The 53,992-nt window shown below is 74.2% G+C and carries 57 protein-coding genes and 1 pseudogene (1 of these 58 cut by a window edge); 24 read left to right on the plus strand and 34 right to left on the minus strand.

The genetic code is table 11. The features are described from left to right. Positions 1-183: pseudogene (locus C569_RS33830) on the plus strand (IS110 family transposase); the annotation flags it as partial. 143 nt (positions 184-326) lie between these two features. On the opposite strand, the gene mshC reads toward C569_RS33830, so the two are convergent. The 4 genes from mshC to C569_RS0124525 form a co-directional block, all read right to left on the minus strand. Next, positions 327-1,565: a cysteine--1-D-myo-inosityl 2-amino-2-deoxy-alpha-D-glucopyranoside ligase gene (mshC, locus tag C569_RS0124510; protein WP_026268590.1), complete on the minus strand. Its 1,239-nt coding sequence runs from the start codon at positions 1,563-1,565 to the stop codon at positions 327-329. 67 nt (positions 1,566-1,632) lie between these two features. Next, a complete protein-coding gene (locus tag C569_RS0124515; protein WP_018788386.1) occupies positions 1,633-2,451 on the minus strand; it encodes an SCO1664 family protein in 819 nt (272 codons plus the stop codon). Next, positions 2,448-3,029: a DUF3090 domain-containing protein gene (locus tag C569_RS0124520; protein WP_018788387.1), complete on the minus strand. Its 582-nt coding sequence runs from the start codon at positions 3,027-3,029 to the stop codon at positions 2,448-2,450. Before C569_RS0124520 ends, C569_RS0124515 begins: the two co-directional genes overlap by 4 nt. Positions 3,030-3,116: 87 nt before the next feature. Next, complete coding sequence (locus C569_RS0124525; protein ID WP_018788388.1) at positions 3,117-3,830, minus strand: histidine phosphatase family protein; 714 nt, start codon at positions 3,828-3,830, stop codon at positions 3,117-3,119. A gap of 667 nt (positions 3,831-4,497) precedes the next feature. Here C569_RS0124525 and C569_RS0124530 point away from each other — a divergent pair. After that, entirely contained in the window at positions 4,498-5,073 is a 576-nt protein-coding gene (locus C569_RS0124530) for a hypothetical protein (RefSeq protein ID WP_018788389.1), read from the plus strand. A gap of 62 nt (positions 5,074-5,135) precedes the next feature. Here the strand turns inward: C569_RS0124530 and C569_RS0124535 are convergent, their stop codons facing one another. Continuing rightward, entirely contained in the window at positions 5,136-5,972 is an 837-nt protein-coding gene (locus C569_RS0124535) for an undecaprenyl-diphosphate phosphatase (protein WP_018788390.1), read from the minus strand. Next, complete coding sequence (locus C569_RS0124540; RefSeq protein ID WP_018788391.1) at positions 5,969-7,021, minus strand: LLM class F420-dependent oxidoreductase; 1,053 nt, start codon at positions 7,019-7,021, stop codon at positions 5,969-5,971. Before C569_RS0124540 ends, C569_RS0124535 begins: the two co-directional genes overlap by 4 nt. A gap of 164 nt (positions 7,022-7,185) precedes the next feature. On the opposite strand from C569_RS0124540, the gene C569_RS0124545 reads away from it, so the two are divergent. Both C569_RS0124545 and C569_RS0124550 read left to right on the plus strand, forming a co-directional pair. Next, positions 7,186-8,154, plus strand: a complete 969-nt coding sequence (locus C569_RS0124545) for an aldo/keto reductase (protein WP_018788392.1) — start codon at positions 7,186-7,188, stop codon at positions 8,152-8,154. Between the two features lie 70 nt (positions 8,155-8,224). Next, positions 8,225-8,416 carry a DUF5703 family protein gene (locus C569_RS0124550; protein WP_018788393.1) on the plus strand — a complete coding sequence of 64 codons (192 nt, stop codon included), beginning with the start codon at positions 8,225-8,227 and terminating at the stop codon, positions 8,414-8,416. A gap of 58 nt (positions 8,417-8,474) precedes the next feature. On the opposite strand, the gene C569_RS0124555 is transcribed toward C569_RS0124550, so the two are convergent. Together C569_RS0124555 and C569_RS0124560 are read right to left on the minus strand one after the other, a co-directional pair. Then, positions 8,475-9,128, minus strand: coding sequence for a hypothetical protein (locus tag C569_RS0124555; protein ID WP_018788394.1), 654 nt, complete (start codon positions 9,126-9,128; stop codon positions 8,475-8,477). A gap of 62 nt (positions 9,129-9,190) precedes the next feature. Then, positions 9,191-10,519 (minus strand): M20/M25/M40 family metallo-hydrolase, encoded by a 1,329-nt coding sequence (locus C569_RS0124560; RefSeq protein ID WP_018788395.1) that lies wholly within the window; start codon positions 10,517-10,519, stop codon positions 9,191-9,193. A gap of 151 nt (positions 10,520-10,670) precedes the next feature. On the opposite strand from C569_RS0124560, the gene C569_RS0124565 reads away from it, so the two are divergent. From C569_RS0124565 to C569_RS0124575, 3 genes are read left to right on the plus strand one after another with little or no spacing between them, the layout of a single operon-like run. After that, the gene (locus tag C569_RS0124565) at positions 10,671-11,288 is read left to right on the plus strand and encodes a hemerythrin domain-containing protein (protein WP_026268591.1); all 618 of its coding nucleotides are present in this window, start codon (positions 10,671-10,673) and stop codon (positions 11,286-11,288) included. 47 nt (positions 11,289-11,335) lie between these two features. Continuing rightward, positions 11,336-12,322, plus strand: a complete 987-nt coding sequence (locus tag C569_RS0124570) for a LysR family transcriptional regulator (protein WP_018788397.1) — start codon at positions 11,336-11,338, stop codon at positions 12,320-12,322. Positions 12,323-12,342: 20 nt separating this feature from the next. After that, a complete protein-coding gene (locus C569_RS0124575) occupies positions 12,343-12,579 on the plus strand; it encodes a hypothetical protein (protein ID WP_018788398.1) in 237 nt (78 codons plus the stop codon). A 47-nt stretch (positions 12,580-12,626) separates the two neighbouring features. Here the strand turns inward: C569_RS0124575 and C569_RS0124580 are convergent, their stop codons facing one another. From C569_RS0124580 to C569_RS0124590, 3 genes are read right to left on the minus strand one after another with little or no spacing between them, the layout of a single operon-like run. Next, a complete protein-coding gene (locus C569_RS0124580; RefSeq protein ID WP_018788399.1) occupies positions 12,627-12,977 on the minus strand; it encodes a DUF3140 domain-containing protein in 351 nt (116 codons plus the stop codon). After that, positions 12,977-13,144 carry a hypothetical protein gene (locus tag C569_RS33835; RefSeq protein WP_018788400.1) on the minus strand — a complete coding sequence of 56 codons (168 nt, stop codon included), beginning with the start codon at positions 13,142-13,144 and terminating at the stop codon, positions 12,977-12,979. Before C569_RS33835 ends, C569_RS0124580 begins: the two co-directional genes overlap by 1 nt. Positions 13,145-13,200: 56 nt before the next feature. Continuing rightward, positions 13,201-15,750: an ATP-dependent Clp protease ATP-binding subunit gene (locus C569_RS0124590; RefSeq protein WP_026268592.1), complete on the minus strand. Its 2,550-nt coding sequence runs from the start codon at positions 15,748-15,750 to the stop codon at positions 13,201-13,203. Between the two features lie 111 nt (positions 15,751-15,861). On the opposite strand from C569_RS0124590, the gene C569_RS0124595 reads away from it, so the two are divergent. The 5 genes from C569_RS0124595 (at position 15,862) to C569_RS0124615 (ending at position 20,895) form a co-directional block, all read left to right on the plus strand. Then, the gene (locus C569_RS0124595) at positions 15,862-16,239 is read left to right on the plus strand and encodes a hypothetical protein (protein ID WP_018788402.1); all 378 of its coding nucleotides are present in this window, start codon (positions 15,862-15,864) and stop codon (positions 16,237-16,239) included. 175 nt (positions 16,240-16,414) lie between these two features. After that, positions 16,415-16,675 carry a hypothetical protein gene (locus C569_RS0124600; RefSeq protein ID WP_013286060.1) on the plus strand — a complete coding sequence of 87 codons (261 nt, stop codon included), beginning with the start codon at positions 16,415-16,417 and terminating at the stop codon, positions 16,673-16,675. Positions 16,676-16,683: 8 nt separating this feature from the next. Then, positions 16,684-17,562: a hypothetical protein gene (locus C569_RS0124605; RefSeq protein ID WP_018788403.1), complete on the plus strand. Its 879-nt coding sequence runs from the start codon at positions 16,684-16,686 to the stop codon at positions 17,560-17,562. Positions 17,563-17,596: 34 nt separating this feature from the next. After that, entirely contained in the window at positions 17,597-20,227 is a 2,631-nt protein-coding gene (locus C569_RS0124610; protein WP_018788404.1) for an FtsK/SpoIIIE domain-containing protein, read from the plus strand. Next, positions 20,224-20,895: a hypothetical protein gene (locus C569_RS0124615; RefSeq protein WP_018788405.1), complete on the plus strand. Its 672-nt coding sequence runs from the start codon at positions 20,224-20,226 to the stop codon at positions 20,893-20,895. The genes C569_RS0124610 and C569_RS0124615 overlap by 4 nt, the downstream gene beginning before the upstream one ends. A gap of 77 nt (positions 20,896-20,972) precedes the next feature. Here C569_RS0124615 and C569_RS0124620 read toward each other — a convergent pair whose 3' ends face one another. The 10 genes from C569_RS0124620 to C569_RS0124665 all read right to left on the minus strand — a co-directional run bounded on the left by C569_RS0124620 (position 20,973) and on the right by C569_RS0124665 (position 27,676). After that, entirely contained in the window at positions 20,973-22,253 is a 1,281-nt protein-coding gene (locus C569_RS0124620; protein ID WP_018788406.1) for a cupin domain-containing protein, read from the minus strand. Positions 22,254-22,256: 3 nt separating this feature from the next. Next, complete coding sequence (locus C569_RS0124625) at positions 22,257-22,559, minus strand: hypothetical protein (RefSeq protein ID WP_026268594.1); 303 nt, start codon at positions 22,557-22,559, stop codon at positions 22,257-22,259. Positions 22,560-23,093: 534 nt separating this feature from the next. Continuing rightward, positions 23,094-23,522, minus strand: a complete 429-nt coding sequence (locus C569_RS0124630) for a DUF2267 domain-containing protein (protein WP_026268595.1) — start codon at positions 23,520-23,522, stop codon at positions 23,094-23,096. A gap of 5 nt (positions 23,523-23,527) precedes the next feature. Next, complete coding sequence (locus C569_RS0124635; protein WP_013286051.1) at positions 23,528-23,710, minus strand: hypothetical protein; 183 nt, start codon at positions 23,708-23,710, stop codon at positions 23,528-23,530. A gap of 95 nt (positions 23,711-23,805) precedes the next feature. Further along, on the minus strand, positions 23,806-24,675 hold the full coding sequence (locus C569_RS0124640) for a DUF72 domain-containing protein (protein WP_018788409.1): 870 nt from the start codon (positions 24,673-24,675) through the stop codon (positions 23,806-23,808). Between the two features lie 48 nt (positions 24,676-24,723). Next, positions 24,724-25,122 (minus strand): TraR/DksA C4-type zinc finger protein, encoded by a 399-nt coding sequence (locus C569_RS0124645; protein WP_018788410.1) that lies wholly within the window; start codon positions 25,120-25,122, stop codon positions 24,724-24,726. A gap of 182 nt (positions 25,123-25,304) precedes the next feature. Next, positions 25,305-25,934, minus strand: coding sequence for a uridine kinase (locus C569_RS0124650; RefSeq protein ID WP_026268596.1), 630 nt, complete (start codon positions 25,932-25,934; stop codon positions 25,305-25,307). A gap of 99 nt (positions 25,935-26,033) precedes the next feature. Then, a complete protein-coding gene (locus tag C569_RS0124655; protein WP_026268597.1) occupies positions 26,034-26,645 on the minus strand; it encodes a winged helix-turn-helix domain-containing protein in 612 nt (203 codons plus the stop codon). A 292-nt stretch (positions 26,646-26,937) separates the two neighbouring features. Further along, complete coding sequence (locus tag C569_RS33380; protein WP_018788413.1) at positions 26,938-27,126, minus strand: winged helix-turn-helix domain-containing protein; 189 nt, start codon at positions 27,124-27,126, stop codon at positions 26,938-26,940. Between the two features lie 172 nt (positions 27,127-27,298). Beyond that, on the minus strand, positions 27,299-27,676 hold the full coding sequence (locus C569_RS0124665; RefSeq protein ID WP_018788414.1) for a hypothetical protein: 378 nt from the start codon (positions 27,674-27,676) through the stop codon (positions 27,299-27,301). 70 nt (positions 27,677-27,746) lie between these two features. On the opposite strand from C569_RS0124665, the gene C569_RS0124670 reads away from it, so the two are divergent. Together C569_RS0124670 and C569_RS30995 are read left to right on the plus strand one after the other, a co-directional pair. Continuing rightward, entirely contained in the window at positions 27,747-28,139 is a 393-nt protein-coding gene (locus C569_RS0124670) for an ankyrin repeat domain-containing protein (RefSeq protein ID WP_018788415.1), read from the plus strand. A 23-nt stretch (positions 28,140-28,162) separates the two neighbouring features. Further along, complete coding sequence (locus tag C569_RS30995) at positions 28,163-29,143, plus strand: DUF3500 domain-containing protein (protein ID WP_051090532.1); 981 nt, start codon at positions 28,163-28,165, stop codon at positions 29,141-29,143. Here the strand turns inward: C569_RS30995 and C569_RS0124680 are convergent. From C569_RS0124680 to C569_RS0124705, 6 genes are all read right to left on the minus strand, one after another. Then, positions 29,121-29,873, minus strand: coding sequence for a class I SAM-dependent methyltransferase (locus C569_RS0124680; RefSeq protein WP_018788417.1), 753 nt, complete (start codon positions 29,871-29,873; stop codon positions 29,121-29,123). The two genes, C569_RS30995 and C569_RS0124680, sit on opposite strands and share 23 nt — an antisense overlap. Before the next feature lie 138 nt (positions 29,874-30,011). Continuing rightward, complete coding sequence (locus tag C569_RS0124685; protein ID WP_026268598.1) at positions 30,012-30,515, minus strand: DUF2231 domain-containing protein; 504 nt, start codon at positions 30,513-30,515, stop codon at positions 30,012-30,014. A 76-nt stretch (positions 30,516-30,591) separates the two neighbouring features. Then, entirely contained in the window at positions 30,592-31,308 is a 717-nt protein-coding gene (locus tag C569_RS0124690; RefSeq protein ID WP_018788419.1) for a GAF domain-containing protein, read from the minus strand. Between the two features lie 190 nt (positions 31,309-31,498). Beyond that, entirely contained in the window at positions 31,499-33,793 is a 2,295-nt protein-coding gene (gene secA2, locus C569_RS0124695) for an accessory Sec system translocase SecA2 (protein ID WP_018788420.1), read from the minus strand. A 161-nt stretch (positions 33,794-33,954) separates the two neighbouring features. Beyond that, a complete protein-coding gene (locus C569_RS0124700) occupies positions 33,955-35,043 on the minus strand; it encodes a zinc-binding dehydrogenase (protein ID WP_018788421.1) in 1,089 nt (362 codons plus the stop codon). After that, a complete protein-coding gene (locus C569_RS0124705) occupies positions 35,036-36,058 on the minus strand; it encodes a Gfo/Idh/MocA family protein (protein WP_026268600.1) in 1,023 nt (340 codons plus the stop codon). Before C569_RS0124705 ends, C569_RS0124700 begins: the two co-directional genes overlap by 8 nt. Positions 36,059-36,258: 200 nt before the next feature. Here C569_RS0124705 and C569_RS0124710 point away from each other — a divergent pair, with 200 nt between their 5' ends. The 5 genes from C569_RS0124710 to ctaD all read left to right on the plus strand — a co-directional run bounded on the left by C569_RS0124710 (position 36,259) and on the right by ctaD (position 41,990). Beyond that, positions 36,259-37,287, plus strand: a complete 1,029-nt coding sequence (locus C569_RS0124710) for a glucosyl-3-phosphoglycerate synthase (RefSeq protein WP_196806779.1) — start codon at positions 36,259-36,261, stop codon at positions 37,285-37,287. Positions 37,288-37,315: 28 nt separating this feature from the next. After that, positions 37,316-38,470, plus strand: a complete 1,155-nt coding sequence (locus C569_RS0124715) for a glycosyltransferase (protein ID WP_018788424.1) — start codon at positions 37,316-37,318, stop codon at positions 38,468-38,470. Positions 38,471-38,578: 108 nt separating this feature from the next. Beyond that, on the plus strand, positions 38,579-39,031 hold the full coding sequence (locus tag C569_RS0124720) for a DUF4383 domain-containing protein (protein ID WP_026268602.1): 453 nt from the start codon (positions 38,579-38,581) through the stop codon (positions 39,029-39,031). 136 nt (positions 39,032-39,167) lie between these two features. Then, the gene (locus tag C569_RS0124725; RefSeq protein WP_018788426.1) at positions 39,168-39,899 is read left to right on the plus strand and encodes an ATP-binding protein; all 732 of its coding nucleotides are present in this window, start codon (positions 39,168-39,170) and stop codon (positions 39,897-39,899) included. Positions 39,900-39,986: 87 nt separating this feature from the next. Continuing rightward, a complete protein-coding gene (gene ctaD / locus C569_RS0124730; protein ID WP_026268603.1) occupies positions 39,987-41,990 on the plus strand; it encodes a cytochrome c oxidase subunit I in 2,004 nt (667 codons plus the stop codon). A gap of 100 nt (positions 41,991-42,090) precedes the next feature. Here the strand turns inward: ctaD and C569_RS0124735 are convergent, their stop codons facing one another. Together C569_RS0124735 and C569_RS0124740 are read right to left on the minus strand one after the other, a co-directional pair. Then, a complete protein-coding gene (locus tag C569_RS0124735) occupies positions 42,091-43,224 on the minus strand; it encodes a SigB/SigF/SigG family RNA polymerase sigma factor (protein ID WP_018788428.1) in 1,134 nt (377 codons plus the stop codon). A gap of 245 nt (positions 43,225-43,469) precedes the next feature. Continuing rightward, positions 43,470-44,885, minus strand: a complete 1,416-nt coding sequence (locus C569_RS0124740) for a hypothetical protein (protein ID WP_018788429.1) — start codon at positions 44,883-44,885, stop codon at positions 43,470-43,472. A gap of 170 nt (positions 44,886-45,055) precedes the next feature. On the opposite strand from C569_RS0124740, the gene C569_RS0124745 reads away from it, so the two are divergent. Beyond that, positions 45,056-45,280, plus strand: coding sequence for a CDGSH iron-sulfur domain-containing protein (locus tag C569_RS0124745; protein ID WP_018788430.1), 225 nt, complete (start codon positions 45,056-45,058; stop codon positions 45,278-45,280). Between the two features lie 8 nt (positions 45,281-45,288). Here the strand turns inward: C569_RS0124745 and C569_RS0124750 are convergent, their stop codons facing one another. From C569_RS0124750 to C569_RS0124760, 3 genes are read right to left on the minus strand one after another with little or no spacing between them, the layout of a single operon-like run. Then, the gene (locus C569_RS0124750) at positions 45,289-46,335 is read right to left on the minus strand and encodes an iron-containing redox enzyme family protein (protein WP_018788431.1); all 1,047 of its coding nucleotides are present in this window, start codon (positions 46,333-46,335) and stop codon (positions 45,289-45,291) included. Between the two features lie 51 nt (positions 46,336-46,386). Beyond that, positions 46,387-48,135, minus strand: a complete 1,749-nt coding sequence (locus tag C569_RS0124755; RefSeq protein ID WP_018788432.1) for a thiamine pyrophosphate-requiring protein — start codon at positions 48,133-48,135, stop codon at positions 46,387-46,389. Then, complete coding sequence (locus C569_RS0124760; RefSeq protein ID WP_018788433.1) at positions 48,128-49,252, minus strand: Vms1/Ankzf1 family peptidyl-tRNA hydrolase; 1,125 nt, start codon at positions 49,250-49,252, stop codon at positions 48,128-48,130. The genes C569_RS0124755 and C569_RS0124760 overlap by 8 nt, the downstream gene beginning before the upstream one ends. Before the next feature lie 143 nt (positions 49,253-49,395). Here C569_RS0124760 and C569_RS0124765 point away from each other — a divergent pair, with 143 nt between their 5' ends. Both C569_RS0124765 and C569_RS0124770 read left to right on the plus strand, forming a co-directional pair. Beyond that, a complete protein-coding gene (locus tag C569_RS0124765; RefSeq protein ID WP_018788434.1) occupies positions 49,396-49,944 on the plus strand; it encodes a hypothetical protein in 549 nt (182 codons plus the stop codon). Positions 49,945-49,985: 41 nt separating this feature from the next. After that, entirely contained in the window at positions 49,986-50,876 is an 891-nt protein-coding gene (locus tag C569_RS0124770) for an alpha/beta fold hydrolase (protein ID WP_018788435.1), read from the plus strand. Here the strand turns inward: C569_RS0124770 and C569_RS0124775 are convergent. Further along, a complete protein-coding gene (locus tag C569_RS0124775) occupies positions 50,857-51,228 on the minus strand; it encodes a DUF3817 domain-containing protein (protein WP_018788436.1) in 372 nt (123 codons plus the stop codon). The genes C569_RS0124770 and C569_RS0124775 overlap by 20 nt on opposite strands. 155 nt (positions 51,229-51,383) lie before the next feature. Between C569_RS0124775 and C569_RS0124780 the strand changes: the two genes are divergently transcribed. After that, entirely contained in the window at positions 51,384-52,862 is a 1,479-nt protein-coding gene (locus C569_RS0124780; RefSeq protein ID WP_026268605.1) for a glutamate--cysteine ligase, read from the plus strand. Between the two features lie 92 nt (positions 52,863-52,954). Here C569_RS0124780 and C569_RS0124785 read toward each other — a convergent pair whose 3' ends face one another. Next, the gene (locus tag C569_RS0124785; RefSeq protein ID WP_018788438.1) at positions 52,955-53,245 is read right to left on the minus strand and encodes a helix-turn-helix domain-containing protein; all 291 of its coding nucleotides are present in this window, start codon (positions 53,243-53,245) and stop codon (positions 52,955-52,957) included. Positions 53,246-53,311: 66 nt separating this feature from the next. Between C569_RS0124785 and map the strand changes: the two genes are divergently transcribed. Continuing rightward, positions 53,312-53,992: the 5' portion of a type I methionyl aminopeptidase gene (gene map, locus C569_RS0124790; RefSeq protein ID WP_018788439.1), read on the plus strand. Its footprint extends 90 nt past the window's final position; the window shows 681 of its 771 coding nt (coding positions 1-681); the start codon lies at positions 53,312-53,314; its stop codon lies beyond the right edge, outside the window.

Raw genomic sequence — 53,992 nt, forward strand, 5'->3', positions numbered from 1 at the left:
GTCGCCGTCGCCCGGTCCATCCTCGTGATCATCTGGCACCTACTCGCTGACCCGACGGCCCGCTACCACGACCTCGGCGCCGACTTCCACGACCGCCGGATCAACACCACCCGCAGGACCAACAGCCTCGTCCGACAACTCGAATCCCTCGGCCACACCGTCACCCTGCAACCCGCCACCTGACACCCCACACCCCAACCCCACCCGCGTCGACCCACCGACGCCGGGCCACCCCCGCGCGCCCAAAACCCACCGTGGTACAGGTCATTTACCGGTCAGATCGACGCGCGGAGAGGGCGGGAAGGGGCGGCGGGAAGCGGGCGGGACTAAAGGGCGATGCCGAGGAGGGCGTCGACCGTGTCGCGGAAGAGGGCGGGAGCGGTCTCGTCCTCGGTGACGCCGGTCAGGGTGCCGTCGGCCCAGCGGTCGGCCGCCGCCAGGGCACCCGCCGTGTCCAGGTCGTCGGCCAGGCGCTCGCGTACCTCGGCCAGCAACGCCTCCCCCGACGGCCCGGCCGGCGCGGCGGCGGCCCGCCGCCAGCGGCCCAGCCGCTCCTGCGCCTCGGTGAGCAGGTCGTCGGTCCAGGAGCGGTCGCTACGGTAGTGCCCGCTCATCAGCGCCAGCCGGACCGCCATCGGGTCCACCCTGTCGGCCCGCAGCCGGGACACGAAGACCAGGTTGCCCTGGGACTTCGACATCTTCTCGCCGTTCAGGCCGATCATGCCGGCGTGCACGTAGTGGTCGGCGAACGGCGCCTCGCCGGTCAGCCGCTCGGCGTGCGCGGCGGAGCACTCGTGGTGCGGGAAGATCAGGTCGTTGCCGCCGCCCTGCACGTCGATCCGGTCGCCGAGCAGGTTCAACGCGATGACAGTGCACTCGATGTGCCAGCCGGGACGGCCCGGGCCCAGGTCGCCGCCGGGCCACGACGGCTCGGCCTCGCGGGCGCCGCGCCACAGCAGCGGGTCGAGCGGGTCACGCTTGCCGGCGCGTTCCGGGTCGCCGCCGCGCTCGGCGAACAGCTCGATCATCTGCTCGCGGGACAGGTTCGACTCGTAGCCGAACCGGGGCGCGGTGGAGATGTCGAAGTAGACGTCACCTGTGCCGTCGTCGAGCCGGTACGCGGCACCGTCCTTGAGCAGCACCAGCACCTTCTCGGCGATGTCCGGGATCGACTCGACCGCGCCGACGTAGTGCGCCGGCGGGATCATCCGCAGCGCCTCCATGTCCTCGCGGAACAGCGCGGTCTCCCGCATGGCCAGGACCTTCCAGTCCTCGCCGTCGCGCTCGGCACGCTCCAGCAGCGGGTCGTCGATGTCGGTGACGTTCTGCACGTACCGCACGTCGAGGCCGGCGTCGCGCCACATCCGCTGCACCAGGTCGAACGTGATCATGGTGGCGGCGTGTCCGAGGTGCGTCGCGTCGTACGGGGTGATGCCGCAGACGTACATCGAGGCGGCGCCCCCGGGCCGGCTGGGGTGGGCGCCCTGCCGTGCCGAGTCGTACAACCTCAGCGACACGCCCTCACCGGGCAGCCGTGGCACCTCGTGTCCCGCCCAAGACTCCATGACCGCCAGCCTAACGATCCGTCAGTCGCTCGGATGCCGCCCTACGGGTGATCAACGCGACAGCGGCTCACATCGGCGGCCAGGGCATCGCCGGCCACTCCTGCGGCGGCAGCGGGAACCGGCCGCTCTCGCGCAGCCCCTCGACCCGTTCCGCCAGCGCAGCCAGTTCACCGATGCTCAGGTGCTCGGCCAGTTCCTCACCGAGCGGCCCGCCCAGCTGCCCGACCAGGCCGTCGAGCATCTCCACCGCGTCCGCCGGCAGCTCGCGGCCGGCCCAGCCCCACAGGACCGTCCGCAGCTTGTCCTCGACGTGGAAGCTCACGCCGTGGTCGACGCCGTAGATCCGGTCGTCCGGGCCGACGAGCACGTGCCCGCCCTTGCGGTCGGCATTGTTGAGCACCGCGTCGAGCACGACGAGCCGGGCCAGGCGGGGGTCGTCGGCGTGCGCCAGCGCGTACGCCGCCCCGTCGTCGTCGCGGGCCGCGGCCACCGGGAACCAGCGCGGCGGGATGTCCCGCGCCGGCACGAACCCGACGAGCGGCTCGGCGTCGTCCGGCTCGTCGATCCAGAGCTGGCACGAGCCCGGACCGAACGGGCCATCGCGCAGCACTGTGGGCGGCACCAGATCCCAGCCGGTGGCCCGGGACACCAGGTAGGCGGACACCTCACGGCCGGCGAGCGTGCCGTCCGGAAAGTCCCAGAGCGGGCGCTCGCCGCGGACCGGCTTGTAGACACAACGCGCGGTCACGTCCCCGAACGCGATCACCCCGCGCAGCGTGGTGTTGGAGGCGTCGACGAGCCGCCCCTCCAGGGTCAGCTCACCGTCGGCGAGCAGCCGCAGCGCCTCGGCGCCGTCCTGTCGGGGCTGCAGTTCCGACGAGGTCACCGGTGATAGCCGTTGTTCCGGGGGCAGAGGTGACCGGCCGGGTCGAGCGGCTGGCCGCACAGCGGGCAGGGCGGCCGGCCAGCGTTCACGACGCGCTTGGCCCGTTCGATGAACTCGCGGGTCGCCTCCGGGGTCAGCCGCACCCGGAGACGGTCGAGGTCGTCGTCCGGCTCGTCCGGGTCCTCGTCGGCGTCGTCGTCCGCGTCGCCCAGCTCGACCTCGACCTCCGCCTCACCGACGGCGATCGCCTCGATCACCACGGTCGCGGTGTCCACGTCGAAGGCCAGGCCCAGCGTGCCGACCCGGAACTCCTCGTCCACCGGCGTGTCGAGCGGCTCGTTGTCACCGGTCACGGTGGTCACCGGCTCCGGCAGCTTGACGCCGAAGCGGCGCTGCGCCTCGGCGAGCAGCTCCTCGAGTTTCTCGGCGAGCAACGACACCTGGACCTTCTCCAGCGACACGCTGACCAGCCGGCCGCCGCCGCGCGCCTGGAGGAAGAACGTGCGCTCCCCCGGCGGGCCGACCGTACCGGCGACGAACCGCTCCGGCGGCTCGAAGGCGTGCACCTGGTGCGTCATACCCACGACCCTATCCGGCGTGTGGAAGCACCGCGCAGCCCACCGACGCCGAATCCGCCCAGAGCGAACGCGCCGCGTACGCCCGGCTCACCCGGCCGCGCCCGCGCCCCCACCGACCGCCGCGTCGGACTCGGCCGCCCGCGCCGGGCGCCGGCGCCGCTTGCGCGGCGGCGGGACCAGCGCCGACAGGTCCCCGCCCGTGTCGTTGAGCCGGACCAGGAACGGCCGCAGCGGGGTGTAGCGGATCGCCGTCACCGACGCCGGGTCGGCCACGATCCGCTGGAACAGATCAAGGTGTACGCCGAGCGCGTCCGCCACGATCGCCTTGATCACGTCGCCGTGGCTGCACGCCAGCCAGACCGCCTCCGGCCCGTGCTCGGCGGTGATCCGCGCGTCCCACGCCCGTACCGCGGCGACCGCGCGCGCCGACATCGCCGCCATCGACTCCCCCTGCGGGAACGCGGCGGCGCTCGGGTGCTGCTGGACCACCGGCCAGAGCGGCTCCTTGGCCAGCTTCTTCAGCGACTGCCCCTCCCAGTCGCCGTACCCGCACTCGATCAATCCGTCGTCGACCACCGGCTCGGCGCCCGGCAGCGCCAGCTCCAGGGTCTGCCGGCAGCGGATGAGCGGGCTGGTCACCACCGCCGCCAGCGGCAGCCCGGCGAGGCGCCCGCCGACCGCCGTCGCCTGCGCCCGGCCGGTGTCGTCAAGCTCGACGGGTTGCCGCCCGGCCAGGCCGCCGTCGGCGTTCGCGGTGGTCCGGCCGTGTCGCAGAAGCAGAAGGGTCGCCACGCTGACCACCCTAGGCGGTACGCCCCCCGATGATCGTCCCGCCACGTCAGCCCAGCGCCTCCCCGCCCCCGCGCCGGCCCTCACCCTCCACCCGTCGCCGTCGATCATGAAGTTGGCTCGGACAAAACGGTCAGCTCACGCCGCCGACCTCATGATCGCCCAACACGGTGTCTGCCTCGCTCGCCTCGCGCGGCCGCCGGCAACATCATGATCGACGACTGCATCGGTCCTGCCGGAGGCGTCGATCATGAGGGGGCGGTGACGAACCGGACACAACGGGCCGTCAACGTCGTGATCGACGCGGCAGAGGGGTGGGCGGGTACGGCAGAGGGGTGGGCGGGACGGCGGTGGGGTGGGGTGTCGGGTTTCGGGGTGGTGGGGGACACCCGGGCGGCGGAATCGGTGCCGGTGGCGGGGCGTTATACCTGGTGTACGACCGCAACAGCACCCCGCGCCGGTGAAGGGCGGGCGGCAGGCGCCCGGGAATGATCCCCGGCCCGCGGTCGTTGCACATGTCTCCGGCACCGCCAGCCGGCCCCGCCGCCCCCGGGCGTGATGTGCGGGCCGCGTGAGCAGGACGCCGGACCCCCCGAGAGCTTTTCTGAGCGCCTGACGGTGCTCGCACCCGCACCGGCCCCCACCGGTACGGGCGTCGACCCCCGAATGGAGCATTCCGATGAACCCGATTCTGCGGAAGAGCGTGCTGGGTATCGCTGGTCTGGCTTTCACCGGTGGTGTGTTCGCCGGCCCGGTGGCCGCCCACGCGGCGGACACCACGCACGCCGCCAAGCCGGTGGCCGTGACGGTGCAGGGTGACAAGCTGATCCCGCACGGTGTACAGGGCGAGCAGTCGCGGATCGAGCTGGACGACGAGCAGACCGCGAACGTGAAGGCGATCATCGCGGCGACGAAGAAGGCCGGGATGGACGAGCGAGCCGCGGTGGTGTCGATCGCGACGGCGTTGCAGGAGTCGAAGCTGGAGAACCTCGGCCACCTGGGTGACCGTAACGACCACGACTCGCAGGGCCTGTTCCAGCAGCGCCCGTCCACCGGTTGGGGCACGGTGGAGCAGATCACCGACCCCGAATACTCCACCCTGGCGTTCCTGAAGGGTCTGAAGCAGGTCGACGGCTGGCAGGACATGCCCCTGACCAAGGCCGCCCAGACCGTCCAGGTGTCCGCCTACCCGGACCACTACGCCCAGTGGGAGCAGCAGGCCGCCGACCTGGTCGCCGAACACTGGAACAAGTAAGCGAGACAGGCCGGCACCCCGACGACGGGGTGCCGGCCTTTCACGCGTACCGGGAGGCAGCGTCAGGTGGCGCTGATCGTGCCGGTCGCCAGCAGGCAGATCACCAGGCTGCCCAGCGCCACCCGGTACAGCACGAAGACGTACAGCGTGTGGTGTGCGACGTAGCGCAGCAGCCACGCGATGGCCGCGTACCCGACGGCGAACGCGATGAGCGTCGCGATCACCATCTGCGCGATGCTCGGCGCGGCGGTGCCCGGCGCGGACGGCTCGAAGACGTCCGGGAGGCTGAACAGGCCGGAGATCACCACGGCAGGGATGGCCAGCAGGAACGAGTAACGGGCCGCGGTCTCCCGGGTCAGGTTGAGCAGCAGGCCCGCGGTCAGGGTGCCGCCCGACCGGGACACGCCGGGGACCAGCGCCGCGGCCTGGGCGAAGCCCATCACCACGCCGTCGCGCATCCGGAAGTTCTCCAGCGTACGGGTCTGCCGGCCCCAGTACTCGGCGAAGGCCAGCAGCACCGCGCCGATGATCAGCGTGCAGGAGATCAGCCACAGGTTCCGGCCGGCGGTGCGGATCTGGTCCTTGAAGATCAGCCCGAAGATGCCGATCGGGATGGTGCCGACGATGACGTACCAGCCCATCCGGTAGTCGAGGCTGGAACGCACCGAGCGGTCGACCAGGCCGACGAACCAGGTGCGGACGATCCGCCCGATGTCCTTGGCGAAGTAGATCAGGACGGCGGCCTCGGTGCCGAGCTGGGTCACCGCGGTGAACGAGGCGCCCGCGTCCCGGCCGAAGAAGACGGCCGACGTGATCCGCAGGTGCCCCGACGAGGACACCGGAAGGAACTCGGTCAGTCCCTGGACGAGCCCCAGGACGATGGCCTCGATCCAGGTCACTCGCCGACTCCGGACAGCTCCAGCGCCTCGGCGACGGTACGCAGGGTCTGCACCCCGCTCTCCCGGTCGGCGACGAACAACGACACCGACAGCGTGGTCACGCCCGCGGCGGCGTACTCCCGCATCCGCTCGGCGATGCGCTCCTTCGGGCCGAGCAGCGAGGTGCGGTCGATGAACTCCATCGGCACGGCGGCGGCCGCGTCGCGCTGCCGCTTGGCCAGGTAGAGGTCCTGCACCTCGCGGGCCGCGTCGCCGTAGCCCATCCGGGTGGCGAGCTGGTTGTAGAAGTTCTGTTTGCGACTGCCCATGCCGCCCATGTAGAGCGCGGCGTACCAGCGCACCAGTTCGGCGCAGGTGGCGATGTCGTCGCCGACCACCACCGGCACGGACGGCACCACGTCGAAGCCGGCCAGTTCCCTGCCCGCCGCCGCGCGGCCGGACCGCACCGAGGCGAGGTGCTCCTCGGCGAACTCCGGGGAGTAGAAGACGGCCAGCCAGCCGTCGGCGATCTCGCCGGCCAGCTCCAGGTTCTTCGGGCCGACGGCGGCCAGGTAGATCGGGATGTGCTCGCGCGGCGGGTGGAAGCCCAGCCGCAGCGCCTTGCCGGGGCCGTCGGGCAGCGGCAGCGTGTAGTGCTCGCCGTCGTACGCGACCTCCTTGCGGGCCACCGCCAGCTTGACGATGTCGACGTACTCCCGGGTGCGGGCCAGCGGCTTGGCGAACCGCACGCCGTGCCAGCCCTCGGAGACCTGCGGGCCGGACACGCCCAGGCCGAGCCGGAACCGGCCGCCGGAGAGCGTGTCGATGGTCGCGGCGGTCATCGCGGTCATCGCCGGGGTACGGGCCGGGATCTGCATGACCGCGGAGCCCACGTCGATGCGCTCCGTCTGCCCGGCGATCCAGGCCAGCATGCTCGGCGAGTCCGAGCCGTACGCCTCCGCGGCCCACACCACCGAGTAGCCGAGCCGGTCCGCCTCCTGGGCCAACGCCAGGTGGTCGAACGGCGTGCTCCACGCCGTTTGGTATCCGAGGTTGAGCCCGAGTCGCACTGATCCTCCCACCGTCCGCACCACAGGTCGCATCAGGTTACGCAATGAGCGTGGCACCCTCGACGTCCGGCTCGCCCCGAACATGTCACACCGGTTGAGGACGCGCGGGAAGTTGACTGCGGCGAGGATATCCGTGACGCCGGGTTCGAAATAAGGTTCACCCCATGCAACAGCGACCGCTCGGCCGAAGCGGGCTGGCGGTATCGCGGCTCGCGCTCGGCACCATGACCTGGGGACGGGACACCGACGCCGACGACGCGGCAGCCCAGCTGAAGAGTTACCTCGACGCGGGCGGGAACCTGGTCGACACCGCCGACGTGTACGCCGACGGCGACGCCGAGTCGGTGATCGGCTCGCTGCTGGGCAGCCTGGTGGACCGCGACGAGCTGCTGATCGCCACCAAGGCGGGCCTGCGGCCGGGCAGCCGCCGCCGGGACGGCTCGCGCGGGCACCTGCTGCGCACGCTGGACGCCTCGCTGCGCCGCCTGGGCACCGACCACGTCGACCTGTGGCAGGTGCACGGGTACGACCCGCACACCCCGCTGGAGGAGACGCTCTCGGCCCTGGACCACGCGGTGTCCAGCGGGAAGGCCCGCTACGTGGGGGTGTCGAACTTCTCCGGCTGGCAGACCGCCCGGGCCGCCGCCTGGCAGGCCGCGTGGCCGGGGCGCGCGCCGGTGGTCGCCGCGCAGGTGGAGTACTCGCTGCTGGAGCGCGGCGTGGAGCGGGAGGTGCTGCCCGCCTGCGCCGGGATGGGGCTGGGCGTGCTGCCCTGGTCGCCACTGGGCCGGGGCGTGCTCACCGGCAAGTACCGCAACGGCCGCCCGGCCGACTCGCGGGCGGTGTCGCCGCACTTCGAGCGTTTCGTCGCGACGTACCTGGAGCCGCGCTGCTCCAGCATCGTGGAGGCGGTCGCCATCGCGGCCGGCGGGCTCGGTGTGTCGCCGCTGGAGGTGGCGCTGGCCTGGGTCCGGGACCGGCCCGGCGTGACCGCGCCGATCCTGGGCGCCCGGACCGTCGGGCAGTTGCTCGGCGCGTTGCAGGTGGAGCGGATGACGCTGCCGGCGGAGATCGTCACGGCGCTGGACGACGTGTCGGCGGCGCCGGTGGGCTACCCGGAGCGCGACGGCTGAGCGGCGCGAGGGCGATCCGGGTCACCCGCCGGGGGTGGCGGAGGGCCCGCGACCTGGGCAGCATAGGGGCATGGACTACGAATACGCGCCGCTGCGGTTGCCCTCGAACGTCGATCGGCTGACCGCCACGGCGCAGCTGGCGATCCAGGCCGAGTTCTCCGGCTGGGAGCTGGCCCGGGTGCGGCTCTACCGGGACGGCACGCGGCAGGTGGTGCTGCGGCGCCGCCTGGCCAACCAGTCGCAGCCGGGCCTGTCGTACTGACACCGGGCCCGGTCCCCGGGGCCGCGCGACGCGGCGCCGCCCCGGAGACGCGTACGGCCTAGTGCGCGTGGTCGTGCTCCTCGTCGAGCTCCATGAACGGGTGCTCGTCGAGCCGGCCGACCAGCCGGTCGTCGGCGGCCGGCTGGAACGGGCCGACCGGGTCGTCGTCGTCGAACGACTCCAGGTCGACGGGGGTGCCGACCTCGCTGACCATCACCACACCGTCCAGCGGCTCCAGCTCCGGCACGTCGAGCGCGGACAGCGAGCCGTCGCCGCTCTGCAGCAGCTCCAGCACCGCCTCGCCGACCCCCTCCACCGGCGCCGGCTCGTCCTCCTCCGGGGTGCCCTCCCGGCGGGCCGCCTCGGCCGCGCGCAGCAGCGCGGCGACGCTCGGCACCCGGTAGTCACGTCGCTGCCGCACCGAGATGACCCGCGGGTGCGGGTCGGTGGGCTCGCCACCCTCGACGGCGCCGAAGCGCTCGTCGGCCTCGTCCGGGTCGATCGAGTCCACGTCCCAGGGCGTCACCTCGCCGAACGCGTCGAGCAGCTGCTCGTCGTAGGCGAACGAGGCGTTGTTCAACGCGACATACGCCTGCCAGACGGCGTCGTCGTCGATCCGGCCCTGGGCGGCCCGGACGGCGGCCAGGTGGGCGCGGGCCGCGTCGATCACCCGCTCGAGGGCGGCGTCCAGCTCACCGTGCTGGTCGGTCATGTGTGGCAGTCCCTTCGCGATGGGGGGGAGGTTCCGCGCCGGCGGCGCCGCGGCGGGCGCGGTCAGCAGGTACGGAGGAAGCGGTCCAGAACCCGCACGCCGAACTGTAGTCCGTCCAGCGGAACCCGCTCGTCGATGCCGTGGAACAGGCCGGAGAAATTGAGGTCGGCGGGCAGCCGCAGCGGCGCGAACCCGAAGCAGCGGATGCCGAGCTGGGAGAACGCCTTGGCGTCGGTGCCGCCGGAGAGCATGTACGGCACCGGGTGCGCGCCCGGATCCTCGGCGCGCAGTGCCTCGGACATCCGCGCCACCAGGTCGCCGTCGAACGTGGTCTCCAGGGCCGGCTGACGCTGGACGTACTCGATGGCGATGTCCGGCCCGACCAGCTCGCGTAGCTGCCGTTCCAGCTCCTCGCTCTGGCCCGGCAGGCTGCGGCAGTCGATGGTGGCGGTGGCCCGGCCGGGGATGACGTTGTCCTTGTAGCCGGCGGCGAGCCGGGTCGGGTTGGCGGTGTTGCGGATCGTCGCGCCGATGATGTTGGCGATCGGGCCGAGCTTGGCGATCGCGGTCTCCGGGTCGTCCGGGTCGATCTCGATGCCGAGCACGTCAACGACCTCGGCCAGGAACGCCCGTACGGTGTCGGTCATCACCACCGGGAAGCGGTGCCGGCCGATCCGGGCGACCGCCTCGGCGAGCGCGGTGACGGCGTTGTCGTCGTGCACCATCGAGCCGTGGCCGGGCCGGCCCCTGGCGTGCAGGCGCAGCCAGTCGATGCCCTTCTCGGCGGTCTCGATCAGGTAGAGGCGGCGCTGCTCGTCGACCGAGTAGGAGAAGCCGCCGACCTCGCCGATCGCCTCGGTGCAGCCGTCGAACAGGTCGCGGTGGCGCCGGGTGAGGAAGTGCGCGCCGTAGTCGCTGCCGGCCTCCTCGTCGGCGGTGAACGCGAGCACGACGTCGCGCCGGGGACGGACGCCGGTGCGCTGCCAGTCACGGACCACCGACAGCACCATCGCGTCGAAGTCCTTCATGTCGATCGCGCCGCGGCCCCACAGGTAGCCGTCGCGGATCTCGCCGGAGAACGGGTGCACCGACCACTCGTCCGGGTCGGCGGGCACCACGTCGAGGTGCCCGTGCACGAGCAGCGCGTCGCGGCCCGGCTCGGTGCCGGGGATGCGGGCGACCAGGTTGGCCCGGCCGGGCGCGGACTCGTGGATCTCGGCGTCGACGCCGACCTCGGCGAGTTTCTCCGCCACGTACTCGGCGGCCCGCCGTTCCCCCACGCTCGTGTCGTTGTCGCCGGTGTTCGTGGTGTCGATGCGCAGCAGGTCGCGGCAGAGGTCGACGACCTCGTCGGTGGCGTCGGGTCGGGCGGGGGCGGCGTCGCTCGTCATCGCTTCCTTATACCAGCAGGTATCGCTTCCTTATACCAGCAGGTGAGGTGGCCGGGGACCGGTGGTGCTCCGGCGGCGGTTTCGCGGGTCGTCCGGCCGGGTACCGCCGGACCGCCCGGACATCGACTCCGGCCGTCACGAGGAGGGCACCATGACCGTCCCCCTGCCGCCGCTGCCGCCCGCCGCCGACGACGCGTACCGGCCGGGTGGGCGCAGCGTCGCCGACCTCGTGGACACCGAGCACCGGGCGCTGCTGGGGCTGGCCGACCGGGTCACCGACCCGGCGCTGGACGCGGCCGGTCGGGGCGAGGTGCTCGACGTGCTGACCGCCGCGGTGTCCCGGCACCTGTCCGCGGAGGAGCAGTACCTGTTCCCGGCGGCCCGCGCCGCGATGCCGGACGCCGCCGAACTGGTGCAGCGGGAGATCGAGGCGGACGCCGGGCTGCTGACCGCGCTCAAGGAGCTGTCCGGCGCGGACGACCCGGCGGTCGCGGACGTGGCCGAGCGGGTACGGTGCCACGTCAGCCGTGTCGCGGCGCTGGTCACGCCGCTGCGGGAGGTGGCCAGCGACGCCGAGCTGATCCGGCTGGGCAACCGGTGGGAGATCGCGGAGGAGGCGGCGCCGACCCGCCCGCACCCCGGCACGCCGGCCACCCCGCCCTGGAACAAGATCGTCGAACCGGCCGTCGGGGTGCTCGACAAGGTGCGCGACGCGGTCACCGGGCGGCGTACCCGGCTGAGCGACCTGGAGCATCGCCGCGAGGGGTGAGCAGATCGACCCTTCCGCGTATCGATTCGTGGTCCTACCGTCACGGTATGGATCTGGAGCTGCGACACCTGCGTGTGGTCTGCGCGATCGCGGAGACGGGGAGCGTCACCAAGGCCGCCTCGGCGCTCGGCCTGGCCCAGCCGGCGCTGACCGCCCAGCTCCAGCGGATCGAACGGGCGCTGGGCGGGCCGTTGTTCGAACGGGACCGCCGCGGCGCCCGCCCCACCGCGCTGGGCGAGCTGGTGCTGGACCGGGCCCGGGTGCTGCTGCCGGCGATGAAGGGCCTGCGGGACGAGGCGGCCCGGATGGCCGGTGCGGGCGATCCGCTGCGCCGGTACCGCTTCGGCGGGGTGAACAGCCCGATCCTGGGCCGGCTGGTGCACCGGCTGGCCGCCGAGCGGCCGGACGCGCAGATCACCACGTACGGCTCGTGGTCGGTGGACGAGCTGGCGCAGATGGTGGCCGGTGGCCGCCTCGACTTCGCGCTGACCGGCGTGTGCGGCGACTCGACGCCGTCGGCGGGGTTCGGGCTGAGCTGGCGGGAGGTGGCGGTCGAGCCGATCTGCGTGCTGCTGCCGCAGACCCACCCGCTGGCCGGCCGCGCCGAGGTCGACCTGGTCGGCCTGCGGCGCGAGCGGTGGGTGGCCGCTCCGGGCGACGGCTGCTTCGGCGACTGCTTCGCCGCCGCCTGCGCCCGCTCGGGCTTCACCCCGAAGAAGGTGTACGAGGCGGACGTGCGGGCCGCGCTGGACCTGGTGGACGCGGGCGAGGCGGTGGCGTTGTGCCAGGCCACGTTCCGTCCGGTGGCCGGACTGGTCACCCGCCGGCTGGCCGGTACGCCGCTGCGCTGGCGGCTGCTGCTGGGCTGGCATCCGGACGTGCCGGCCGCGGCGGTGGCCGAGCCGGTGCTGTCGGCGGCGGTCGCGGCGTACACGGACGCGCTGGCGAACCATCCGGAATACCTGGGCTGGCTGCTGGCGCACCCGGAGTTCGGCGTGCAGCCCAACGGCTCGGGCGGGGTGCGAATCGCCTGAACCCGGGTATCACCGGCGACATGACTGATCTGTATCCGGCCGCCGACCAGCGGGAGCTGCTGCGCCAGGCGGCCACCACGCACACCACCGCCGCAGCCGAGGTGGAGGCGTTCCTGCGCCGGTTGCCGGAGACGCCGGGTCCGGCCGACGTGACCGAGTACGCCAACCTGCTCAGCCGCGAGGAACGCGCCCGGGCCGACCGGCAGGCCGCGGCGGACGCGGCCGGGCTGCGGCTGCCCAGCCTGGAGTCGGAGTAGCGGGCGGCGCCCGGGCGGGTGGTCCGCCCGGGCGCCGCCGCAGGGACTCAGCGTTCGACGAGCACGTCGTGCCCGAGGTCGAGCAGGGCGTGGCGCCACTCGTCGTCGGCGTTTCCCCGGCGTGGCCGCTGCGCGGTCAGCTCCCGGATCCGGCTGATCGCCTCCCGCATCACCTCGATGTCCTCCGGCGTGAGGTCCACCTTGCGCTTGCGCAGCACGGCGAGGATCTGCCGGCCGGGCTCGGGCAGGTCGAGGTCCGGGCCGGGCCCGAAGGCCTCCTCCCCCGAGCCGCGGGTCAGCAGCCACTGCCGCAGCGTCTCGGAGGGCACGTTCACCTCGGCGTGGAAGTCGTCCCAGATCACCTCGACCTCGGGGTCGAGTCGCGCCTCGCGTACCATCACGCCTCCTCTCCCGGCGGCGGCCCGGGTGCCGGCTCGCCCTCGTTCGGTGTGTGCTGCTGCAGGCCCTCCGGCGGCACCCGGACCCGGGACGGGTTCGCCGTCGGGGCCGCCTCGATCGGTCCGACGGCCCCCGTGTCGTCGCCGGATTCCTCGGGTTCGGTCATGTCCGCCCTCCGGTCCTTCGCTGACGGATTGGTCCGTCCCGGCCGGGACGGACCGGTCATCGGGGATGGGACGTGGTGGCCGGCGTGTAGCCCCGCTCACCGGCGGCGACGTCGAAGACGAGCTTGTCGTCGCGGGTGTCGACGGTGACCTTCTGCCCCGGTGAGACCTGGTGCTCCAGCAGCATCCGGGACAGCCGGTTGTCGACCTCGCGCTGGATCACCCGGCGCAGCGGGCGGGCACCGAACTCGGGTTGGTAGCCGTGCTCGGCGAGCCAGTCGACGCCAGCGGTGCTGAAGTCGACCTGGATGTCCTGGGCGTGCATGCGGCGGCGGGTCTCCTCCAGCAGCAGGCCGGTGATCTGGCGCAGCTGCTCGGCCTCCAGCCGCTGGAAGATGATCACCTCGTCGATGCGGTTGAGGAACTCCGGACGGAAGTTCTCCTGGAGGCGGCGCATCAGCCGCTCCCGCAGCTCGTCGCTCTCCTGCTCGCCGGGAGCGCCGGTGGCGAAGCCGACGGTGCGCTGGGTGCCGGTGATCAGCTCCGAGCCGAGGTTGCTGGTCATGATCAGGACGGTGTTCTTGAAGTTCACGGTCCGGCCCTGGCTGTCGGTGAGCCGCCCGTCGTCGAGCACCTGGAGCAGGATGTTGAACACGTCCGGGTGCGCCTTCTCGATCTCGTCCAGCAGCACCACCGCGTACGGGCGGCGGCGGACCGCCTCGGTGAGCTGACCGGCCTCCTCGTAGCCGACGTACCCGGGCGGGGCGCCGACCAGCCGGCTGACCGTGTGCCGCTCCTGGAACTCGCTCATGTCCACCCGGACCATCCGGTCCGCCTCGCCGAACAGCGCCTCGGCCAGCGCGCGGGCCAGCTCGGTCTTGCCGACACCGGTGGGGCCGAGGAACAGGAAGCTGCCCATCGGCCGGTTCGGGTCGGCCAGGCCGGTACGGGACCGGCGTACCGCCTCGGCGACGACGCTGACCGCGTCGTCCTGGCCGATCACCTTCTCGTGCAGGTGCCCCTCCAGGCGCAGCAGCCGGTCGCGTTCCTCCTCGGTGAGCTGGGTGACCGGGATGCCGGTGGCCCGGGAGACCACCTCGGCGATCTCCGTCGGCCCCACCTCGGGCACGTGGTTGGGGCCCTCGTCGCCACGGGCGCGGCGGACCTGGTCCTCCAGTTCGGCGAGCCGGTCACGCAGCGCGGAGGCCCGCTCGTACTGCTCGTCGGAGACCGCCTGCTCCTTGTCCCGCCGCGTCTCGTCGAGCTGCTGCTCCAGCTCGCGTACGTCCTCGGCGGGGGTACGGGTGCGCAGCCGCACCCGGGCGCCGGCCTGGTCGATCAGGTCGATCGCCTTGTCCGGCAGGAACCGGTCGGTGACGTACCGGTCGGACAGCTCACCGGCGGCGACAAGCGCCTCGTCGGTGAACCGGACCTGGTGGTGCGCCTCGTACCGGTCGCGCAGGCCGCGCAGGATCGAGATGGTGTCGTCGACCGTCGGCTCGGGCACCAGCACCGGCTGGAACCGCCGGGCCAGCGCGGCGTCCTTCTCGATGCTGCGCCGGTACTCGTCGAGCGTGGTCGCGCCGATCACCCGCAGCTCGCCGCGCGCCAGGGCGGGCTTGAGCATGTTCGACGCGTCCATGCCGCCCTCGCTGCCGGCGCCGCCCGCGCCGACCAGCGTGTGGATCTCGTCCAGGAAGATGATCAGCTCCTCGCGGTGGGCGCGGATCTCGTCGATCACCTTCTTCAGGCGCTCCTCGAAGTCACCCCGGTAGCGGGTGCCGGCGACCAGGCCGGACAGGTCGAGCTGGATGACCCGCTTGCCGATCAGCGTCTGCGGCACGTCGCCGTCGCAGATCCGCTCGGCCAGCCCCTCCACGATCGCGGTCTTGCCGACACCGGCCTCACCGATCAGCACCGGGTTGTTCTTGGTCCGCCGGGACAGGATCTCCACGGCCTGCTCGATCTCGTCGGCCCGGCCGATCACCGGGTCGATCTGGTCCATCCGGGCCAGCTCGGTGAGGTCCTGGCCGTACTGGTCGAGCGTCGGGGTGCCCCGGTCCGGGCGCGGGACGTTCGACGCGCCGCGCTCGGCGCTGGCCGCCTGCAACGACTCGGGCTGGATCCGGCCGGCGGCGAGCATCCGGCCGGCCGGCGACTCGGGGTTCAGCGGCAGCGCCATCAGGATGTGCTCGGGGCCGATGTAGTTGGCGCCCATCGCGCGGGACAGCTGGTGCGCGTCCAGCAGCGCCCGTTTCGCGGCCGGGGTCAGCGACAGGTTCGGCGGCACCTCGCCCCGCGACGCGCCCTCACCCGGCCCGCCCAGCGCGCCCAGCAGCGCCTCCGGGTCGGCGCCGGCCCGGCGGACCAGGTCGCGCAGCGGCTCGCGCTGCAACGCCGCCCAGAGCAGGTGGTCGGTGTCCAGGTCGTTGCTGTGCTTCTGGGCGGCACGGCGGGCCGCGTCGGCGAGCATCTCCCGGGCGTCGGCGGTCATCAGGCGCGTGATGTCGACCCGGTGCGCCGGCCGGCGTCCCCCCTCGCCCCGGCCGAAGTATCGGGCCAGGAACTCGTCCCAGGGGTCGTTGCCGAAGTCACCCGGTCCCATCATCTCGTCCTCCGCAGTCAGTCGGCACGACCGGCGCCCGGCACGCGCGGCACGGTCGGCGGTGGCTACCCGGCGGTCGGCGCGACAAACGCGACCGGATGGCAGGCTGGGGGCATGGAGAGCAGACCGCTGTTGATCGTGGACGGCGCGAACGTGGTGGGCTCGCGCCCGGACGGGTGGTGGCGGGACCGGGCCGGCGCGGCCGTCCGGCTGCGCGACGCGCTGGCGCCCGTCGGCGAGGCGGGCGTGCCGCCGGAGCTGCCGCCACCGGTGCAGGTGGTGCTGGTGGTGGAGGGCGCGGCCCGGCACGTGGCGCCCGCGCCCGGTGTGGAGGTGGTCTCCGCGCCCGGCTCCGGCGACGACACGATGGTCGAGCTGGTCGCCGCCGCGCCGGATCGGCGGCGGGTCGTGGTGACCGCCGACCGGGAACTGCGCGGGCGGGTGACCGCGCTCGGCGCGGAGGTACGCGGCCCGCGCTGGCTGGTCCGCTAGGTCACCCGGTCCCGCCGGCGGGACCGAGGCATCCGCCGACGGGACCAGCGGCGCGGTCTTCGCGCACGTCAGGGCCGGAACCGGACACCGGGGCCGCAACGCCGCGAGGGTGGATGTTCGCCCACCCGCCGCCATGGGTTGTAATGGAGATCTCTTCCGCCCCCAGGAGGTCCCCGTGGCGAGCGTCGCCGAGCTGAAGGCCGCCATCGATGTCGCTCTCCAGCAGATCGGTGACGGCCAGACAGCGGTGCAGGCAGCCGGCGAGAAGCTGGCCGAGGCACAGCAGACGCTGGCCGGCGCGCTGGAGGGCAGCGGCCACGAGACGGTCGAGGCGGCCCAGGCCTCGCTGACACAGGCCGGCCAGGAACTGGAGGAGTGTCTGGCCGCGACACTGGTCGCGGTGGAGCAGGCACAGCTCTACGTCGCGACGCTCTGAGGCCGGCCGTGTCCATCGTCGAGGACATCGGCGCGCAGGTGCGCGCCGCCGCCGAGGAACTGCCCCTCGCCCAGCTCGCCGCCGCGCTGGAGAAGCTCGGCCAGGCGCAGGAGCGGCTGCGTTGGGTGCGCCAGGAGTCGTCCGACCCGATGGGGGTGCCGGAACTGTCCTCGGCCACCGAGCACGCCGAGACCGCCGGCTACGCGCTGCGCGTGGCGCAGGAGCAGCTCACCGCGTACCTGGCCGCGATCGGGCTGGCCGCCGACGGCGCGCGGCCGGCGCCGCCGGACGAACGACCGCCCCGGCACGACACGCCACGCGGCGAGGAACCACCGGCGGCCGGCCCGGCCGCCGAGCCGGGCGAGCAGCCGGCGGTGCGCCGCTGGTGGGCGGTGCGGGTGGCGGAGCTGACCGGCGGCCGGGAGGGCGCGCCGGACGAGCCGGACGAGCGCGTCGGGGACGCCCACGAGCTGCTGCGCCGGGTGGTCGCCGGGATCCGCTCCGGCGACCGGGACCGGCTGCACCGCGAGCTGCGCCGGGCGCACGCCGACGTGGGGCTGGGGCTGGCCGCGATCACCCCGCCGCTGCTGCGCGAGCTGGCCGGTGAGCTGCTCGGTCATCCGCCCCGCGCGGACGACCTGCCCCGGCTGCGCGGCGCGCTGGACTCCCGGGTCCGCGACCTGCTGCCCGGGCTGCCGCGCCCGGTGCTGGACACGCTGCTGACCCGGGTGTGCCGGATGCCCCCGCCGCGCCGCGACGACGACGCGGAGCAGCCGCACGCGGCCGACCCGGCGGTCACCGCGGGCGTGCTCACCGGCGTGCTGCTCGACCGGCTCGGCCGGGACCTGCCCAAGGACACCGACGATCGGGAGTCGTCCCGTGGCTGACGTCCGCGTTCGACTGGTGACGCGGGTCCGGGGGATGCTCTCCGAGGCCCTGGGCGCCACCCGTACCCGGCTCACCGCCGCCGAGGCCGAGCTGGCCGCCGGGCGGGACCGGCTGGACCGTACCCGAAGGGCCGCCGCCGCCGTGCCCGCCCGGGTAGGCGCCGCCCGCGACCGGCGCCTGGCCGAGATCGACGCCCGGCACACCACCCGCCTCACCGAGCTGGCCCGCCGGGCCGCCACCGCGGCACAGCGGGAGGCGCCGGGCGCGGCGTCCGCGCCCTGGGACCGCTGGCAGGTTACGCCCGCCGGCCGGTCCGAGCCGCCCGGCGCGTTGCGCGTCGGCACGGTACGCCTCGACGGCGCCGAACCGGTGCCGGCGCTGGTTCCGCTCCTGGACGCCGGGCACGCGCACCTGGCCGGCGGCGACCGGGACGGGCTCGCCGCCGTGGTACCCGCGCTGCTGCTGCGCTCGGTCGGCCGGGCCGACCCGGGCGCGGTGCGGCTGCACGGGTACGACCCGGAACACCTGGGCGGCGGCCTGGCCGGGTTCGCGCCGCTCGGCACGGCCGGGCTGCTCACGTTCGTCGGACCGGGCGGACTTGGCCGGCTGCTCGACGACCTGGTGGAGCAGATCCGCCGGATCAACGCCACTGTGCTCGCCGGTGAGTACGGCTCACTGCGTGAGCTGGCCGCCGCCACCGGACGCCGCCCGGAGCCGTGGCGGGTGGCGGTGCTGCTCGGCGGCGACGAGCTGTCCCGGCACGAACGCGGCCAGCTCGACCGGGTGGTCCGCACCGGAGCGGCCTGCGGCGTGCACCTGGTGGTGCGCGGCGTCGACCTGCCCGACGACCCGACCGTCACCCGGATCACCGTGGAGCGCGACGACGCCCGGGTGGCCGGGCTGCCGGTGGTGCTCGACGCGCCGCCGCCGCCCGCGCTGGTCACCGAGACGTGCCGTACCGTCGCCTCCCGGGTGGCCGCCGGCCCGCCGCCGACGCCGTTCACCGACCTGCTCCCGCCGCCGCAGGAGTACTGGCGGGAGGACTCGGCGCACGGGCTCAGCGCGCCGGTCGGCGAGGGCCCGCACGGGCGGCAGGTGCTGCTCACGCTCGGCGACTACCCGCCGCACGCGTTGATCGGCGGCCCGTCCGGCACCGGCAAGACGAACCTGATCTTCGCCTGGATCGGTGCGCTCGCCGCCCGCTACTCCCCCGCCGAGCTGGAGTTCTATCTGCTGGACTTCAAGGAGGGCGTGTCGTTCGCCCGGTTCGCGCAGGGCCGGCGCGACCCGAGCTGGCTGCCGCACATGCGGCTGGTCGGCATCAACGTCAACACCGACCGGGAGTTCGGGCTGGCGCTGCTGCGCTTCCTCGCCGAGGAGCTGCGCCGCCGCGCCGACGCGGCGAAGAAGCACGAGGTCACCAAGCTGGCCGAGCTGCGCGCGGTGGACCCGGACGGGCACTGGCCGCGCATCGTGGCGGTGGTCGACGAGTTCCAGGCGCTGCTCGCCGGCCGGGACGTGGTCGCCCGGGAGGCCGCCGACCTGCTGGAGGACCTGGCCCGGCGGGGCCGGTCGCAGGGCATCCACCTGGTGCTGGCCTCGCAGGACGTGCGCGGTATCGAGGCGCTGTGGGGGCGGCCCGCGCTCGTCGCCCAGTTCACGCTGCGGATCGCGCTGCCGAAGGCGCTGCGCATCCTGGCCGAGCGCAACGACGCGGCGCAGTCGCTGCCCCGCCACCACGCGGTGATCAACGCCGAGTCGGGCCTGGCCGAGGGGAACGAGGTGGCCCGGATCCCGTCGGCGAGCGACTGGGAGACGTGGAGCGAGCTTCAGCACCGGCTGTGGCGGATGCGCCCGCAGGACGCCGCGCCGGCCCGGCTGTTCGACGGCGACGCGATCCCGGGCCTGGCCGACGCGCCGGACTTCCGGGCGCTGACCGCGCCGGAGCAGGGCGTGCCGCGCAGCCCGGTGGCGCTGCTCGGCGAGATCATCGACGTGCAGGCCCGCTCGGCGGCGCTGCGGCTGCCCCGCGCTCCCGGCCGCAACCTGGCCGTGCTGGGCACCCGGGTGGACGAGGCGTGCGCGGTGCTCGACGCCGCCGCCCGGTCGCTGGCCCGGCAGTACCGGCCCGGCACCGCCCGGTTCTCCATCGCCTGCCTGGACCCGGACGCCGACCCGGCCGCCCGCGCCCTGTACGAGGACCTGGCCGGCGACGCCTCCTGGTACGACGAGGAGACGGTGCCGGAGCTGATGGCCGAGGCGGGTGACGGACTCGGTGCGCCGGGTGCGGCGCGTACCCCGCACTTCCTGCTGCTGTACGCGGTGGACGCGGCCGCCGCGGCGCTGGCCGGCAAGGCCGGTACGCGCACCGGGCTGGAGCAGTTGCGCCGGATCCTGCACGACGGGCCGGAACGGCGTACCCACGTGCTGGCGTGGTGGCGCGGGGTGGCCCGGATGCGCGTCGACCTGGGCGGCGCGGGCGCGCGCACCGACCAGATCGGCGCCTGGGTGGCGCTGGACGTGCAGGGCGGTGAGCTGGGCTCGTCGCTCTATCCGGGCAGCGGCGGGCCGGACTGGTATCCCCGGCCGTGGCGCGGTCTCTACTTCGACCGGGCGGTGCACCGCACCGGACAGGTGATCATCCCTTATGGTCCGTCCCGATGAACGAACCGGTTGCCAGTGAGACGTACGACGCGCAGATCCGCCGGCTCGCCGAGCTGACCGCCCGGGTGTCCGCCCAGCGGGCCGAGGCGCACACCTGGTACGCCCAGCAGGTGGCCGCCGCCGACCGGGCGGTCGCCGAGGCCACCGAGCAGGTGCGGCAGGCCGAGGCGGAGGTGGCCGAGGCGTATCGGCTGGTGGAACGCGTCGACGGCGAGGTCACGCACCTGTGGGCGCAGCTGCGGGCCCGGCTCGGCACGGGCGCCCGGCGGCTGGGTGACCCGCCCGGCCCGGTGCACGGCACCGCCGGTGACCCGGTGCCGCTGCTGCGAACGGTCCGGGAGCTGCTGGAGCGCACCGGTGCGCCGGGCGAGCTGCCCGGCTCGGTGAACCCGCTGCTGGTCGCGTGCGGCATCGGCGGGGCGCTGGTGGCGTACGCGCTGGGGGTGGGGGCGCGGGCGCTCGCCGCCGGTTCCAGCGGTGACCTGGCGGTGGGCCTGCCGGTGCTGGCCCTGGTGGTGACGCTGCTCGGCCCGGTGATCGGGCTGGTGCCGGCCCGGCTGCTGGCCGACCGCCGCCACGCGGTCCTGACCCCGCGCCCGATGATCCTGGTGGCCGCCTCCGGCCTGGTCACGACCCTGCTCCTGCTGACGGTGACCTACACCCGCTGACCCGCCCGCCGGCTCCCCCCGGCGCCGATCGTGAGGTCGGCGGCCCACAGCCGGTCGGCCCCACGGTCGCGCCCGGGTCAGGCGGGGGTCAGGACCGCCTCCTTGAGCAGGCGGCGGGCCAGGGTCAGGCGGTCGGCGTCGTCGTCCAGGCCGGGCAGGTCGCCCACCCGGGTCACCTCTCCGTTCAGCAGCGCGCGCAGCGCCGCCTCGCAGGTGCCGGGGAGCGTGAGCGTCCGGTCGGGCACGCGCAGCGTGACCCGCCCGTCGGTGGCCGGGGCGAGCTGCCAGCGCAGGCCGCCGCGCACCGCGACCTCGCTGTCCGCGGTCAGCCGGGCCAGCGCCTGCGCCTGCGCCAGGGGCCGGATCGGCGCGGGCCGGGAGGCCGGCCAGACCCGGGCGCGCAGCCGGCCGGCCACCGCAGCCGGATCGGCCCGCAGCAGCCAGTCGCGCAACGCCTCGACGGTCTCGGTCAGCTCCGGCTCGATCGCGTCCGGGTCGGCCAGGTCGAGCCCGAACGGCAGGCTCGCGCGCAGCCGCGCGTCCTCGGCGGCGAGCGCGAGCAGTTCCTCGACCACTGCGTACCGGGTCAGCGCCCGGACACCCACGGTCAGGTGCAGCGAGCTGGACTCCTGGGCCTGTGCGCTGTGCAGCCAGCCGCGCGGCAGGTAGAGCGCGTCGCCCGGTTCGAGCACGACGTCCAGCGCCGGTCGCCCGTCGGCGGTCGCGGACACCTCGTCGGCCCGGCCGCCCCAGGGCTGGCGCTCCAGCGGGTCGGCCAGCACCGGCGGGTGGATCCGCCAGTGCTTGCGCCCGTCCACCTGGAGCACGAACACGTCGTGGGTGTCGTAGTGGGTGGCGAAGCCCTGACTGCCGGCCGGAGTCAGGTAGGCGTTCACCTGCAACGGCTGGGCCAGCGCGGTGCCCAGGTCGCGGGCGAAGCCGACGAGCGCCGGCCAGGTGCGGTGCAGACCCTGCAGCACCAGCGTCGCACCGTCGGCGTAGAGCGCCAGCACCTTCTCGTCGAGGACCTGGTCGCCGATCTCGGCGCCCGCGCCACCGCCGCCGGTGTAGTGCGCCGCCGGCACCAGCTGGCCGTCCTTCGCGACCCGCAGGAACGGGGTACGCAGGCCGCGGCGGCTGAGCAGCTCGTCGGCGTCGGCGGGGCTGAGCAGGTCGGCGAAGCCGTCCGGGTTGGGCAGTTCGGCGGCGCGGGACAGCAGCGGGCTGCGCCCCCAGTGGTCGGCGGCGAACTTGGCCGGCTCCACCGCCACGCATCGGGCCAGTGCCTCGGTCGCGGCGAACGGAACCGCCGGGCGGCCGTGGTGGCCACCCGGCGGGTCGACGTGCGTGGTGCTCATGTGTCAGGCGCTGCCGTCGGCGCCGCCGTCGTGCTGGCCGGGGGTCGCGCCGCCGTCGGCCGGACCCTCGGCGCTGCCGTCCGCGCCACCGTCGTGCTGGCCCGGGGTCGCGCCGCCGTCAGCCGGACCCTCGGCCCCGCCGTCCGCGCCACCGTCGTGCTGGCCCGGGGTCGCGCCGCCGTCAGCCGGACCCTCCGCGCCGCCGTCCGCGCCACCGTCGTGCTGGCCCGGGGTGGCACCGCCGTCGGCCGGGCCCTCCAGGCCGCTGCCGCCGCTGCTCTGGATGTCGTCGTCGTTCAATGCCATGGGTGCTCCCTCGGTGTGCCGCCCCGCGTGGTGCCGGGGTCCGTGTGCAGCGGGTGGTACCCCACACCCGATCTTCTCTAACCACACCGTAGACGCCCGGGCCTCGTCGTACGGACGGTTCGCGGGCAAGCGGCCGGAACGGGCGGACGCCAGCTCGGTGCTGACCGACAACTTCCCGCCGACCGGAGTCCAGCTCGGCGAAGACGTCGTCGAGCACCAGCACCGGCTCGATCCCGTCGGCCCGCAGCAGGGTCGGCCTGGTTCAGCGCGTACGCGCTGAACCAGGCCGACCACATCGCCTGCGGCCGGGCCACGATGGACGCGGTCCGCGACGCCGGCAACCGGACCGGGGCGTGGCGTCGCTGCGGGCACACGGGGCGTACCTGAGCGGGCGCGGCGATGTTCCTGGTCGCCACGTCGGGCTGGCAGCACCGGGACTGGCCGGGAGCGGTTCCACCCGGCCGGGCGGCCGGTGTCCCGGACGCCCGTGGCCCGCCCCGCCGAGGGGGCGGGACGGGCCGGTCCCGTGCCGGATCAGGGAATCATCTGACGTAGGTCACGCGGCATCGTGGCCTTCACGTCCTCCCACTCGCCCTGGGTGACGTGCCGGCGCAGCGTGTCCAGCACGACCTGCACCACCCGCTGCGCGCCGCCCTGGACGTCGTACGGGAAGCTCTGGCGCACCTCGTACAGGAAGTCGTCGCGGTTGAGCTTGATCGGCACGTTCTCCGGCTGCCAGCCGTCGAAGTAGATCCCGCGCACCAGCACCGGCAACTGCTGGGCGAACTCGGCGCTCTCCTGCACCGGCAGCCGGTCCCGCAGCAGGTGCAGGACGGTACGCAGCGCGGCGTAGGACTGGTTGCGCTGTTCCTTCGGCCAGCCGTACGCGGACTCGATCTCCTTGAGCATCACGTTCGTCTTGTCCAGCGAGGACTCGAACGCGGACAACAGCTGTTCGGCCATCGGGCTCACCCCCGTGCTTCGGTCTCCCAGCGTCGGTCGTCGGCGCGGCGCGGCGGACCGCTGGGGCCCCGCCACAGCCGGGTCGGGCTGAACCGGCCGGGTCGTTCGCCCCGCCGTGGCGCCTCGGAGCTGCCGACCACGTGCAGTACGCCACCGCGGCGCCGGTCCGCCACCACCCGTACCGTCATGACCCACCTCCTCGTCGCGGCGCCCGAGCCGGCGCCCACACTCCATGCTGCGGCGGGGGCGGGTGAGCGGGCCTCACCCGCACCGGGTGAGACGCTCAGGCGTCCAGCAGGCCGGCGAGTGTGGTGCCGTTGCGCTGCGCGTAGTCCTGGTAGCAGTTGTTCATCAGCACGTGCGTCCGCTCGGCCCGGCCGGCCAGCTCGCGCAGCTTCGGCGCCCAGTCGCGCAGCTCCCGCTCGGAGTAGTCGTAGCCGAACTTCTCGTGGATGTCCTTGCTGGTCCACTTGTCGCTGTGCCCGTGGAACCGGACCACCGCGAGGTCGGCGGTGGCCGCCAGCACCGGAGGGATCGACGACTTGTGTCCCTGCGGCATGTCCACGCAGACGAACGGCAGCTCGTGCTCGCGCAGGAACCCGAGCGTCTCCTCGGCGTTGTCGCCGTCGAACCAGGAGGCGTGCCGGAACTCGACGACCGGGCGCAGCGGCGCGCACCGCCGCTGCACCTCCAGCAGGTACTGCTTGTTGGCCCGCTTGATGGTGAACCAGGGCGGGAACTGGAACAGCAGCGCGCCCAGCTTGCCGGCCTCGACGAGCGGGTCGAGGGCGGACAGGAACCGGGTCCAGACCTCCTCGTACGCCTGCGCGGGCAGGTCGTCCGGGTAGACGGTGCGCTTGTCGGTCTCCGGGCGCAGGTCCTTGTAGAGGGCGGAGACGCGCGTGGGGTGGCCGGTCAGCAGGCTGAACGCCTTGACGTTGAACGTGAACCCGGCCGGGGTGCGTTCGGCCCACAGCCGGGCCGTCCGCTCGGCCGGCGGCGAGTAGTAGGTGGCGTCCACCTCGACCAGCGGGAACTGCCGGGCGTAGTAGGACAGCCGTTTCTCCGGCGTGTCGGCGCCCGCCGGGTACCAGCCGGAGTCGAGCAGGGTCCGGTCGGTCCACGAGGCGGTGCCCACCTTGATCTCACCCATGGGGACAGTCCACCGCGTCGGAGGACCGACCGGCAACCGGAACGGCGTTCAGGCCGCCCGCCGCTCCCGGGTCTGCTTGCAGGCCACGCAGGAGGTGGCGGACGGGAAGATCTCCAGCCGCTCCACCGGGATGGGCGCGGTGCAGCCCTCGCAGAAGCCGTAGGTGCCCTCGTCCAGGCGGGTCAGCGCGTGCTCGAACTGCGCCCGCCGGTCCAGGATGGTCCGCAGCAGCGACTGCGCGGTGTCCCGCTCGGCGGTCTTGGTGCCGCTGTCGGCCTGGTCGTCGCCGGCGGTGTCGCCGACCTCGACCAGCCGCAGCACCTGGCTCTGCGCCATGGTCTGCTCGTACTCGGCGGTCAGCTCGTCGTACCGCGACCGCAGGGACTGCCGGATCTGGTCGACCTCCGCCTGGGAGCGGCCCGTGGCTGTCGTGTCGTGGACGAGCATCGCTGCCTGCCTTTCCAACGTCCTCATACCGGTCCGGGGCGGCCAGCGCCCCGGACCCGGTCCGACTGTGCGAGCGCGGGCGACGAGATCACCCGTGCTCTGTGAGCCGGGCGATTACCCCCGCCCTCGGCGGGTCAAACCGGCTGGTGCCTGAGTGTTTTCGGTGAGTCCGGAACCCCTGGTCAGGTGGCCTCGACCAGCGCTGGACGGCGCGGGTCGTCGGCCCGGACCACCACGTCGGCGAAGGACGCGGGGTCGACCTCACCGGCGTAGCGGGCGAAGGCGGGCAGGGTCCACCGCAGCGCGGGTTCGGTGCGCCGCGCCAGCGCCGCCGGGGAGAGCACGAGGTGGACGGTGACGTCGAACGGCAGCGCGCCGCCGAGCAGCAGCGCGCCGCTGACCAGGACCACCCCGCCGGGGGGCAGGTCCACGTACGCGGCGCGGCTGGCCCGGTCGGCGGCGGCGTCCCACAGCGACGGCAGCAGCCGGCCGGAGCCGTCCGGGCCGGCCGGGTCGAGCACCTCGCGGCGCAGCCCCGGCTCGTCGAGCCAGCCCTCGTAGTAGGCGTCCGGGTTGGTGCGGCCGTGCTCCAGGCGTACCGAGGCGGGACGGAGGAAGTCGTCGGCGCGGACGTGCAGCACCGGCCGGCCGGCGGCGCGCAGCGGGTCGATCAGGGCTTCGGCCAGCGTGTCCGGCGCGGCGGCGGGCGGCCCGTCCACGGCGACCCGCAGCCGGCCGGGCGTCCCGGTGCGGACCAGACGCGCGGCCAGCTCGTCGACGAGCAGGTCGGGACTGATCGGTCGCACGCGCATCGGACCATCGTGCCGCGCGGGCGGGCCGGTCACCACCTGGTCTCCTCCGGGCGGTCGGGGCTCCGTCCGGCGGCGGTCGTCCGGTGGTGGTCCCGGTGGTCAGCCGGTGCGGTCGATGGTGACCCGGGCGTCGTCGGCGAGCCGGTAGCCGACGCCGTAGACGGTGGTGACGAGCGGGACGTCCACACCGACCTTCCCGCGCAGCCGGCGCACGTGCACGTCGACGGTGCGGACGCCGGCGTGCTCGTACCCCCAGACGGCGTTGAGCAGCTGCAGCCGGGTGAACACCCGGCGCGGGTGGGCGACCAGGTGCAGCAGCAGGTCGAACTCCAGGCGGGTCAGCGGCAGCGGCTCGCCGTCCCGCAGCACCGACCGGGACGACGCGAGGATGTGCAGGGCCGGGATGGTCGGGGCGAGCGGGCGGGCCGGAGCGCGGCCGACCGGGACGGCGTCGGGGCGGCGCTCGGCCGGGACGGTGCCCACGCTGACCACCGCGTCGCCGCGTTCGAGCATCTCGCGGGCGGCGTCGAGGAGCCGGCGGGCGGCCGGGGTGAGCGACTCCTCGCAGGCGAGGGGGATGGTGAGGGTGACGGTGAGCATGGGCGCGGCGGCGGTGTTGGCGGGACGGCGCTGGCCGCCGGGGGGACGTCCGGGGACCGCGGGTTGGGACGTATGCCATCCGGCGCGCGACGAGGCGGGGCTGACCGACATGGTCCTCCTTGGACTGGTCCGGGTATCTCCCCACGGCCCGGGACGCCGCTTCATCGATGCTTCCCGGCGTCTCTGCGAGGGTCAAGGGGCGGCTGCGTTGCATGAATGTGACATTTGACGAACACATCGCAGCCGTGCGCTCGCTCTGCGTGCGAGGCCCGTTGATTACAGCAGAGCACCGATTCGGGATGGTACGGGGGGTCTCCCCGGGGGGTTCACAATGGCGGATCGGCCGGGAACGTGAACGTGTCGCACGTCGGGGACGGGTGCGCCGCGCGCCGGTCCGCCGAGGTCAGGCGTCGTGGTCCACGACGATCGCGGGATCGTCGGCGAGTCGGTGGCCCACGCCGTACACGCTGGTCACCAGCGGCGTGTCCGGCCCGAACTTGGCCCGCAGCCGGCGCACGTGCACGTCGACGGTGCGCGCCACCGCGTGCTCGGAGCGCCAGACGCTCGTGAGAAGTTGCCGGCGGGTGAACATCCGGCGGGATGTTCGGCGAGGAACCGCAGCAGGTCGTCATCGATGCGGGTCAGCGGGGTCTCGGCGCCGCCGTGGCGGACGCGCCGGCTGCCGGTTGGGCGGATGTCCACCAGCAGCGCACCGCCCCGGCACGCCAGGTAGGTGATACCGGATGCTGGGACGAGGGGCGCACTCACCGCCGCACCGGCGGCTCCACCTGGTAACCCGGCACCGACGGCCAGCGGACGGTGAGCACCGTGGACTCCCGCTCCGCGTACCAGGAGTGGTCCACGCCCCGGCCCCACACCACGTAGTCGCCGGGCCGGCGCAGCACCACCGTCCGGTCCGGCAACTCGATCCGGAACGCGCCGCTGATCAGCACCAGCAGGGCGGTACGCCGCTCACCGGTGGCCCACCGGGACCGGGTCTCCCCCGCCGGGTGCACGCCCCACTTCACCTCCACGTCGGTGCTGTGCCGCACGTCCCCGGCCGGCTTGAAGTGGCCCAGCAGCCAGCCCGCGTCGGTCGCGCCGTCCACCGCCGCGTTGCCCACGTACACCCGATCGTCCATGCGCGCGCCTCCCGTGCCCGGCTGCGCAAGCTACCAGGCGTATCCGGCCACGACGCCATAGCCTGGGCGGATGCCCGACGAACTCGACGACGAGACAATCGCCTTCGCCCACCGGATGTTCGACCTGGCCCGGGCCGGCTCGACCGAGGAGCTGGCGGCCAACGTGGACGCCGGGCTGCCGGTCAACCTCACCAACGCCAAGGGCGACACGCTGCTGATCCTCGCCGCGTACCACGCCCACCCGGACACGGTGGCCGCGCTGCTCGCCCGGGGCGCCGACCCGGCCCGGGTCAACGACCGGGGCCAGACCGCACTCGCCGCGGCGGTGTTCCGGCGCCAGGAGCGGGCGGTCCGCGCGCTGCTCGACGCCGGCGCCGACCCGGACCACGGCGGCCCGTCCGCGGTCGAGACCGCACGGTTCTTCGAGTTGCCCGACATGCTGGCGCTGCTCGGCCGCGCGTGAGCCGCGGGCGGTATACAGGGACGGTGGAGGATCCCGTACCCGAGCAGATGCGCACGGCGGCGGCGGCGTTCCTGGCGGCGCTGGACGAGCCGGCCCGCCACGCCGCCCGGCACACCTTCGACGACGAACCGGCCCGCCGGTGGCTGGAGTACCGGCCCCGGCCCCGGCCCGGCGTCACCCTCGCCGGCCTGGACGTCGACGCCCGCAAGGCCGCGCACCGGCTGCTCGCCACCGCCCTCAGCCCGGCCGCGTACGCGCAGGCCGTAACCGTCATGGCGCTGGAGGAGGTGCTGGACCGGGCCGAGGACTGGCGGCGCGGCCGGCACAGCGGCGACTACTGGGTGGCGGTCTTCGGCGACCCGGCCCGCGACGACTACTGGGCCTGGCGGTTCGAGGGACACCACCTGTCGGTGAGCATGACCGTCGCCGACGACCGGGTCTGCCCCGCGCCGGTCTTCCTCGGCGCCAACCCGGCCACCGTCCGGCACGCCGGGCGCCCGGTCTCCCGGCCGCTGGGCCCCGAGGAGGACCTGGCCCGCGAGCTGCTCGACGCGCTCGGACCGGGCGGCCGGTCCGCCGCGATCATCGCCGACGAGGCGCCCGCCGACATCATCAGCGCCACCCGGGCCACCGCACCGGACCGGCTCGACCCGCTCGGCGTACCCCGGGGGCGGCTGCGGCCGACCGGCCGGGCCCTGCTCGACCGGCTCGTGGCGCTCTACCTGGACCGGCTGCCGCCGGAGCTGGCGGCCCGGGAGGCCGACCGGCTCGACGGCGGCGAGCTGCACTTCGCCTGGGCCGGACCGGTCGAGCCGGGCCGGCGGCACTACTACCGGGTGCAGGGCGAGGACCTGCTGATCGAGTACGACAACACCACCGACGACGGCAACCACGCGCACACCGTGCTGCGCCGCCCGGCCGGTGACTTCGGCGCCGACGTGCTGGCCGCGCACCACGCCGCGGCGCACCGACCCGGCCCGGTCAACCCCGGCGCGCCTCGATGAGGAAGCGGCGGGCGTGCGCGACGAACGGTCCCTCGGCGCGGATCCGCTCGTCCAGGCGGCGCAGCTCGTCGGTGTAGCGGCCGGCGGTGAAGCCGGGCACCGTCCAGACCACCTTGCGCAGGAACCACACCACCGCGCCGATGTCGTGGAAGACGGTACGCAGCGTGGCCTCGCGCAGGTCGACGACGGTGAGCCCGGCGGCACGCGCGTCGGCAACCGCCGCCTCCGGGTGACGGTGCTCCGGTGGCGGCAGCGGCCCGAGGATCGCCTCGCTCAACTCCCGTACCGTGCCTGGGCCGATCTGCTGGGACAGGTAGGTGCCGCCGGGGCGCAGCACCCGGGCCACCTCGTCCCACCACGTGTGCACCGGATGACGGCTCACGACCAGGTCGAAGGCGGCGTTCCGGAACGGCAGCGGCGGCCGGTCGGCCACCCGTACCACAGTCGCGCCGAGCGGGCGCAGGTTGCGCCGGGCCACCGGCACGTTCGGCGGCCACGCCTCGGTGGCGACCAGCAGCGGCGGCGGCGCCGGCACCTCGGCCAGCACCTCTCCCCCGCCGGTGTCGATGTCCAGCGCCGCCGTCACGCCGGCCATCCGGTCGGCCACCCGGCGCGCGTACCCCCAGGGCGGGCGCTCCTCGGTGGCGCGGCCACGCAGCCACTCGAAGCCCCACCCCTCGACCGGTGCCGCCTCGGCCTCGGCCACGAGTTCGGAGAACATGCGGACCATGCCCGTGAGCCTGCCGCCCGGCGGCGGCCGCGGCAACGCATTTCGGCGCAGCCGACGGGCGGTGCTGCCGGTGCCCAGGGCCTGCGCGGCGGAGCCCGCACCAGCGCCCGACGGACGGCGGCCCGTGGCGCCGGCGGGTCAGAACGGGCGCGGACGCGCGATCTCGACGGTGGACCCGGCGGGCACGCCGCCGACCGGCTCGAAGCCGGTCGGCTCGGTGGCCCGGTCGAACTGCTGCATCAGCCGCGCGCCCAGGGCCACGCCGACCGCGCCGACCGCGAGGGCGACGAGTTCGGCGGCGAGCAGGACGCCCGTCGCGTCACGCTGCGGCGCGCTCGCCCGGATCAGGCAGGACAGCAGGAACAGCGCCGCCATCACGGCGTTGACGAGGTTGAACGCCAGGACGGTCCGGCTGGTGCGCCCGGCGCGGACGTCCCACAGGTCGACCAGACCGGCGACCGTGGTGAGCCCGGCGGCGACGAGCGCGGCCACCGCGGTCCAGTAGCCCACCTCACCGAGGAACGCCGGGCCGCCCGCCACATCGGCCAGATCGAAGATCGCGGCGCACACGAACAGGCCGAACGGGAACGTGACAAGCATCGGTTGAATGGGATGCCCCTGCACCCGCAGTCGGCTCTGCATCGCTTCCTCCCCAGGTCGGCGCAGTTCACCAGTCCAGAGTGCTACCCGAGGTGCCGCGGGGCGAAACGACTGTCGCTCAGTTGTCCCGGGGCCGGGAGACGGTCAGCACGAGCCGCTCGGCCACCTGGCGCAGCGGGATGTCCAGCGAGGACGCGGCGCTGCGCAGCACCCGAAGTGCCTCCGGCGCGGGACAGCCGCGCTGCGTCATGATCACGCCGACGGCCTGCCCGATCACCCCCTCGGCCAGCAGCGAGTCGTCGATCTCGTCGGCCCGGCTGGCGGCCCGCTCGCGGTCGCGGGCGGCGGCCAGCAGCAGCCCGGCGTGCTCGGCGAGCAGCATCGCGGTGAGCTGGTGCCGGGGGGTGAGCGCGTCGGGCGACCCGGCGTACAGGTTGATCGCGCCGATTACCTGCTCGTCCACGTCGACCGGCGCGGAGATCACCCCGTGCACGCCCAGCGTACGGGCCCGCTCGCTCCAGGCCGGCCAGCGCGTCTCGCCGGACAGCCCGCCCGCGATGATCATCTCCCGGCGGCGGATGGCCGTCATCGCCGGGGTGTCCGGGCCGTGCCGCAGGTCGTCCAGCTCGGCCCGGTCCGGGTCGGAGGCGGCCACCCCGGCGGGCTCACCGGCGCGCAGCACGGTGAAGCCGCAGCAGTCCACGCCCGGCACGACGTCGCGGGCGATGCGGACCAGGCGGTCGAGCGCCTCGTCGAAACGGGCCACGCCGATCAGGCCGGCGGTCAGCTCGCGCAGCAGCGCGGCCGTCTCCAGCACGCCGAGGTTGTCGATCATGGGCTGGCGCGTGTGGAGGTTCACCGGGCCGGAGCCTCCCCCGTCCACGCGGTCTCCCCGTCCGGCACCGTTGCCTGTCCCATGTCCGTCCCTCCTGTGGCCGGGCCCCGGCCTACTACCCTCGCAGACCGCCGGCGAAACCGCGCAGAAAGGCCCCTCCCGGCGCACCGGAAGGGGCCTTCGGCGCAGGTCAGCGCGACCCGGAGATGAGCCGCCGGCCCACCGAGGCGATCAGCCGGTCCAGCTCCGAGCCGAACGGGTTGTCGTGCACCAGGTACGTCCAGGTGGCGCTCGGCCGCACCAGCTTCGACGAGTCCGGCTCCCACCCCTCGTCGAACTCGGTCTCCTCGAACGTGGCCACGGTCCGCGTCTCGATCTCGGGCACCAGCGCGTTGAACGCCGGCACCGCGCTGCGGTGGAACTCGTCGAGCGGGTCGAGCCGGCCCAGCGCCCGCAGGTGCACGCCCTCGCGGACCTCGGACAACTCGGCCAGGTGGTCGGCCCAGAGCCGGTCCAGGTGGTAGAGGGCGATCTTGCGGGCCACGTCGGCGAGCAGGTCCTCGTCCATCTCGCCGGCCTTCTCCGGCACCCGCTCCAGCAGCATCAGCGCGGCGATGTCGCTGGTCAGCAGCCGCTCCCGGCGCTCGGCGAGCGCCTTGCGCTGCTGCTCGATCACCTGGCTGTAGCGCCACGTGTTGCGGTGGATCTCGTGGTTGACGCCCTCGGCGACCCGCTGGGCGTGCTCGACCGCGTAGTCGACCTGCGGGTCGGTGACCAGGCCGTCGGCGTTCATCCGGGGCGAGGCCGGCACGGTGTCGCCGGCGTGCCGGACCACCAGGTCGTCCTCCAGGCTGACGAAGAACACCGACCCGCCCGGGTCGCCCTGCCGGCCGGCCCGGCCGCGCAGCTGGTCGTCGACCCGGCGGCTGTCGTGCCGGCCGCTGCCGATCACGTACAGGCCGCCCAGCTCCGCCACCCGGTCGCGGTCGGCCTGGTCGCTGCCGCCCAGCCGGATGTCCACGCCCCGCCCGGCCATCTGGGTGGAGACAGTCACCGCGCCGTACGCGCCGGCCTCCGCGATGATGCCGGCCTCGTCGTCGTCGTTCTTGGCGTTGAGCACCACGCACGACACCCCGGCCGCGTTGAGCGCGGCGGCCAGTCCCTCGGACTCCTTGACGTCGAGGGTGCCGATCAGCACCGGCCGCCCCGCCTGGTGGCAGCGCGTGATCTCGTCGACCAGCGCCTCCTCCTTCTCGGCGCGGGTGGCGTAGATCCGGTCCGGCTCGTCCTCGCGGACGCACGGGGTGTTCGGCGGGATCACCGCGACCTCGAGGCCGAAGAACTCGCGGAGCTGGTCGCCGACGAGCACGGCGGTCGCGGTCATGCCGCAGACCGTCGGGTAGAGCGCGATGTACGCCTGCACGGTGATCGTGCCCAGCACCTCACCCTCGGCGGTGGCGTCCAGGCCCTCCTTCGCCTCGACCGCGGCCTGGAGCCCGTCCGGCCAGCGGCGGCGCTGCGCGACCCGGCCTCGCATCTCGTCGATCAGCTCGACCGAGTCGTCCCGGACGATGTAGTCCACGTCGCGGTGCAGCAGGGCGTGCGCGTGCAGCGCCACGTTCACCGTGGAGAGCTGCCCGACGTGCTCGGCGTCGTACAGGTCGATGCCGCCGAGCTTGGCCTCGACGGTGGCCAGGCCGACGGAGGTGAAGGCGACGCTGCGTCCGTCGTCGGCGACCGTGTAGTGCTTGCCCTTGCGCAGCCCGCGCACCAGCGCGGCGGCCGCGTGCACCGGGTCCTGCTCGCCGCCGACCGCACCGGCCAGCACCATCGGCACCCGGGCCTCGTCGATCAGGATCGAGTCGGCCTCGTCCACGATCGCGGTCTTCAGCGGCGGCTGCACCCGGTCGGCCAGGTCGGTGACGAGCTGGTCGCGGAGGAAGTCGAAGCCGGCCTCGCTGACCGACACGTAGGTGACGTCGCAGGCGTACGCGGCGCGCCGCTCCTCGGGCGTGGACGCCTCGTTGACCCAGCCGACGCTCAGCCCGAGCAGGTCGTAGACCGGGGTCATCCACTCGGCGTCGCGGCGGGCCAGGTAGTCGTTGACGGTGAGCACGTGCACCGGGCCGTTGCCCAGCCGGACGTGCCCGTACGCGGCGACGGTGGCGGTGAGTGTCTTGCCCTCACCGGTGGCCATCTCGGCGACCTTGCCGGACAGCAGCGCCATCGCGCCGAGCAGCTGCACGTCGTAGGGGCGCTGGTCGAGCCCGCGCCGGGCCGCCTCGCGGCCGACCGCGCAGATCTCCTCGTACCCCGTGGCCCGGCCCGCGGCCTCGGTCAGCTCGGCGTCGGCGAGCTGCTCCAGGTCCGCCTCGCGCGCCTCGATCGCCGGCAGCAGCTTCTCCAGCGGCGCCAGGTCGACAGTCGTCCCCGGGCGCTGGAGGAACCGGCGGAACCTGGTCTTCAACCGTTGCGACACACCCATGAGCGGCAACGGTACGCGAACCGGAGCCGATTGTGACCCCCGCCCGCCGCGTGCCGGGCCCACCCCTTCCGGCCCGCTTCCGTCGATCATGAGGTTGACGGCCTTCTGTGTCCGTTTTGTCACCGCCAACCTCATGATCGACGCGTTCGGGCGGGGGCGTGTCAGGGGGTGAGGACCACCTGCAGCTCGGTGCGGCGGCGGTCGGCCAGGTCGGTCAGCAGGGCGGGGGCCTCGTCCAGGGGAACCACGGCCGAGACCAGGTGCTTGCGGATCACGTCCCCGAACTGGCGCAGCAGCTCGATCGTCTCCGCCGACAGCCGCTCCCGGTCCCAGGTGGGCGCCAGCCCGCGCGGCACCCGGCCGATCTGCGCGCAGCGCAGCGACAGCCCGTTGTGGTGGAACTCCTCACCGAGCCGGACCGCGTCCGCGCCGGCCTGGTAGAACGCCAGGTCGATCACCGTGCCCTGCGGACGCAGCAGGCGCAGCGCGAGCCGCAACGCCCAGTCCTGGCCCCGGCACTGGAAGACCACGTCGGCGCCCCGGTCCCCGGCGGCGTGGTTCCACCGCGTCTTGAGCACCACCGCCGGGTCGTCCGCGTCCGGGTCGAGCGTGTCCAGGCCGAGCGCCTCGGCGACCTGCCGCCGGGCCGGCGTCGGGTCGACCACGACCACCGAGGCGGCGCCGTGGCGGCGGGCGAACAGCGCGGTCAGCAGCGCCACCACGCCGCCGCCCACCACCGCGACCCGGCGCCCGCGTACGCCGTCGCCGAGTGTGCGCACGTCGGCGCCGCACAGGTCGGCGGCGGCGTGCAGCAGCCCGTTGGCGCAGATCGGGCCCATGTGCGCGACGTACACCCCGAGCATCGGGTCCAGGTCGTCGGGCAGCGGCACGAACCGCTCGGTGAGCGGGTCGGCGACCCAGCCGCTGCGGTGGCCGTACGTCATGGCGCCGACCTCGCCCACCGCGACGGCCGGGGTCCGGCTCTCCACCACGCGGCCGACCTGCATGTAGCCGAGCCGGGTCACCGGGTACGGCGTGCTCGCCGCGCCGGGCCGGAACAGCCCGAGCGCGGCATCCCAGGTGACGTGCAGGTAGGGGTTGGTGCCCTTGACGAAGCTCAGTTCGGTGCCGGCGGACACGCCGCTGTAGAGCGTCTCCACCCGGAAGGTGCCCTCGCGCAGCTCCGGCGCGTCCAGTTCGGCCAGCTCGACCCGGCCGGGGCCGCCGACCACCACCACCCGGTCACGCATCGACGCCCACCCCCGCGTCCGCGACCGGCGCGGTGAGCCGGGACGCCGGGCCGGTCGGCAGCGCCACCGGCCGACCGGTACGCGCCGACTCGGCCACCGCGAGCGCGAGCCGGTGGGTGCGCAGCGCCTCGGCGTACGGCACCCGGACGTCGTCGCCGAGGCCGCACACGGCGTCAACGAACGCCCGGTCGACGGCGACCCGCGCGCCGTCCGGGTCGGCGGGCAGGTGCCGCTCGCCGTCGCCGTCGCGGACGGTCAGGCCGTCCTCGGCCAGCCACAGCGCCAGCCCGTCGGCGAGGATCTCCAGGCCGGCGCGGTGCTTCCAGCCGAGCACGCAGGACGCGGTGAGCGTGCCGACCGCGCCGGAGCCGAAGCGCAGTGTGGCGGCGGTCACCGAGTCGATGTCCGCGCCGTCGACCGGCGGCGGGCTGCCGTCGCCGTACGCGGTCACCTCGACCGCCTCGCCGGCCAGCAGCCGGACCAGGTCCAACACGTGCGCGGCCTGCTCGACGACCGGGCCGCCGGACCGGTCCCGCCGCGCCCACCAGGCCACCGGTGGCACCTTGTCCAGCCAGGCGCCGTTGACCATCCGCACCGGACGGTCGGCGAGCAGCCGCCGGGCCTCCTCCACCACGTGCAGGTAGCGCCAGTGGTGCCCGACGCCGGTGAGCAGGCCGCGCTGCTGCACCAGCGTGGCGACCCGCTCGGCGGTCTCCAGGTCCAGCGCCACCGGCTTCTCCACGAACATCGGCACGCCAGCGGCGACCACCGCCTCCTCGACCGGGCCGTGCGCGAACGGCGGCACGCAGACGTACACCGCGTCCGGGCCGGCCGCGAGCAGCTCGTCCACGTCGCGGAACACCCGGCCGCCGTACGTGCCGGCGAGCGCGCCCGCCGCGTCCGGTGCGACGTCGGTCACGCCGAGCAGCTCCACGTCCTCGAAGCCCGTGAGCACCCGGACGTGGCGTTGCGCCACCCCACCGGCTCCGACTAGTCCCACCCGGCAGGTACGCATCCGACCAACCCTCTCGCCACGACTGGAAGACTGCGGTCCCACTCCCCCCGCTCGCCGCGCGCCAAACGCCGAGCCGTGCGCAACGCAACGTTCATCCGCCCGGAACCTCCCGGTACGCGCCAGGTGATCAGGATGTTGGGCAAGATCCGGTTAGCGCCGATGCGGGACTGGGAAAACCATGGTCCGCGATTCCACCATCAATGGGGGTGCCCGTGCGGGAATCAGATTCGACCGTCTCACCTGTGGTGGAGGCGTGGGCCACGTACCGCACCAGCACCGCCGACGACTGGCCGGCGCGGCGACTGGTACGGGCCAAGGGTGCGAGCCGGATCAGCGTGGTGCTGCCGGCCCGCAACGAGGAGGCGACCGTCGGCGCGATCGTGTCGACCGTCCGGGAACACCTGATGGACCGCGTGCCGCTCGTCGACGAACTGATCGTGGTGGACTCCCGGTCCACCGACCGGACCGCGCAGGTGGCGCGCGCGGCCGGCGCCGAGGTGGTCAGCCAGGACGCGATGACGCGCGGGCTGCCCCGGCTGGCCGGCAAGGGCGACGCGCTCTGGGCCGGGCTGGCCGCGGCCGAGGGGGACGTGGTCGCGTTCGTCGACGCCGACCTGCGTGAGTTCCGGCCGCACTTCGTGACCGGGCTGCTCGGGCCGCTGCTGACGGATCCGGGCGTGCAGTTCGTGAAGGGCTTCTACCACCGGCCGCTGGTCGGTGCGACGAGCGTGGAGCCCGACGGTGGCGGCCGGGTGACGGAGCTGATGGCCCGGCCGCTGCTGAACCTGTTCTGGCCGGAGCTGGCCGGGTTCGTGCAACCGCTGGCGGGCGAGTACGCCGGCCGCCGCGAGGTGCTGGAACGGGTGCCGTTCGTCACCGGGTACGGCGTCGAGACGGCCATGCTGATCGACCTGCTGGAGCTGGTCGGGCTGGACGCGCTGGCCCAGGTCGACCTGGGTGAGCGCAAGCACCGGCACCAGGACACCGCCGCGCTGGGCCGGATGTCCGCGCAGATCATGCTGACCGCCTGGTCGCGGCTGCAACGGCGCGGGTGGGCGGCGCCGGGGGTGGCGCCGACCGCGCTGCTGACCCAGTTCCGCCGGGGCGGCTCGGAGGCGCTGCCCAACCTGGACCGCGAGATCGTGGTCAGCGACGTGTCGGTGCAGGAACGCCCGCCGCTGGCGCAGATGCGGCAGCGCCTTCCCCGCCGCCGGGTGGCGGCCGCGTGACCGGCCAGGACTTCGGAGAGGACAGCGCATGACGCTCACCGTGCTGATGAACGCCGGGCCGTGGCTGTCCGTCCCGCCGCCGGGCTACGGCGGCATCGAGAACGTGATCGCCACGCTGGTGCCGGAACTGCGCCGGCTGGGCGTACGGGTGGTGCTCGCCTCGGTGGAGAGCAGCACGCTGCCGGTCGACGAGCGGATCGCGGTCTTTTCGGACGGCCAGTTCCACGCGTTGCAGCGGCCGTACAACCAGGTCTGCGGCGTCTCCCAGGCGCACCTGTCCGGGGTGGTGCGGGCGCTGCACGCCCGCGACGACATCGACCTGGTGCACGACCACGTGGAGGCGGTCGGGCTGGCGACGCTCGCCGCGATGGGCCCGGACGCCCCGCCGGTGCTGCACACGCTGCACTGGGATCTCGCCAAGCACCCGGAGCTGTACGGCAACCTCGACGGCGGCGACCGGGTACGGGTCAACGGCGTGTCCGCCTCGCAGCTGGCGCGCGCCCCGGAGGCGCTGCGCGCCCACTCGGTGGGGCACGTGCACCTGTCCACCCCGCTGGCGGTGGACGCGGACCGGTACGCGCCCGTGGCCAAGGGCGACCACGTGGTGATCCTCGGCCGGATCAACCCGGGCAAGGGGCAGGACCTGGGCGCCCGGCTGGCGCAGGAGGCCGGCTTCCGGCTGGTGCTGGCCGGGCCGGTCGGCCCGTACCACCGGCCGGAGGATCTGGCCGCGGCCGGTGACGAGGCCCGGCAGAACCCGGACGTCCGTTTCTTCTACGACGAGGTCGCGCCGCACGTCGACGGCGACCGGGTGCGCTGGGTCGGCACGGTGGCCGGGCGGGAGCGCGACGACCTGGTCGCCTCGGCGCGGGCGTCGCTGTTCCCGCTGCGCTGGGAGGAGCCGGGCGGCACGGCGGTGGTCGAGTCGCTGTCGCTCGGCACGCCTGTGGTGTCCACCGCCCGGGGCTGCCTGCCGGAGCTGATCGAGCACGGCCGTACCGGCCTGCTCACCGGCGACGAGGAGGAACTGGGTGACCTGGTGCTCGCCGCGGGCGGGCTGGAGCCGGCCGAGTGCCGGCGGGAGGCGGCCGGGCGGTTCACCCCGGCCCGGATGGCACAGCGGTACGTGGAGCTGTACGACCGGGTCCGGGCGGGTGTGACGAAGCCGTTGCAGCCGGCCTGAGCGTCACCGGCCCGGCCGCCCGAGCGCGGCCGGGCCGGCGTTTGCCCCCGCCGGCCGCGGGAAACCGGCGCTTCCCGCGGTGGCGAGGAGGCCGGCGTGACGAACTCGATGGCGCACTCCCGGGCGCGGCGCAACCCGGCCGACGGGCGGGCGCCGGTACGCCGGGTCGCCTCCGGGTTCGCCGTGCTCCTGCTGCTGCTCGGCGCGCTGGGCTTCGTGCCGGGTGTCACCAGCGACTACGCGGACCTGCGCTTCGCCGGGCCGGGCTCCGGCGCCCGGTTGTTCGGTGTGTTCCAGGTCTCGGCGGTGCACAACCTGGTGCACCTGGTGCTCGGCGTGGCCGGGCTGGTGCTGGCCCGTACCGTCGCCGGCGCCCGCGCGTTCCTGGTCGGTGCCGGTGCGGTCTATCTGGCGCTGTGGCTCTTCGGTCTGGCGGTGGACAGGCGCGACGCGGCGAACGCGCTCGCGGTCAACCGCGCCGACTCGTGGCTGCACCTGCTGCTGGGCGCCGCCATGCTGGCGCTGGGGCTGGTCGCGGCGCGGCGCGGGGATCGCCGCTGACCTGTGGCCCGGCGGTCCCCGGCGCCCGGTTTCGCCGGTCCGGGGCCCGGGTACGTCCGTAGTCCTCCGGTTGCGGGCAGGCGGCGAGCGTCCCGGCCGGGCGTCCCTGTGGCGACGAGAAGGAAACGAGGCGGCGATGGTGACCCGGATCAGGTGCGAGGTCCGCGACGAGTCGCCGGTCACTGTCGTACGGCTGGCCGGAGCGCTCGACCTGGGCACGATGCGTGCGGTGCACGAGGTGCTCGACGACTGCCTCGCCGCGCAGCCGGACGCTCTGGTGGTCGACCTGGAGGAGGTCGAGGTCGGCGAGCCGCTGGCGCTGTCCGTCTTCGCCGCCGCCGCGCGGCGCGCCGCCGACTGGCCGGCGGTGCCGATGGTGCTCGCCGCGCCCTGCGCCGAGACGGCGGCCTGGCTGAACGAGACCACCGCCTGCCGGGTGGTGCCGGTGCGCCGGGACTGCGCCGAGGCGACGGCGCTGGCCGGGGCGGAGGCGGCACCCCGGCTGCGGGCCCGGCTGGAGCCGGTCGCCGGCGCCTGCCGGCGGGCCCGGGAGCTGGTCACGGAGGCGTGCGGCAGGTGGAACGTGCCGGAGCTGGCCGGGCCGGCGTCACTGGTGCTCACCGAGCTGGTCGGCAACGTGGTGCGGCACGCCGGCACCCCGATGCACGTCACGCTGACGCTGCGCCGGCCGTACCTGCGGGTCGCGGTGATGGACGGCAGCCCGGCCGACGCCCGTGCCGTGAGCAGCCGCGATCCGCGTGCCGAGGGCGGCCGTGGGCTGATGCTGGTCCGCGAGCTGACCCAGCGCTGGGGCAGCACTCCGGTCGGTGCCGGCAAGGTCGTCTGGGCCATGCTCCCGGCGAACTGACCGAATTCTCCACTCTCGCCTGGTTACATGGGCAGAGGGCCGGGTACGCCCGCCCGTCCTGTCTGTCGTCACACGGGGTGAGATGCCATGCCCAAGCGGGTAGTCACGGAACCGGCGCGAGACCGAGGGCCCGCGATCCTCGCGCCGGCCCGGTTCGGGGGCTATCCCGGGCCCGTGCGGGAGGCGGTGAAGGGCAACGCGCTGTGGCGGTTGCTGCGCACCACCGACGCCAAGCAGATCGGCCTGCTCTACCTGGTCACGTCGTTCGGATACTTCATCGTCGGCGGGGTCCTGGCGATGGTCATCCGGGTGGAGCTGGCCCGGCCCGGGATGCAGCTCGTCTCCCCCGAGCAGTACAACCAGATGTTCACCATGCACGGCACGATCATGCTGCTGCTGTTCGCCACCCCGCTGTTCTTCGGGTTCGCCAACTACCTGGTGCCGCTGCAGATCGGCGCCGCCGACGTGGCGTTCCCCCGGTTGAACGCGTTCGCGTACTGGCTGTACTTCCTGGGCGCGCTGATGGTCGTGGGCGGGTTCGCCACCCCCGGCGGCGCGGCGGACTTCGGCTGGACGGCGTACACGCCGCTGAGCACCGCGCCGCACTCCCCCGGCGTCGGCGGGAACCTGTGGGTGGTCGGCCTCGTCGTGTCCGGCCTGGGCACGATCCTCGGCGCGGTCAACGTGATCACCACGATCGTGACGCTGCGCGCGCCGGGCATGACCATGTTCCGGATGCCGATCTTCACCTGGAACGCGCTGCTCACCAGCGTCCTGGTGATCTTCGTGTTCCCGCTGCTGGCCGCCGCGCTGATGGCGCTCGCCTCGGACCGGATCCTGCACTCGCACGTCTACGACCCGACGACCGCCGGGCCGATGCTCTGGCAGCACCTGTTCTGGTTCTTCGGCCACCCCGAGGTCTACATCGTCGCGCTGCCGTTCTTCGGCATCATCACCGAGATCATCCCGGTGTTCTCCCGCAAGCCGATCTTCGGTTACACCGGCCTGGTGCTGGCCACCATCGCCATCACCGTGCTGTCCATGACGGTCTGGGCGCACCACATGTTCGCCACCGGGCAGGTACTGCTGCCGTTCTTCAGCATCCTGAGCTACCTGATCGCGGTCCCCACCGGAGTGAAGTTCTTCAACTGGATCGGCACCATGTGGAAGGGACAGCTCACATTCGAGACGCCGATGCTGTTCGCCATCGGCTTCCTGGTGACGTTCCTGCTCGGCGGCCTGACCGGGGTGCTGCTGGCCAGCCCGCCGGTCGACTTCCACGTCACCGACAGCTACTTCGTGGTGGCGCACTTCCACTACGTCATGTTCGGGACCATCGTGTTCGCCGCGTTCGGCGGCCTCTACTTCTGGTTCCCGAAGATGACCGGGCGGCTGCTCGACGAGCGGCTGGGCAAGGTGCACTTCTGGACGATGTTCATCGGCTTCCACGCCACCTTCCTGGTGCAGCACTGGCTCGGCAGCGAAGGCATGCCCCGCCGGTACGCCGACTACCTGCCCGGCGACGGCTTCACCACGCTGAACACCATCTCCAGCATCGGCTCGTTCGTGCTCGGCGCGTCCACCCTGTTCGTGATCTGGAACATCTGGAAGTCGTGGCGGTACGGCGCGATGGTCACAGTCGACGACCCGTGGGGCTTCGGCAACTCGCTGGAGTGGGCCACCACCTGCCCGCCGCCGCTGCGCAACTTCGACCGGATGCCGCGCATCCGCTCCGAGCGGCCGGCGTTCGACCTCAAGTACGGGCCGCTCGTCTCCGACCTGGGCCGGGACCTGCCGCAGCGCACCACCAAACCGCCGCAGTCGTTCCGCGAGGAGCTGCACCACGAGCGGCACGTGCCGGAGTCGCCGTCGGCGGGCGGCGCGTACGGGGCACGCGAGGCGGTGGAGTACCAGCCGGCGCCGCAGTCCGGCGCGCGTCCGGTGGAGGTGCCGGAGCCGGAGGAGGTGCGCCGGCCCAGCTTCGAGGAGACCGACGAGCCGGAGGGCAGCGCGCTCAACGCCGAACGCGCCGACCAGCCCAACGACAGGTGGCGGCACCCGCGCGGGCACGGCGACACCCCGGAGAACTGAGACGGCGGACGAGGGCCGGCACCGTGCGGTGCCGGCCCTCTCGTCGTACGCCGCGCGTCGGCTTTCCGTGGCGGGAGCCGGCGCGTCACGTGCCGGTCTCTCAGTCGGCGGCCGGCAGTCCCGCCGCGGTCAGCGAGCGGAGCACCGCCGGCTGCACCCGGGTCAGCCGCAGCGGCACCCCGGTACGCGCGGCGGCCTCCCGGCCGGCCATCAGCGCGGCGATCCCGCCGGCGTCGAAGCCGCCGGCGCCGACCAGGTCGACCACCACCTCGCGAGGTTGCCCGGTGACCGCCTGGAGCACCGCCCGGCGCAACTGGTCCGCGCCGGCCCGGTCCACCTCGCCGCCGACCTCGACGACCACCCGGTCGCCGTTCTGCTTCACCGAGATCCGTGCCTTCGCCGGCACGGCCTCGGCCGTGCCGTTCTGCCAGGGCGGCGGTGCGTCGGCGAGCATCGCCTGACGCAGCCAGGTCAGCGCCCGCGACAGCAGCCGGGACACGTGCATCTGCGAGATGCCGAACCGGGCGGCGATCTCCGCCTGGGTCTGGTTGCCGTAGAAGCGCATCGCCAGGATGCGGCGCTCCCGCCAGGGCAGCCGGTGCAGCAGGCCGCTGACCGTGACCCGGTCGTCCACCGACTCCAGCGCGTGGTCGGACTCGCCGACCAGGTCGCCGAACTCGGCCGAGCTCTCCCCGCCCACCGGCGCGTTGAGCGAGGCCGGGCTGTAGCCGGCGGCCGACTCCAGCGCGGCGAGGATCTCCTCCTCCGGCGTCTCCAGCCGGACGGACAGCTCGGCCACGGTCGGGGCGCGGGACAGCTCGCTGGTCAGCGTCGCCGTCGCCTGACCCACCTCGAGGATCAGGTCCCGCAGCCGGCGCGGGACGTGGACGCCCCAGGTGCGGTCGCGGAAGTGCCGCTTGATCTCGCCGACGATGGTAATGGCCGCGTACGCGGTGAACGAACCGCGTTCCGGGTCGTACCTGTCGACGGCGTTGACCAGGCCGAGACGGGCCACCTGCTCCAGATCCTCCAGCGGCTCACCGCGCCCGCGGTAGCGGCGGGCGAGCCGGCCGGCGAACGGCAGCGCGAACCGGACCAGGTCGTCGCGCGCCTCCTGCCGCCGCTCCGGTGGCAGGCCCTCGATCCGGGCCGCGTACGCGAGCGCCGCCGCGTCCAGGTCCTCCAGACCCCGGTCGGTGGTCGGTGGTGTGGGTGTGGTGGTCTGTCCGAACATCCGCGCCCCCTCGCCGAAGAACCCCCGCCCGGTCGGAACCGGTCGTGCGCGTGGTCGGACCACGCACCGGGTGAGGAAGTTGGGTTACGTGACGGATACGTCGAAGGCGGTGGCTGCCCGCCGCACGGCGTCGTGGGCCGTTTCGCGGCGAGCGGTCTTCCCGCTCCGTAGGTACTCAATCACGGACCGCAGGATCGCGAGGAAGTTTCGCCAGGTTGGCCGGACAGCCGGTCCCGGCGGCGGGTTCAGCAGACCAGCAGACCCTGGTGCGCGCCCGCGTCACGCAGCGCGGTGAGGGCCTCGGCCATCCGCAGCGGCGGCGGCACGGGCAGGTCGCAGGGCTGGTTGCGCAACACCTCCGTGGCACGTCGGGTCGGTACCGAGGCGACCGGGTAGCCGCGCGCGGCACCCCGGTCCAGGGCCCGCCGGCGGCGCCCGAAGCCGGCCACCGCCAGCCACTGGGGCAGGCCCGCGTACGCGGGCGAACGCAGGCCGGGCGGCTCGGGCAGCACGTCCACCGAGCTGAACGGCTCGCTACCGGCCAGCCACCACTCCACGCCCGCGACCCGGCGCGTGGTGGCGTTCTCGCACCAGTAGGGCACCAGGCCGGCCCGCACCACCTGCCCCGGGTCGAGCAGCCGGCCGCACTCCACCACCAGCCGGTTACCGGTCTTGCCGGCCCGCCGCAGCCAGCCCCGGTACAGGTCGGCGGTCACCGCGCTCAGCGCGTCCGGCTGCGGTACGACCACCCGGTGCAGCGGATGCCCGTGCCGGTCGCCGAAGGAGCGGGCGTCGTGCTCGAAACCGGACTCCACGCCGTGTTCGGCGAACGCGCCCGCCACCGTGACCTCCGGCGCCGTCCAGCGCGTCTCCTCGCCACCGGCCGCGCGCAGCACCCGGCCCAGCGCGCGGGCGTCCGGGTGGAAGTCGACCGGGTCCAAGCCGCCGGCCGGACAGCCGGCCTGGAAGCTGTGCCCGTCGCCGCGGTCCCGTACCGGCCAGGTGCGGGCGTCGTGCAGCAGCAGCACCGGCGCGGCCGGTTCCAGCCGGTCGGACAGGAAGCGCGCGTACGCCTCCGGCAACGTGCGCCAGCGCACCGCGAACGTCACCGCCGCGCCCGCCGCCGCGCCCCGGCTGGCCGGACAGTGCACCTGGCGTACGTGCACGCACGGGTTGGCGTCGAGCAGCCGGGCCGCCAGCGTCGCCCCGTGCGCGTACGCGGCGTCCGGGCGGTCCACCGCCCCCCGGGCCCACTGGCCGGCCAGTTCGAACCCGGCCGGGAGCCAGGGCACGCCCAGCGCCGCCGCGAGGTGGGCCGCGGCACCGTGCGGCGAGCCGAGCAGCACGCCGGGGTAACGCCGGTCCGGGTACTGCCCGGTGAACCACCCGGCCACCCGCTCGGCGTCCACGGCGGCGATCTCGTCGGTGGTGAGCGCCGCCCGCCCGGCGGCCCGGACGGCGGCGGCCCGGCGTACCGGCTCGGGGGCGCCGGTGAGGCGGGACAGCGGACCCGGGTGGCCGAGGTCGCCGCAGTCGTCGCCGCGCAGCGCCCGGGCGGTCGCGGCGACCAGGACCCGGGCGGCGCTGCCGGCCGCCACCACCCGCTCCGGGGGCAGCCCCGCGCCGTTGACCGGCGTCCGTTCGACTCGTTCGCTCACCACGCGGCCCGGCTTCCCGTCCCTCTGGGGTCTAAACGGGGCATCTCCCCACGGGTCAGGACCAAGGCCCGCCCGGTATCGGCACCGCCCGCGGCACCCAGGTACGCCGTCGCGCCGCGTGGCCGTCGTCGCGGGCGGGTTTGGGCCGGACCGGGACGGGCACTGCACCGCGCATGCCCGACGACGACAGCACCCCGGCGGCGACCATCACCCCGTACCGGGACGGACCACTGCTGGTACGCGGCGACTTCGCGTTGGTGACGCCCGAGGGCACGCCGATCGAGACGCGCCGGGGCACCGTCGCGTTGTGCCGGTGCGGCAAGAGCGCGATCAAGCCGTTCTGCGACGGCACGCACAAGGTGGCGGGCTTCCGCGCCGGCAGCGACCGCGAGGGCTGACCCCGGGGTCAGGCTGCGGCGGGGACCCGGGCGGGTTGGCGCAGCGACGACTCCCCGGCCGACCAGGCGTCCAACAGGTGCGCGGCGAACAGGGCGTCCACCGCCAGCGCGGCGGCGGCCCCGAACAGCACGTCGGACGCGAGCGCCGGCTCGGCCCGGACCAGCCCGCCGCACATGTCGTACGCGGCGATCTGCTCGTGCACGGCGTCGGCCTCGACGTGCTCGTCGTAGAAGCGGGTGGCGGCCGCGTCGAAGCCCAGCCGCCGCAGTCCGTTGCCGTAGCGGCGGTTCGGCAGCGACGAGGTCATCTCGTAGGCGGCCAGGTGCCCGAGCAGCGCCCCGCGCAGCCGCCGGTGCAGGCCGAACAGGGACATCAGGTTGTTCGTCGCCAGTGTCACCGCGGGCACCAGGTCCAGGTGGGCGGCGTACCCGGTGTCCAGGCCGAGCCGGTCCATCGTGGTGCGGAACAACTCGGCGTGCATCCGGTCGAGCCGGCCGTTGCCGTACTCGTCGGTCTGGATCTCCACGAGCGCCGCCTTCGCCGGCCCGCCGAGCCGGGGCAACGCCCAGCTGTGCGGGTCGGCCTCGCGCAGGTGGTAGATCGAGCGGTGGGTGACGAACTCGCGGAACCGGCCGAGGTCCGCGCGGCGTTGCAGCGCGGCAGCGAGCGGCGGCCCGTCGTCGGCGGCCACCAGGTCCGCCAGCGCACCCGGCACGGCGGCCGGCAACACGACCGGGGGCGGGCCAGCCAGCTCACGCAGCGCCGCCTCGAACGGCCGCTCGGCGCGGGCGCGCAGCGCCAGCAGCGACGGCTCCCACTCCCACGTCTCGTCGACGCCGGACCAGCCCCGGTAGTGCAGCTCGTAGCAGAGGAACAGGGTGAGCTGCAGGTCCTCGTCGGTCAGCGGCGCGGCGACCGCGTCCAGGTGTGCGCCCAGCCCGGCCGGCAGCGGGTGCGGCGCCTCGCGCAGCGCGGCCAGCAGCGCGGCGGAGACGGGCCCGCGCGCCGCGGGCAGCGGGGCGGGGCCGTAACGACTGTCGGCGGCGACTGACATGTGACCTCCTGGAACGGTTGCGCCCGGTCGCAGTGCCCCGCCGCGATGCCGCTAAACGACTTCGTCCGCCGCGATGGCCTCGGTCTGGATCACACGCTCCCGCACCCGGCGGGCCGCGTCCCCGTCGGCGACCAGGCCGCGCAGATCGGCCAGCGCCGGTTCCGGCGGGTCGAGCGGCACGGCCGGGTCCACCACCGCCTCCAGGACGGCGGGCCGGTCGGCCGCGAGCACCTCGTCCCACGCGGGTCCGATCAGATCCGGCCGGTCCACCCGCACGCCGTGCAGCCCGAGCAGGCGGGCCCACCCGGCGTACGGCACCTCGAGCCGCCGCTCCCCCGGTGACCGGCCGCTGCCGACGCCGGAGTGGTCCCGGTTGTTCAGCACCAGAACGATCAGCCGGGGATCGCGCCAGGCCGTCCAGTGGTGCGCCACCGTGATCAGCTCGGCCAGGCCGTTGAGCTGCATCGCGCCGTCGCCGAGCAGCGCGAGCACCGGCTCGTCCGGGCGGGCCAGCTTGGCCGCGACCGCGTACGGCAGCGCGCAGCCCATCGAGCCGAGCGTGCCGCACAGCCTGGCCTGCACTCCCGGCGGCAGCTCCAGGTGCCGGGCGTACCAGTAGACGACCGAGCCGACGTCGACGGCCACGCCGGCGTGCCGGGGCAGCCGGGCGGACAGCTCGCGGAGCACGAGCCGGGGGTCGACCGGCTCGGCGGGCGTGGCGGTGCGCTCGGCGGCGGCCACACGCCACCGGTCCGCCATCTTCTCCACCATGGCGCGCCACTCGCGGTGCGGATTCTCCGGCACCCGGGTCAGCAGCGCCCGCAGCGTCTCGGCGGCGTCGCCGACGAGCGGCACGTCCACCGGGTAGTGGGTGCCGATGCGGCGGCCGTCGATGTCGATCTGGATGGTCCGCACCTGGCCGGGCATCGGGAACCAGTCGGTCCACGGATCGTTGGTGCCGATCATCAGCAGCGTGTCGCAGCCGCCCATGAGCTGCGCGGCGGCGGTGGTGCCGACCTCGCCGAGCACGCCGGTGTGGAACGGCAGCCGCTCGTCGAGCACCGGCTTGCCCAGCAGCGACGTGGCGACGCCGGCGCCGAGCCGGTCGGCGAGCGCGACGATCTCCTCGGCCGCGCCGTGCGCGCCCTGACCGACGAGCACCGCCACCCGCTGCCCGTTGCCGAGCAGCGAGGCGGCGGCGTCCAGGTCGGCGTCGTGTGGCAGCACCCGGGCCAGCGGCTCGCCGGGCGTCGCGGTGAGCACCCCGGCGGTCTGCGGCACCAGGTCCGGTACGGCGGTGACCTGCAACGCCCGTGGCAGCACCACACAGGTCGGGCTGCGGGTCGCCGCGGCGGTGCGGAACGCCTGGTCCAGCAGCACGGGCACCTGTTCCGGGCTGCGGCCGTAGCGGACGAACTGGTTGCACACGTCGCCGAACAGCCGGCTCAACCCGATCTCCTCGTGCGCGCCACCGAGCGGGCCGGTGACGTCCTCGCCGATGATCGCGACCACCGGCTTGCTGTCGAGCTTGGCGTCGTAGAGCCCGTTGAGCAGGTGCACCGCGCTGGGCCCCTGGGTCGCCAGGCACACCCCGACACCGCCGGTGAACTTCGCATGGCCGGTGGCCATGTACGAGGCGGTCTCCTCGTGCCGGGCGGGGACGAACGCCGGGTCCCCGCCCGCGTCGTCGAGCGCGCCCACGAGCGGGGCGATCGCCGCGCCCGGACAGCCGAACACCCGCGGCACCCGCCAGGCCCGCAGGCGCTCGACCACCAGGTCGGCGACGAGACGCTCAGCCATTACCCCGCCCCGGCGTGCTCGCGTCGACGTAGCGCAGCACCGCGCCGACCCCGTCGGTCAACTCCGGCGCCTCGTCGGGCGCGAGCACGGTGAGGTCCGCGTCGGTGCCGATCAGCGCGCGCAGCAACGCCGCGTCGGCGCGTACCTGCTGGGGGTCGGCCACCGACATGCCGCTCAGCTGCGCCGGGTCGGTGGCGATCTCGGTCGGCTCGGGGCCCACCCACAGCTCGCCGTCGGCCGACGCGTCGTCGACGATCAGCATGGTGTCGACCTGGTTGCGTTGCAGCGCGGAGACCACGGCGTCGAGTCCGGCGCCGACGTCCTCCTGGACGCCGAAGCGGTCCAGGGCGTCGGCGATCCGCCGGTCGGCGACCTCGGCGACGGTCTGCACCGTGATGTCGTCCATCAGCGTGTCGTCGGCACCGACGTCGCGGGCGCCCGCGTCGATGCGCACCAGGACGTCCTGCCAGCGGGCGGGAAGCTGGGCGGCGATCATGCCGGTGGCCCGGACGTCCCCGGCCACCACCACGACGTCCGCGCCGACGCGCTCGGCCAGGTCGGCGGTGGCCGCCGCGGCGTCACCGGCGTTCTGGTGCCACGCCTCCATCGCGGCGCGCTGATAGCGGGACTGCGACCAGCCGCCCGGCTGCACCCGGCGCAGCTGGCGGCTCTGCCCGCCCCGCACCTGCGCCCGCCGGGGCACCCCGCCGGCGCTGACCGCCATGGCGTCCGCGCCGGTACGGTCGGCCAGTACCCGCACCCAGGCCACCTGCTCACCGCGCTGGGCGACGAGCGGCATGGTGTGCGGCAACGCCGACCAGCTCGCCAGGTCACGCAGTGGCGGCGCGGAGAGGTACTCGGTGAGCACCACCCGGCCCCGGCTGGCGAACACGGCGATGCCGTAGTCGCCGGGCATCGGCTGGTGCCGGCGTACGACCCCCTCCACCGCCTCGACGGTGACCGGGTCGGCGCCCTGCCCCAGCAGGTCGCCCTTGAGGGCCCGCCAGCGCAGGTCGACCTGCGCTCGCGCGTCCTGGGTGTCGCGGGAGGCGTCCATGTACACCGAGCACCAGGGCCCGGGACGGTCGTAGAGCGGGCGCAGGAAGGACAGCTGCATGCTCGACCCCTTTCCGGCTCGGCCGCACGCATACCCGCGCCCCGGCGGAGTTCACCTGCCCCGCATCCCGGGCGTGACCGATGTTCATTCACGTCGTTCAACCCGAAGGGCCGATACCATCTGTGCACGGAACGGGACTCTCGGTGGTGAACATGGACACGGAGCTGTACAGCCGGCGCATCGTCAGCCCGACGGAACGCGTCGTCACCGGGCGTCTGATCCGGTTGATGGAGGGCTACGCCCGGGAGGTCCGGGTCGGGCAGCCCGCCCTGGTCGCGGTGCTGACCGCCGCGGGGGTGGTGGGGCTGCTGCTGAAGGTGGTGCGCGCGTTGCTCAGCAGCGGCGGCGGTGGGGCCCGGCGCAGCTTCAAGGAGCTGAAGAAGGGGCCGGAGTTCCTGGTCACCCCGGTCCGGGTACGCGACGCCACCGGCCGGCTGGTCGAGGTCGAGCTGCACGGCCACCTGCCGCAGAGCGCGCTGCACCCCGGCGACCACATCCAGCTCACGCTTCGGCCGCAACGGGACGAGGACCTGCCGCCGCGGGTCGAGCGGATCGTCAACCTGACCACCGGGCAACTGCTCACCCCGCGTACCGCGACGCTCTGGTCGCACCTGGGGCCCGCGCTGCTGCTCCAGGCGATGCTGGGCGTCGTGCTGCTGCTCGGCGTGGCCGCCTGCTCGGCCCTGACGTAGGGCGTGTTTCCCGCCGGGCGACGGCGGGCACCGCTGCGGCCATGTTCGAAGGATTCACGCTCACCGAGATCGACGTCGGCGCGGTGCGCCTGCGCGTACGCCACGGCGGCTCCGGGCCACCGGTGGTGCTGCTGCACGGGCACCCGCGTACCCATGCGACGTGGCACCGGGTGGCCCCGCGGCTGGCGGCGCGGCACACGGTGATCTGCCCGGACCTGCGCGGCTACGGCGGCTCGTCGAAGCCGCCGAGCGACCCGGAGCACACCGTCTACTCGAAGCGTGCGATGGCCGCCGACGTGGTCGGGCTGCTCGACGCGCTCGGCCACCGCCGGGCCGCCGTGATCGGTCACGACCGCGGCGCGTACGTGGCCATGCGGACCGCCCTGGACCATCCCGACCGGGTGAGCCGTCTCGGCGTGCTGGACGGGGTGCCGATCGGCGAGGCGCTGGCCCGCTGCGACGCCCGGTTCGCCGCCCGCTGGTGGCACTGGTTCTTCCTCGGCCAGCTCGCCAAGCCGGCCGAGCGGGTCATAAACGCCGACCCGGACGCCTGGTACGGCGGATCACCGGAGGAGATGGGCGAGCAGGCGTACGCCGACTACCGGCAGGCCATCCACGATCCGGCCACGGTGCACGCGATGTGCGAGGACTACCGGGCCGGGCTCGGCCCGGACCGGGCGGCGGACGACGCCGACCGGGCCGCCGGGCGGCGGATCGCCTGCCCGGTGCTGTTCGCCTGGTCCGAGCGCGACGACATGGTCGACCTGTACGGCGACCCGGCGGCGATCTGGCGGGACTGGGCCGACGACGTGCGGACCGCGTCGGTTCCGTCCGGGCACCACATGGCCGAGGAGGCGCCGCGGGAGCTGACCGACGTGCTGGCCGGTTTCCTCGCGGGGGACGTCGCCGCGGTCAGCGACCGGCCGGGGTGAGCGGCCGCTGCGCGACAGCCGGCGCGTCGAGCAGGCCACGGCGGCTCGCCCAGCGCTCGAACAGCACCGTGGCGAACGGCGGCACGGCGGCGACCAGGGCCAGCCCGGTCTGCACGAGCGTCCAGCGGCGCCGCCGGGCCACCACGAGCGCCAGCAGGCCGTAGACCACGAACAGCGCGCCGTGGACGGGGCCGAAGATCTTCACGCCGATCTCGTCACCGGGCGGGCCGTACTTGACCGCCATCCCGGCCAGCAGCGCCGCCCACGAGCAGGCCTCGGCGAACGCCGCCACCACGAACGCCCGGCTCCACCCGTCGCGCATCAGCCACTCCCCTTCGCCGTCGGCGGCCATGCTATCCGCCCGGGCCGCGCCGCCCGGCCGGAACCCGCCGCCCCGCGACGGGGATCACCGGGGCCGTCACGGGGTACAGAAAGGGCCTCCGGGCCTTTCCTGACCCGCCACTGCGTGCGAGGTTGGGGAGAACCAACGGTGACAGGGTGGTGACCATGGGCGAGGACGTCGGCGTACGTACCTTCAGCCGGGAGGACCGGGCCCGCTATCGCGAGAAGGTCCGGCGGTGCCTGGACGTGTTCGCCGAGATGCTGCGCGAGTCCCGGTTCGACGTGGAGCGGCCGATGACCGGCCTGGAGATCGAGCTGAACCTGGTCGACGACGGCTTCGACCCGGCCATGCGCAACGCCGACGTGCTGGAGGCGATCGCCGACCCGGCGTTCCAGACCGAGCTGGGCCAGTTCAACGTGGAGATCAACGTCGAGCCGCGGCGGCTCGCCGGCACCGGCACGGCGGCGTTCGAGGAGCACGTCCGGGCCAGCCTGAACGCGGCCGAGGAGAAGGCCCGCACGGTGGGCGCGCACATGGTGATGGTCGGGATCCTGCCGACGCTGCGCCCGGAGCACCTGACCGCCGAGACGCTGTCGGCGAACCCCCGGTACGCGCTGCTCAACGAGCAGATCTTCGCCGCCCGCGGCGAGGACCTGCCGATCGCGATCAGCGGGGTGGAGCGGCTGGCCACCAGCGCCGACACCATCACGCCGGAGGCGGCGTGCACCAGCACCCAGTTCCACCTCCAGGTCAGCCCGGCGCAGTTCGCCGACTACTGGAACGCGGCCCAGGCGGTCGCCGGCATCCAGGTGGCGCTCGGGGCGAACTCCCCGTTGTTCTTCGGCCGGGAGTTGTGGCGCGAGACCCGGGTGCCGCTTTTCCAGCAGGCCACCGACACCCGGGCGGAGGAGATCAAGGCCCAGGGCGTACGCCCGCGGGTGTGGTTCGGCGAGCGCTGGATCACCTCGGTCTTCGACCTGTTCGAGGAGAACGTCCGCTACTTCCCGGCGCTGCTGCCGGTCTGCGACCCGGAGGACCCGGCGGCCACGCTGCACAGCGGCGGCGTCCCGAAGCTGGCCGAGCTGCGGTTGCACAACGGCACCGTCTACCGGTGGAACCGGCCGGTCTACGACGTGCTCAAGGGCCGGCCGCACCTGCGGGTGGAGAACCGGGTGCTGCCGGCCGGGCCGACCGTGCTGGACACGGTCGCCAACGGCGCGTTCTACTTCGGCCTGGTGCGGGCGCTCGCCGAGTCCGACCGTCCGCTGTGGTCGCAGATGTCGTTCAGCGCGGCCGAGGAGAACTTCAACGCCTGCGCCCGGCACGGCATCGACGCCCAGGTGTACTGGCCCGGGCTGGGCTACCTGCCGGTGACCGAGCTGGTGCTGCGCCGGCTGCTGCCGATGGCCCATCACGGGCTGGACCGGTGGGGCCTGGACCCGGCGGAGCGGGACCGGCTGCTCGGCATCGTCGAGCAGCGCTGCCTGACCGGCCGCAACGGCGCGACGTGGCAGGTGGAGACGCTGCACCGGCTGGAGTCGGCCGACCACATGGACCGGCCGGCGGCACTGCGCGAGGTGGTCCGCCACTACGTCGACCTGATGCACAGCAACCGGCCCGTGCACGAGTGGCCGATCCCCTGAGCCGGGCCGGCGCGGTGACCGTGCGTCGGGCCGGCGGGTCGGCGCGACGTGGTAGCTGGGCACCGCGACGATCAGCAGGGCGCTGGGCGGCCCTACGAGGCCAGGCGTCGTTCGGACGGCGCGAGGCGCCCCGCGGCTCCGGAACTGTTGATCTCGGACCACACCTCGTCGAGGGAGAGGCCGAGAACGTCGGCGATGGCCGCGATGGTGGGGAACGCCGGCGTGGCGACCCGGCCGGACTCGATCTTCCGGAGCGTCTCCGGGGAGACGCCCGCGTCGAGCGCGGTGAGCAGCATCGAACGCCCACCCCGGGCGCGGCGCAGGAGCGCGCCGAGGCGCTGCCCGCGTTCGACCTCGGCGGGGGTGAGGGGCAACCTGACCATGCCAGGATTCTAGTACCGGGATAACATGGCCGGGATACTTATTGGTCCCGCGAGGAAGGCGCCTGCATGATCGAGATCCTGAGCCCCACCGACGTACGGCGGGCGCGGGACACCGGCGCCCTGGTCGCCCACATCCTCCAGACGCTGCGCAGCAGCACCACGGTCGGCACGAACCTGCTCGACATCGACCGGGAGGCGCAGCTCATGATCGTCGAGGCCGGGGCGCAGTCCTGCTACGTCGACTACGAGCCGTCCTTCGGGCGCGGCCCGTTCGGCCACTACATCTGCACCTCGGTCAACGACGCGGTGCTGCACGGGCTGCCGCACGACTACACGCTCGCCGACGGCGACCTGCTGAGCCTCGACCTGGCCGTCTCACTGGGCGGGGTGGTGGCCGACTCCGCGATCAGCTTCCTCGTCGGCGACGCCCGGCCCGCGGAGAGCGTCGCGCTCATCGACGCGACCGAGCGGGCGTTGCAGGCCGGGATCGCCGCAGCCCGTCCCGGGGCCCGCGTCGGCGACCTCTCGCACGCCATCGGCTCGGTCCTCACCGGAGCCGGATACACGGTCAACACCGAGTTCGGCGGCCACGGCGTCGGGTCGACGATGCACCAGGATCCGCACGTGTCGAACACCGGGCGGCCCGGTCGCGGCTACACGCTGCGTCCCGGGCTGCTGCTGGCGCTGGAGCCGTGGGTGATGGCGGACACCGCGACGCTGGTCACCGACGCCGACGGGTGGACGCTG

The organism is Micromonospora sp. CNB394 (assembly GCF_000374985.1).
GTDB classification, from domain to species: Bacteria; Actinomycetota; Actinomycetes; order Mycobacteriales; family Micromonosporaceae; genus Micromonospora; species Micromonospora marina.

What these genes read in the sequence shown, in the direction of transcription:
- mshC (WP_026268590.1), bottom strand. Translation starts at nt 1,565, where the DNA reads ATGGAGTCTTGGGCGGGACACGAGGTGCCACGGCTGCCCGGTGAGGGC.
- C569_RS0124520 (WP_018788387.1), bottom strand. Translation starts at nt 3,029, where the DNA reads ATGACGCACCAGGTGCACGCCTTCGAGCCGCCGGAGCGGTTCGTCGCC.
- C569_RS0124530 (WP_018788389.1), top strand. Translation starts at nt 4,498, where the DNA reads ATGAACCCGATTCTGCGGAAGAGCGTGCTGGGTATCGCTGGTCTGGCT.
- C569_RS0124545 (WP_018788392.1), top strand. Translation starts at nt 7,186, where the DNA reads ATGCAACAGCGACCGCTCGGCCGAAGCGGGCTGGCGGTATCGCGGCTC.
- C569_RS0124550 (WP_018788393.1), top strand. Translation starts at nt 8,225, where the DNA reads ATGGACTACGAATACGCGCCGCTGCGGTTGCCCTCGAACGTCGATCGG.
- C569_RS0124555 (WP_018788394.1), bottom strand. Translation starts at nt 9,128, where the DNA reads ATGACCGACCAGCACGGTGAGCTGGACGCCGCCCTCGAGCGGGTGATC.
- C569_RS0124560 (WP_018788395.1), bottom strand. Translation starts at nt 10,519, where the DNA reads ATGACGAGCGACGCCGCCCCCGCCCGACCCGACGCCACCGACGAGGTC.
- C569_RS0124565 (WP_026268591.1), top strand. Translation starts at nt 10,671, where the DNA reads ATGACCGTCCCCCTGCCGCCGCTGCCGCCCGCCGCCGACGACGCGTAC.
- C569_RS0124570 (WP_018788397.1), top strand. Translation starts at nt 11,336, where the DNA reads ATGGATCTGGAGCTGCGACACCTGCGTGTGGTCTGCGCGATCGCGGAG.
- C569_RS0124575 (WP_018788398.1), top strand. Translation starts at nt 12,343, where the DNA reads ATGACTGATCTGTATCCGGCCGCCGACCAGCGGGAGCTGCTGCGCCAG.
- C569_RS0124580 (WP_018788399.1), bottom strand. Translation starts at nt 12,977, where the DNA reads ATGGTACGCGAGGCGCGACTCGACCCCGAGGTCGAGGTGATCTGGGAC.
- C569_RS33835 (WP_018788400.1), bottom strand. Translation starts at nt 13,144, where the DNA reads ATGACCGAACCCGAGGAATCCGGCGACGACACGGGGGCCGTCGGACCG.
- C569_RS0124590 (WP_026268592.1), bottom strand. Translation starts at nt 15,750, where the DNA reads ATGATGGGACCGGGTGACTTCGGCAACGACCCCTGGGACGAGTTCCTG.
- C569_RS0124595 (WP_018788402.1), top strand. Translation starts at nt 15,862, where the DNA reads ATGGAGAGCAGACCGCTGTTGATCGTGGACGGCGCGAACGTGGTGGGC.
- C569_RS0124610 (WP_018788404.1), top strand. Translation starts at nt 17,597, where the DNA reads ATGCTCTCCGAGGCCCTGGGCGCCACCCGTACCCGGCTCACCGCCGCC.
- C569_RS0124615 (WP_018788405.1), top strand. Translation starts at nt 20,224, where the DNA reads ATGAACGAACCGGTTGCCAGTGAGACGTACGACGCGCAGATCCGCCGG.
- C569_RS0124620 (WP_018788406.1), bottom strand. Translation starts at nt 22,253, where the DNA reads ATGAGCACCACGCACGTCGACCCGCCGGGTGGCCACCACGGCCGCCCG.
- C569_RS0124625 (WP_026268594.1), bottom strand. Translation starts at nt 22,559, where the DNA reads ATGGCATTGAACGACGACGACATCCAGAGCAGCGGCGGCAGCGGCCTG.
- C569_RS0124630 (WP_026268595.1), bottom strand. Translation starts at nt 23,522, where the DNA reads ATGGCCGAACAGCTGTTGTCCGCGTTCGAGTCCTCGCTGGACAAGACG.
- C569_RS0124635 (WP_013286051.1), bottom strand. Translation starts at nt 23,710, where the DNA reads ATGACGGTACGGGTGGTGGCGGACCGGCGCCGCGGTGGCGTACTGCAC.
- C569_RS0124640 (WP_018788409.1), bottom strand. Translation starts at nt 24,675, where the DNA reads ATGGGTGAGATCAAGGTGGGCACCGCCTCGTGGACCGACCGGACCCTG.
- C569_RS0124645 (WP_018788410.1), bottom strand. Translation starts at nt 25,122, where the DNA reads ATGCTCGTCCACGACACGACAGCCACGGGCCGCTCCCAGGCGGAGGTC.
- C569_RS0124650 (WP_026268596.1), bottom strand. Translation starts at nt 25,934, where the DNA reads ATGCGCGTGCGACCGATCAGTCCCGACCTGCTCGTCGACGAGCTGGCC.
- C569_RS0124655 (WP_026268597.1), bottom strand. Translation starts at nt 26,645, where the DNA reads ATGTCGGTCAGCCCCGCCTCGTCGCGCGCCGGATGGCATACGTCCCAA.
- C569_RS33380 (WP_018788413.1), bottom strand. Translation starts at nt 27,126, where the DNA reads ATGTTCACCCGCCGGCAACTTCTCACGAGCGTCTGGCGCTCCGAGCAC.
- C569_RS0124665 (WP_018788414.1), bottom strand. Translation starts at nt 27,676, where the DNA reads ATGGACGATCGGGTGTACGTGGGCAACGCGGCGGTGGACGGCGCGACC.
- C569_RS0124670 (WP_018788415.1), top strand. Translation starts at nt 27,747, where the DNA reads ATGCCCGACGAACTCGACGACGAGACAATCGCCTTCGCCCACCGGATG.
- C569_RS0124680 (WP_018788417.1), bottom strand. Translation starts at nt 29,873, where the DNA reads ATGGTCCGCATGTTCTCCGAACTCGTGGCCGAGGCCGAGGCGGCACCG.
- C569_RS0124685 (WP_026268598.1), bottom strand. Translation starts at nt 30,515, where the DNA reads ATGCAGAGCCGACTGCGGGTGCAGGGGCATCCCATTCAACCGATGCTT.
- C569_RS0124690 (WP_018788419.1), bottom strand. Translation starts at nt 31,308, where the DNA reads ATGATCGACAACCTCGGCGTGCTGGAGACGGCCGCGCTGCTGCGCGAG.
- secA2 (WP_018788420.1), bottom strand. Translation starts at nt 33,793, where the DNA reads ATGGGTGTGTCGCAACGGTTGAAGACCAGGTTCCGCCGGTTCCTCCAG.
- C569_RS0124700 (WP_018788421.1), bottom strand. Translation starts at nt 35,043, where the DNA reads ATGCGTGACCGGGTGGTGGTGGTCGGCGGCCCCGGCCGGGTCGAGCTG.
- C569_RS0124705 (WP_026268600.1), bottom strand. Translation starts at nt 36,058, where the DNA reads ATGCGTACCTGCCGGGTGGGACTAGTCGGAGCCGGTGGGGTGGCGCAA.
- C569_RS0124710 (WP_196806779.1), top strand. Translation starts at nt 36,259, where the DNA reads ATGGGGGTGCCCGTGCGGGAATCAGATTCGACCGTCTCACCTGTGGTG.
- C569_RS0124715 (WP_018788424.1), top strand. Translation starts at nt 37,316, where the DNA reads ATGACGCTCACCGTGCTGATGAACGCCGGGCCGTGGCTGTCCGTCCCG.
- C569_RS0124720 (WP_026268602.1), top strand. Translation starts at nt 38,579, where the DNA reads ATGGCGCACTCCCGGGCGCGGCGCAACCCGGCCGACGGGCGGGCGCCG.
- C569_RS0124725 (WP_018788426.1), top strand. Translation starts at nt 39,168, where the DNA reads ATGGTGACCCGGATCAGGTGCGAGGTCCGCGACGAGTCGCCGGTCACT.
- ctaD (WP_026268603.1), top strand. Translation starts at nt 39,987, where the DNA reads ATGCCCAAGCGGGTAGTCACGGAACCGGCGCGAGACCGAGGGCCCGCG.
- C569_RS0124735 (WP_018788428.1), bottom strand. Translation starts at nt 43,224, where the DNA reads ATGTTCGGACAGACCACCACACCCACACCACCGACCACCGACCGGGGT.
- C569_RS0124745 (WP_018788430.1), top strand. Translation starts at nt 45,056, where the DNA reads ATGCCCGACGACGACAGCACCCCGGCGGCGACCATCACCCCGTACCGG.
- C569_RS0124750 (WP_018788431.1), bottom strand. Translation starts at nt 46,335, where the DNA reads ATGTCAGTCGCCGCCGACAGTCGTTACGGCCCCGCCCCGCTGCCCGCG.
- C569_RS0124755 (WP_018788432.1), bottom strand. Translation starts at nt 48,135, where the DNA reads ATGGCTGAGCGTCTCGTCGCCGACCTGGTGGTCGAGCGCCTGCGGGCC.
- C569_RS0124760 (WP_018788433.1), bottom strand. Translation starts at nt 49,252, where the DNA reads ATGCAGCTGTCCTTCCTGCGCCCGCTCTACGACCGTCCCGGGCCCTGG.
- C569_RS0124770 (WP_018788435.1), top strand. Translation starts at nt 49,986, where the DNA reads ATGTTCGAAGGATTCACGCTCACCGAGATCGACGTCGGCGCGGTGCGC.
- C569_RS0124775 (WP_018788436.1), bottom strand. Translation starts at nt 51,228, where the DNA reads ATGGCCGCCGACGGCGAAGGGGAGTGGCTGATGCGCGACGGGTGGAGC.
- C569_RS0124780 (WP_026268605.1), top strand. Translation starts at nt 51,384, where the DNA reads ATGGGCGAGGACGTCGGCGTACGTACCTTCAGCCGGGAGGACCGGGCC.
- C569_RS0124785 (WP_018788438.1), bottom strand. Translation starts at nt 53,245, where the DNA reads ATGGTCAGGTTGCCCCTCACCCCCGCCGAGGTCGAACGCGGGCAGCGC.